The sequence below is a fragment of the Aeromonas genomosp. paramedia genome (genome assembly GCF_023093515.1).
Lineage (GTDB): Bacteria > Pseudomonadota > Gammaproteobacteria > Enterobacterales > Aeromonadaceae > Aeromonas.
Map to the genome: position 1 here is coordinate 1 of NZ_JAAROG010000028.1, position 56,743 is coordinate 56,743.

Below are 56,743 nucleotides of genomic sequence, written 5' to 3' on the forward strand. Positions count from 1 at the left end.
TCCCATGCCGAACTCAGAAGTGAAACGCGGTAGCGCCGATGGTAGTGTGGCATTCGCCATGCGAGAGTAGGACACTGTCAGGCACCTATTTAGAAGAGGCCTCCCATTCGGGAGGCCTTTTTGCTTTGGGATTTTTTCGATGCAGACCGGCTTCTTTTAGTAAAAATGCTGGGCTGTCAGCGGCTTGCCCGTTACTCTTGGTCAGGTATTGTCGGGAGTCATCGCCAGAGGAGTATGCATGGCCACGTTGAAGGAAATTGCACAGGAGGCGGGGGTGTCCCAGGCCACTGTGTCGCGGGTGCTCAATGAAGATCCGACGCTGAGCGTCAAGGAAGAGACCAGGCAGAAGATCTTCGAGATTGCCGAGCGGCTGGAGTACAAGACCAGCAGCGCCCGCAAGGGGGTGCACAAGAGCAAGCTGCACTTTCTGGCGGTCTATGCCTACCCGCAGAGCACAGAGGTCAACGACCCCTACTATCTCGCCATTCGCTATGGCATCGAGACCCAGTGCGCCCGCTTCAACATAGAGCTGACCCATTTCTACAACGGCGCCGAGGGGCGTGAGCTCTCCGTCGTCGACGGCATCCTGGTCATCGGCCACCTGCCCGAGGAGCGCCTCGCCGCGCTCCACTCTCTCTCTGCCCAGCTGGTGTTCGTGGATTGCCGCTCCCAGGGGGAATTTGACTCCGTGGACGTGGATCTGGCGCTCATCAGCCAGCAGGTGGTGGACTTCTTTATCGCCCAGGGGCATGGCCGCATCGGCTATATAGGGGGTCAGGATGAGGCGCCGGATCTCCGTGAACTGGCCTTCCTCGACTACGGCCAGCGGCTGGGGGTGGTGCAGGAGGGCGATCTCTATCGCGGGGACTTCTCCAGCGCCTCCGGCTACCGGCTGGCCAAAGAGATGCTGGCGGGGGACTGGCCCAAGGCGCTGTTCGTCGCCTCCGACTCCATCGCCATCGGCGTGCTGCGTGCCATCCACGAGAAAGGACTGGCCATTCCCCAGCAGATCGAGCTGATCAGCGTCAACGATATTCCGACCGCCAAGTTCACCTTCCCGCCACTCTCCACGGTGCGGATCCACTCCGAATTGATGGGCTCCCAGGGGGTCAATCTGCTGGTCGAACGGCTGCGTGACGAGCGCGATATTCCCCTTCGGGTACTGGTGCCGAGCCGCCTGACTCTGCGCGGCACAACTCGCTGATTTTAGTAAAATAAAGCCTGTTTTAGTCGCGCCATCTCGTGGTGGTGCGACTCCTTCCCTTCATCATCCTCTCCACTATCTCTCCTGATAAAATCATATACATTGTTTTACAGTGATTTTAGCCATTGTTTGCCTGCATTTATCAACATCCATGCCATCCCTGCCTGCTTTACCCCTTTTATCCTCCGCTTCTGATCTCGCTCACAAAACCATCCAGCCATTGTGATCAGGTTAAAACTTTACCGATCCAAAACTGATTTTTAGTAAATATTTATCTAAGGTTTACCCAGTCAAAGTTGCCTTGTTCCGGGAGGACATGTGAATAACTGGGAAAACGTCCAATTCGTTGGTGAAAACAGGCTGGCTCCGCGCGCCTACTTCTTCTCTTATGCCGACCACGGGCTGGCGGCCACCATGCAGCGCGAGCTGAGCCGCCGTTTTCTGAGCCTTGGCGGCCAGTGGCAGTTCCACTACTTCGACCATCCCCTGCAGGTGCCGGAGGCCTTCTATCACAGCCCCATGAGCGAGTGGGGCCAGATCACCGTGCCCAACATGTGGCAGATGGAAGGGCATGGCCGGCTGCAGTATACCGACGAAGGTTTTCCCTTCCCCATCGATGTGCCCTTCGTACCGACCAACAACCCCACCGGCGCCTATCAGCGCAGCTTCACGCTGAGCCCGGCCTGGGACGGCGAGCAAGTGATCATCAAGTTTGACGGGGTAGAGACCTACTTCGAGGTCTATGTGAACGGCCACTATGTCGGCTTCAGCAAGGGCAGCCGCCTCACCGCCGAGTTCGATATCAGTGCCTACGCCAAGGTTGGCGAGAACCTGCTGTCGGTGCGGGTGATGCAGTGGGCCGACTCCACCTATATCGAAGATCAGGACATGTGGTGGATGGCGGGGATCTTCCGCGACGTCTATCTGGTGGGCAAACCGGCCGCCCATGTGCAGGACTTCTTCGTCCGCACGGAGCTGGCGGACGATAACCAGAGCGCCACCCTGAGCTGCGATATCCAGCTGGAAAATCTGGGAGCGCCCGCCCGTGATCACCGCCTGGTCTGGTCGCTGCTGGATCAGGGCAGCGAGATCGCCAGTGGCTCGCTCGACAATCTTGTCATCGACGGCAAGTGTGATTGCCGCTTCACGCTGGATCTGGCCAACCCCCATCTGTGGAGCGCCGAAGATCCTTACCTCTATCAGCTGCAACTCTCCCTCTACAACAATCAGGGCGAGCTGCTGGAAGTGATCCCGCAGCGGGTGGGGGTTCGTGAAATCACCGTCAAGGATGGCCTCTTCCATGTCAACGGCCACTACCTCAAGCTGCACGGGGTGAACCGCCACGACAACGACCACCTGAAGGGCCGCGCCGTCGGCATGGATCGGGTGGAGCGCGACATCGTGCTGATGAAGCAGCACAACCTCAACTCGGTGCGCACCGCCCACTACCCGAACGACCCGCGCTTCTATGAGCTGTGCGACCAGTACGGTCTGTTCGTGATGGCGGAGACCGACGTGGAGACCCACGGCTTTGCCAACGTCGGCGATCTCAGCCGTATCACCGATGACCCCATCTGGGAGCCGGTGTTTGTGGACAGGATCGAGCGCCACGTGCACGCCCAGAAGAACCACCCCTCCATCATCATCTGGTCGCTCGGCAACGAGTCCGGCTACGGCTGCAACATCAGAGCCATGTACCAGCGCTGCAAGGCGATCGACCCGACCCGGCTGGTGCACTACGAAGAGGATCGCGACGCCGAGGTGGTGGATGTGGTGAGCACCATGTATTCGCGCGTCTCCCAGATGAACTGCTTCGGCGAGTTCCCTATGAGTAAGCCGCGCATTCTCTGCGAATACGCCCACGCCATGGGCAACGGCCCGGGGGGCCTCAGCGAATACCAGCAGGTGTTCGACCGTCATCCCCACATTCAGGGCCACTACATCTGGGAGTGGTGCGATCACGGCATTCTGGATCAGGACGAACAGGGCCGCGCCGTTTACAAGTACGGTGGCGACTACGGCGACTACCCCAACAACTACAACTTCTGCATGGATGGCCTCATCTATCCGGATCAGACCCCGGGGCCTGGCCTGCGCGAATACAAGCAGGTGATCTGTCCGGTCAAGGTGCGCGCGCTGGATCTGACCAGAGGCAAGCTGGCGGTGGAAAACCGCTACTGGTTCTCCACTCTCGACGATATCCGTCTGCTGGTCGAAGTGAAGGCCGAGGGCGAACTGCTGGCCAGCCAGCAAATCCGGCTGGAAGGGGTTGCCCCCGGTGCCACCACAGAGCTGCAGCTCGAACTGCCGTCCCTCGATGGGCGGGAAACCTTCGTCCAGCTGCGGGTCATCAAGGCCACCGCCACCCGCTACAGCGCGGCGGAGCACGAGCTGGGTCAGTACCAGTTCCAGCTGAAAGAGTCGACTCGCCAGTTGCAGTCCTTTGCCAACCCCAACGCTACTGCGCTGCAGATTGCCGACGAGCGCCTCGCGCTGACCTTGAGCGGTAGCGGCTTCGCCCTGCGCTTCTCGCGCCTCGACGGCAAGCTGGTGAGCTGGCAGCAGGACGGTATCGAGCTCATCGAGCGGGCGCCGCGCCTCACCTTCTTCAAGCCGATGATCGACAACCACAAGCAGGAGTACGAGAGCCTGTGGCACCCGAACCACCTGCAGATCATGCAGGAGCACTTCCGCACCTTAAGCTGGCGCCAGCTGGGTGATGCGGTCGAGGTAACGGTCGAGAGTCTGATCGCGCCGCCGGTGTTCGACTTCGGCATGCGCTGCCGCTACGTCTACACCCTGAGCCCGAATGGCCAACTGCATGTGGCACTATCCGGCCAGCCCTACGGCGGTTATGACGACATCATCCCCAAGATCGGCTTCGAGCTGGGTATTCGCCAGGATCTCGATCGGGTGCACTACCTTGGCATGGGCCCGGGGGAGAACTATCAGGACAGCCGCCAGAGCAACTGGATCGACAGCTTCCAGAGCACAGTCAGCGAGATGTGGGAGCACTACCCCTTCCCGCAGGACAACGGCAACCGCCAGCAGGTGCGCTGGGCGACCCTGACCAACCGCCACGGCGCCGGTCTCTACGTGCGGCCCGATGCCCCCATCAACCTGAGCGTCTGGCCCTACAGCTGGGAGCATATCCACGCGGCGCAGCACATCAACGAGCTGGAGCCCTGCGGTTATCTCACCCTCAATCTGGATCACAAGGTGCTGGGGCTCGGCTCCAACTCCTGGGGCTCCGAGGTACTGGACTCCTGGCGGGTGCGCTTCGAGCCGTTCAGCTTCGGCCTGACCCTGCTGCCCATCGCCCGTGGCAACCTCAATCCGGCTGCGCTGGCCGGGCTCGATCTCACCATCAACGGCGGGAGGAACCTCGCATGATCACCCTGGACAACCTGACCCTGTTCAAAAACATCTACCGGGAGGGCAAGAAGTGGGGCCGCTGCGTGGAGGCCATCGACAACCTGGCAAACCTCAAGCCCGGCATTTGCCACTCCATCGGTGACTCCCTCACCTACCGCTTGCAGGAGGGGGCCAGCCCGGCCACCTCACTGTTCGAGGGGCTGCGCCGCTACTTCGACGTCCACTACTACCTGGAAGGGGAAGAGACTGTGGAGTGGGCAGCCAAGTCGGATCTGCGGGTCGAGCAGGCCTATGACGACACCACAGACCGCGAGTGGCTGGCTGGTGAGGTGCGTGAGCGCCAGAAAGTCGGCAATGGTCAGGTGGTGATCTTCGAGAACGATGAGGCTTACCGGTTTGTCGGCGACAGCCCGGTGCGCAAGGTGATCATCAAGGTCACGGTCGAAGGCGGCTACTTCAAAAACAAATAACAAGCCGCTGTTTTTGCACTGATAAAAGCCGGAAGGGCGGGGCTCACCCTACAACTCATGCCCCGCCCTTTCGCGGCAATAACTACAGGTCTGGAGATGCACCATGTCTGATTCCAAACGGAATACGATAGGCAAGTTTGGTCTGCTGTCGCTCACCTTCGCGGCGGTATTCAGCTTCAACAACGTCATCAACAACAACATCGAGATCGGTCTGGCCTCGGCCCCGATGTTCTTTCTGGCCACCCTTTTTTACTTCATTCCGTTCTGCCTGATCATTGCGGAGTTCGTATCACTGAACAAAAACTCCGAAGCGGGCGTCTATGCCTGGGTGAAGAGCTCCCTCGGCGGGCGCTGGGCCTTTATCTCCGCCTACACCTACTGGTTCGTAAACCTGTTCTTCTTCACCTCGCTGCTGCCGCGGGTCATCGCCTACGCCTCCTATGCTTTCCTCGGCTACGAATACATTCTCACCCCGGTGGCGACCACGGCCTTGAGCATGGTGCTGTTTGCCTTTGCCACCTATGTCTCCACCAACGGCGCCAAGATGCTCGGCCCCATCACCTCGGTGACCTCGTCCCTGATGTTGCTGCTGACCCTCTCCTACATACTGCTGGCGGGGACGGCTCTGGTGGGGGGCGTTCAACCGGCCGATCCCATCACGGTCGAGGCCATGATCCCCGATTTCAGCTGGGCTTTCCTCGGCATCACCACCTGGATCTTTATGGCGGCCGGTGGCGCCGAGTCGGTGGCGGTCTACGTCAATGACGTGAAAGGGGGCTCCAAGTCCTTCGTGAAGGTGATCATCGTCGCCGGGATCTTTATCGGCGTGCTCTACTCCATCGCCTCGCTGCTGATCAACGTGTTCGTGCCGAGCGGCACCCTGAAATATACCGGCGGCTCGGTGCAGGTGTTCGAGGGGCTGGCGGCCTACTTCGGCCTGCCGGAGATCCTGATGAACCGCTTCGTCGGGCTGGTCTCCTTCACCGCCATGTTCGGCTCCCTGCTGATGTGGACGGCGACCCCGGTGAAGATCTTCTTCTCCGAGATCCCGGCCGGCATCTTCGGCAAGAAGACGGTCGAGCTGAACGAGAACGGCGTGCCCGCCCGCGCAGCCTGGATCCAGTACCTCATCGTGCTGCCGCTGATGGTGATCCCGACGCTCGGCTCCAACACCGCGCAGGATCTGATGAACACCGTCATCAACATGACCGCCGCCGCCTCCATGCTGCCGCCGCTGTTCATCATGCTGGCCTACCTCAATCTGCGCCTGAAGCTCGACCACCTGCCGCGGGATTTCAAGATGGGCTCGCGCACCACAGGCATCGCCGTGGTGTCGGTGCTGATCGCCATCTTCTCGGTGGGCTTCCTCGCCTCCACCTTCCCGACCGGTGCCGACATCATGACCATCGTCTTCTACAACGTCGGCGGGATCGTGATCTTCCTCGGCTTCGCCTGGTGGAAATACAACAGATACGAGGCCTCCCTCAGCGCCGAGGCGCGGGTGAAAGAGGCCCAGCCGGCGGCGCAGGCGGTCATCCAGCCGTCATGACCCCATCAAGCCGGGTGGCCGCTGGCCACCCGTAAACCCTTGAACCAGAAAAGGAGAAGAGCATGAGCGAGACGATCGAGTTTGCCGAATTCAAACGGATCGAGATGAAGGTGGGCAAGGTGCTGGAGGTGGTGCGCCATCCCGGTGCCGACAAGCTCTATATCGTCCAGATCGACGTGGGTGGCGAGCGGCCGCTGCAGACCGTCACCAGTCTGGTGCCTTACTACAGCGAAGAGGAGCTGATGGGCAGCGAGGTGGTGGTACTGACCAACCTCAAGCCCACCAGGATGCGGGGCGAACGCTCCGAGTGCATGTTGCTCTGCGCCGAGACCCCGGACGAGAGCCAGAGCGTGTTGTTGCAGCCTCGCGTGCCGATGGCGCCGGGCACCCCCATCGTCTGAACCAACGATTGAGCGCCGGTGCCGCAGGGCGGCGCCGGTTTGCCAACGAGGCCGCCCTGGCGGCCCGATCATAACAAGAGAGTAAATGGCGGGGCCGACAGACCCTTGCCGAACACATTCAGAGTCACAGCGTTACCCGCAGGGAGCGCGAGTCCATTGGAGGACATATGTCTGATTCAGTACGCGGCACCATAGGCAAGTTTGCCCTGTTGTCGATGACCTTTGCCGCCGTGTTCAACGTGCGCAACATCGTCAACAACAACATAGAGCTGGGGCTCAGCTCGGCCCCCATTTTCCTGCTGGCCACGCTCGTCTACTTCGTGCCATTCGTCTTCATCATTGCCGAGTTCGTCTCGGCCAATAAAGACTCCGAGTCGGGGATGTACGACTGGCTCAAGAAACCCCTCGGCACCCGTATGGCCTACCTCGGCTCCTTCCTCTACTGGTTTGTGAACCTGTTCTGGTTCGTCTCCCTGCTGCCGAACGTCATCGCCTACGCCTCCTACGCCATGCTGGGGTATGAGTACAGCTTCTCGCCGACCGTCACCTCGATCATCTCCATAGCGCTGTTTGCGGCGGCGACCCATATCTCCACCAAGGGGGCGAGCTGGCTCGGCAAGATTGCCGAACTGGTGGCCTACGGCGTCTTCGCCCTGTTCGCCATCTATGTGCTGGGCGCCCTGATGGCCCTCGGCGGCGACCATGTGGCGGCCCAGCCCATCACCCTGGAAGCCATGACCCCGACCGTCAACTGGGCGACGCTGGGCATCATGTGCTGGATCTTCCAGGCGGCGGGCGGAGCCGAGACGGCGGCGGCCTATCTCAATGACGTCAAGGGCGGCCAGAAGTCCTTTATCAAGGTGATCATCATCGCCGGTGTGGTCATAGGCGCCATGTATGCGCTGGGTTCCCTGCTGGTGAACGTCTTCGTGCCGCGGGAAAGCCTCACCTACGCCGGCGGCATGGTGGAGATCTTCACCGGCATGGCGCAGTACTTCGGGCTCTCCGAGACCCTGGTCGGCCGCGCGGTCGGGGTGGTGCTCTTCATCGCCATGTTCGGCTCCATGATGATGTGGACCTCGGCGCCGGTGAAGATCCACTTCTCCGAGATCCCCCAGGGGGTCTATGGCGACAAGACCACCCAGCTCAACGAGCACGGGGTGCCGGTGCGCGCCGCCTGGTGGCAGTTTGTGTTCGTGTTCGTGATGCTGGTGGTCAACGGCTTCGGCTCCGAGTCGGTGCAGCAGATGATGAACACCGCCATCAACCTTACCGCCGGCACCGCCATGCTGCCGCCCATCTTCATCATGGTGGCCTACTTCGTCTTCCGCTGGAAACACGACGACACCCCCCGCGAGTTCCGCATGGGATCGCGCACCTTCGGCATGAGCGTGGTCTCTGTGCTGATCGCCATCTTCGTGGTGAGCATGAGTGCCTCCGCCTTCCCGGCCGGGGTGGATCTGGTGCGCGCCTTCTTCATCAACGTCTTCATGACCGCCGTCTTCTCGGCGCTGGCCTACTGGTGGATCTCCCGCTTCGAGAAGCGTCAGGCCCGCAAGCTGGCCGCCGGGGGCAAGGTGGGGGACGACACCCTGGCCCGGCAGATCTGAATGCCGGCTGTGGTGCAGCGCGGGTGGCCTCTGGCCACCCGTTTTTTTGTCTCCTCGCCTGCCTTGGTCGCCCTTGGTGTTTAGTTTTAAAGCGCTAAAAACCAACTCGTTTAATTTCACTGAATGCTTGGAGCCGTCGCTCAACTTTGCGCCTCCCTGTGTTCGGGGTAAGCTGGGGTTTCGTATCGAGGGTCGCCGTCAGAGGATGGCCCTCCTGTGCCCTGTCGTCCCCCATCCGGTGCGGGACGCGCTTTCCCTGGAGACTCCCCGTGCGTCTGGATCCCTTTACCTCTGTATTGATTGCCGTGGTGGCCCTGGCCTCCTTCTTCCCCTGCGAGGGCCAGGTGGCCGTCTGGTTCGCGCTGCTGACCAAGCTGGCGGTGGCGCTCTTGTTCTTCATGCATGGCGCCAAGCTGTCGCGCCAGAACCTGCTGGCGGGCCTCGGCCACTGGCGGCTCCATCTGGTGGTGATGGCCAGCACCTTCCTGCTGTTCCCGCTGCTGGGGCTCTTGCTCACGCCGCTGGTGCCGAGTTGGCTGAGCCCGGCCATCTACCTCGGCTTCCTCTATCTGTGCGCCCTGCCCGCCACGGTGCAATCGGCCATCGCCTTCACCTCGATGGCCGGGGGCAATGTGTCGGCGGCGGTGTGCAGCGCCTCGGCCTCCAGCATCCTCGGCATCTTCCTCTCCCCTGTGCTGGTGGGGCTGATGATCCAGGTGCAGGGGGAGGGGGTCGACACCTGGCACTCCATCCAGGCCATCATGGTGCAGCTGATGCTGCCCTTCGTGGTGGGCCATCTGTCGCGGCCCCTCATCGGCTGCTGGGTCGACAGCCATCGGCCGCTGATCGGCAAGCTGGATCAGAGCTCCATCCTGCTGGTGGTCTATGTGGCCTTCAGCGAGGCCGTGGTGCAGGGGATCTGGCATCAGGTCGGCTGGTATGACTTGGCCAGCATAGTGTTGCTGAGCTGCGTGCTGCTGGCCCTGGTGCTCTGCTGGAACGTCTGGATCAGCCGCCGCCTCGGCTTCAACAGGGCGGACGAGATCACCATCGTCTTCTGTGGCTCCAAGAAGAGCCTGGCCAATGGTGTGCCCATGGCCAACGTCATGTTCCCCGCTGCCAGCGTCGGGGTCATGGTGTTGCCGCTGATGATCTTCCACCAGATCCAGCTGATGGTGTGCGCCGTGCTGGCCCGCCGCTACCGCGAGCAGGAGGCCCTGCCCCAGGCTCAGGAGGGGTAAGATGCCCGGATACAAGAGAGGGAGGCCATGGGCCTCCCTCTTTCGTTTGCCGCTCCCTCAGCGTTTGCGCCAGACGGTGAGCTGGGCCACCGTGTGCTGGTGCTTGCGGGCGGTCTCGCGGATGACGAAGGGCACGTCTCTCGGCGGGCACAACTCCTCGAACTCCGCCGCCAGCAGCCGTTGCAGCGCCTGATGGGTGGAGAGGGCCTCGCCATTTTCACGGATGCCGCCGAGCCAGTTCGCCTTGGGGGTGTAGTCGGTCAGCCAGGTGTAGGGGCTGGTGAGCACCAGCAGGCCGCCGCTGCGAAGGCGCGGAGCAATGTCCCGCAGGAAGCGGGCGGGCTCCCGCAGCCGGTCGATCAGGTTGGAGGCGAGCACCAGATCGTAGTGCTCGTACCTGGGCTTGAGGTTGCAGGCATCCCCCTGGCTGAAGTGGACCCGATCGGCCTGCTCGCGGCCCAGATCATGGCGGGAGAGGCGCGCCTCGCAATACTCCACCAGATCCCCCTCCAGGGGCAGGGCATAGCGGAAGCTGTCCTGGCTGGCCAGCGCCAGCGCCACGTCGATGAAGCGGGCCGAGTAGTCCACCCCGTCCACGTGCTGGAAGTGGCGGGCCAGCTCGAAGCTGGCGCGGCCGGTGGCGCAGCCGATGTCCAGCGCCCGCTCATGGCGGCTGCACAGCTCGCTGGCAAGATCAGCAAGCGTCTGGGCGTAGTTGGCCACCCCGAAGTGGGTCGGGCCGTACTGGAAGTCGAGGTATTGCGCCACCAGGGCGTCGGTTTCATAAGGATTCACTGTGATGGCTTCCTGATAGCGTGAGACCAGATAGCGGAAGCCCGCATGCTGGAAGAAGTGGCGGCGGAAGGCGTAGCGGGAGGACCTGAGCGCCTCGTTGCCTGTGCTGATCCAGCTGCCGCCCTTGATGAGGCTGTGCTTGCCATCGAAGGTGGGGGTGGAGAAGTCGTCGTAGAGGGGGTGCACCTTGAACCCCTCGAAGCCGTCGATGGCGGTGCTGGTCCACTGCCAGACGTTGCCCACCAGATCGAAGAAGTCGCCCTGGGGGCAGGCATCCACCGGGCAGGAGGAGGCGAAGCGGGCCAGGTTGATGTTGCCGGGTGCCTCCAGCCAGTCCGGTTGATCCCCGGGCACCTGCTCGCGCAGCAGCGCCCACTCCCCCTCGCTCGGCAGCTGGATGGACAGGCCGGTCTGATCCGCCTTCCAGCGACAGAAGGCGGCGGCCTCCAGCTGGTTCACTTCCACCGGCCAGTCCCAGGGCAGGGGGATCTGTTCGGTCATCAGCCGCAGTTGCAGTTGCTCGGGCTCGCTGGGGTCGCCGACCCAGAAGCTGGGCATGCGCGCCCTGGCATACTGGCACCAGCCCCAGCCCTCGTCGTCCCACCAGGCCCGGGTCTGGTAGCCGCCCGCCTGCACGAAATCGAAAAACTCGGCGTTGCTCACCAGCATGCGGCTGGCCTGGAAGGGGGCCAGCGCTATGTGGCGCTCGCCGTATTCGTTGTCCCAGCCGTAGGTGGCGTCCTGCTTGCCGAGGCGTACCCGACCGCCGGCCACCGGCAGCAGGCTGTTGGCGGGCACCTGGTCGCGCCTGTGGCGGGCCTGGGTGCAGGAGGGCCAATAGGGCTGCGGCTGCACCCAGGCCAGGGGCAGCTGGCGGATCAGCACGCTGGAGGTCTCCAGGTGGATGCGCTCGTGCTCTATGCCCATCAGGATGACCCAGGCCGGGCTCTGCCAATGGATGGGCAACTCGATCGGCATACGCTCGATGAAATCACACACCAGGGCGCGCACGCGGCCGCGGTAGTCGCGCAGTTCACTGACGGCGGGCCAGTCGTAGTGGGTCTCGTCCAGATCGTCCCAGCTCATCTCGTCCACCCCTATGGCCACCATGGCCTCGATGCGGGGATCGAGGCGCTGGTCAATGAGGCGCGCCGCCAGCAGCTTGTTGACGAAGAAGGCGGCGGTGTGGCCGTAGTAGAAGATGAGGGGGTGGCGCAGGGGGATCGCCTTGTTGAACCAGGCCCGCTCGTCGGCCAGGCAGTCAAACAGGCTGTCGTAGAGATCGAAGGTCTGACAGAAGTAGTCGAGCAGCTCGCGGCGCTTGTGCTCGGGATCGTCGCCGCCGAGCAGCGGGGTGCGGGTCGGGGCCGGCAGGCCCTCTGGGCTGGCGAATGGGTGGCTGACTTGGGTCACGCTCTGACTCCTTGTTGGCAGTGACAAATGCACGGTGGAGAGCTCTATACGCACAAGGTATCACTATTGGCTCAACAGACCGGGGCGGCAACCAAAAACTTGCTCCTCCGGCGGCGACTGGCCCTGCCGGCGGGCTGTCTCCCCCCGTTCGGGCATGGTGAGTTTGACCAACATATGGTCTGAATGGCTCTCAAAGATGAGGGATGTGGTGAAGATGAAATCTGATTTTCAGTTTAAAATCATAGTCTTGGTTCTATGGCATGTGGCTTGCAATCGCCCCTGCACCAGGCTGTGCGGACCTAGGGGTCGCGTTTGCCAACACACAACGAGGAGAGTGGCGATGAAATGGATGATGGGAGCCGTGCTGGCCCTGGGGCTGGGTGGTTGCAGCTGGCAGGATGACGTCAAGGTGAGCGGGACCGGGGCTCTGGTTGAGCAGCAGCACCCCCTGGGCCGGGAGGTGACCCGGGTTCTGGCCGGGGTGCCCGCCAATATCCATCTGGTGGCGGGGGAAGAGAGGAGCATCTTGATCCGCGGGCAGGGGAACCTGCTGCCCTACCTGGAGCTGACCGAGCAGGAGGACAAGCTGGAGATAGAGGTGAAGGAGGGCTACCGGCTCGATCCCCCCGAGCCCATCGATATCACCATCACCCTGCCCGAGCTCCATGAGCTGGCGCTGGCGGGCCTGGCTCGCGGCGATCTGAGCGGTTTTTCGGGAGACGAGCTGGTACTGTCGGTGGCCGGCCTGGGGGATATAGTCGCCAGCCAGCTGGCACTGGATCGACTGGAGGGCAATATTGCCGGTGCGGGCAGCCTGGATCTGGGGCAGGGCTCGGCCAGGGAAGTGGAGCTCAACATCGCCGGTGCCGGTGGCGTGTCGGGCGCCCAGTTCAAAGGAGAGGAGGTCGAGGTCAATATCGCCGGCAGTGGCGACGTGGCAGTGAATGCCAGCGCGTTGTTGAAGGTCGGCATCGCCGGCTCCGGCTCGGTCAGCTATCTGGGCAACCCCAGGTTGGAGAGCGAGATCGCAGGGTCCGGCGCCATCTCCCGGGCAGGAAGCTGAGTATCCGGCGCGATGACAGCTAAATAACAGGCCCATGCAGGGCCTGTTTTGTTATCCATGGTCGCGCTGCTTTCTCTCACTCGAGGGGCAGCGCGAGCTCCAGATCCGCATTGAGCCGCATCAGCAGCCACTGCATGCCGGCGAGGTGCTGGTGGTCATGGCTGGCGAGCAGGCGCACCAGACCGTCCAGGGTCACCTCCCCATAGCCGCCATAGCGGGCACGCCGCTGCCAGGCGCTGGAGGGCAGTGCCCTGAGCCACTCCACCGTCTGCATACGGGCGGTGCGAAAGCGGTCGAGCTGCACCGCAGGATCCTGCCGGGGGTAATCATGGTCCAGCGCCAGCTGATAGCCATCGAGGGAGGCGAGCGCCGGCAGGCTCTCTTCCAGGGTACGGCGAAAGCGCACCTGGTAGCCTTGCGTCTCGATGTCCAGCAGGTGGCAGAGGTGCCCCCGGGCGCTGAAGCGCTCTGAGGGGATCCCGGCCCAGTTGGCGGGCTCCCAGTCCAGCTGGTCGGCGGGCACCTGTGCCAGCAGTCGTGCGAACTGGTCCGGCATGGCCAGCAGCGTGGTGAAGATCGTCATCCTTGTCTCCCTGTTCCCTTGTTTATGGCCGCCCGCTGATGGGGGGCGGGTGACCATGGGGGGCCTGTCCGCCCCCTGGTCAGCCCTGGGCTGGTTCGCCGAGGTGGCTGGCGTGAAAGCGCAGGTGCTCCTCGATGAAGCTCGCCACGAAGTAGTAGCTGTGGTCATAGCCGGCATGGCGATGAAGCGCCAGGGGCCACTCCTTGGCGGTCGCGATCTCGGCCAGAGCGTCTATGCCGAGCTGCTCCGTCAGGAAGGGGTCGTCCAGCCCCACGTCCACCCGGGTCGGCAGGGGCTGGCTGTCGTGGTGGCGCAGCAGCTGGCAGGCGTCCCACTCCTGCCACAGCAAGGGGTTGTTGCCGAGATAGGCGCCGAGGGCCTTCTGGCCCCAGGGGGCGCGGCTCGGGTGGCTGATGGGGCTGAAGGCCGACACCGAGCGGTAGCGGCCGGGTTCCCGCAGGGCGGCGATCAGGGCGCCGTGGCCCCCCATGGAGTGGCCGCTGATGGCGCGCCTGGTCGAGACCGGGAAGTGGGTCTCGATGAGCTCGGGCAGCTCCCGGGTGACGTAGTCATACATCTGGTAGTGCGCCCGCCAGGGGTGCTGGGTGGCGTTGACATAGAAGCCGGCCCCCATGCCGAGATCGTAACCGGGGTCGTCCGGGATCCCCTCGCCGCGGGGGCTGGTGTCCGGCGCCACCAGGGCGATGCCGAGCTCGGCGGCGATGCGCTGGGCCCCCGCCTTCTGCATGAAGTTCTCGTCGGTGCAGGTGAGGCCGGAGAGCCAGTAGAGCACGGGCACCTTCTGGCCGGTGAGGGCCTGGGGCGGCAGATAGATGGCGAAGCGCATCTCGCAATCGAGCACGGTGGAGGGGTGGCGATACTGCTTGTGCCAGCCGCCGAAGCTCTTGTTGCTGCTGATGATGTCCAGATTCATGGAAGGACTCCTTGCCCCGCCCATGTATCTATGGGCGGGGCTCTCATGGGATCAGTAGTGGATGACGGTGCGGATGCTCTTGCCTTCGTGCATCAGATCGAAGGCCTCGTTGATCTGCTCGAGGGGCATGGTGTGGGTGATGAAGTCGTCGAGGCGGAACTCACCCTGCATGTAGCGCTGCACATAGCTCGGCAGTTCGCTGCGACCGCGCACCCCGCCGAAGGCGCTGCCGCGCCAGACCCGGCCTGTGACCAGCTGGAACGGACGGGTGCTGATCTCCTGGCCCGCGCCGGCCACGCCTATGATGACCGACTCGCCCCAGCCCTTGTGGCAGCACTCCAGCGCCGCACGCATCACCTTGACGTTGCCGATGCACTCGAAGGAGAAGTCGACGCCGCCGTCGGTCATCTCGACGATCACCTCCTGGATGGGCTTGTCGAACTTGTTCGGGTTGATGCAGTCGGTGGCGCCCAGCTTGCGGGCAAGCTCGAACTTGCTCTCGTTGATGTCGATGGCGATGATGCGGCCGGCCTTGGCGAGACGCGCGCCTATGATGGCGGAGAGGCCTATGCCCCCCAGCCCGAAGATGGCGACGCTCTCACCCTCCTTCACCTTGGCGGTGTTCATCACGGCACCTATGCCGGTGGTGACGCCGCAGCCGAGCAGGCAGACCTCTTCCAGGGGGGCGGCCGGGTCCACCTTGGCGATGGAGATCTCCGGCAGTACCGTGTATTCGCTGAAGGTGGAGGTGCCCATGTAGTGATAGATGGGCTGGCCATCTTTCGAGAAGCGGGTGGTGCCGTCCGGCATCAGCCCCTTGCCCTGGGTGGCGCGGATCTTCTGGCACAGGTTGGTCTTGCCGGACTTGCAGAACTTGCACTCGCCGCACTCGGGGGTGTAGAGCGGGATCACGTGATCCCCCACCTTGACGCTGGTGACGCCCTCGCCGACGGATTCGACGATGCCGCCCCCCTCATGGCCCAGGATGCAGGGGAAGACCCCTTCCGGATCTTCACCAGACAGCGTGAAGGCGTCGGTGTGGCAGACGCCGGTGGCGACGATCCGCACCCGCACCTCGCCAGCCTGGGGCGGCATGACCTCGACCTCTTCGATGGAGAGGGGCTGACCCGGTCCCCAGGCGATGGCGGCTTTACACTTGATGCTCTGAACCTGTGCCATGAATGATGTCCTCGTGGTTGTGTGGGTGAACGGAAATGAGTTCGGACATTCAGTGTAGTTTCCCGCCGATTTGGTGATAATAAGGCTAAATATCAAATCACTTTTACACACAGGTAATAATGTTCGGCTGGGAAGGGGTCTGTGAATTTGTCAGCGTGGCGGAGCAGGGGGGCTTTACCCCGGCCGCCCGCAAGCTGGGGGTGTCGGTGGCGCAAGTCAGCCGGCAGGTGGCGCAGCTGGAAGACAGGCTGCAGGCCAAGCTGCTGCTGCGCACTACCCGTCAGGTGCGGCTCACCGAGCTCGGCGAGATCTACTTTCGCCACTGTCGCCAGTTGCTGGACAACCTCTACGAGGCGGAGCTGGCACTGGGACGCCATCAGGCGGTGCCGCAAGGGTCCCTGCGCATCACGGCCCCCGTCTCCTACGGCGAGAGTCGCATAGCCCCCCTGGTGAACGACTTCATGGTGCGCTTCCCCCAGCTGGAGGTGACCCTCAACCTCACCAACCAGTTGCTGGATCTGGTGCACGAGGGGTTCGATCTGGCGATCCGCCTCGGCCACCTGAAGGACTCGACCCTGGTGGCCCGCAAGCTGGCCCAGCGGGTGCCCTATGTGTGCGCCTCGCCGGCCTATACCGCCCGCCACGGCATGCCCAACAGCCTCTCCGAGCTGGCCCGCCACCACTGCCTGGTGGGCAACGGCGACGAGTGGCACTTCACTCTGGACGGTAAACCCCACAGCGTGCGGGTGCGCGGCCTGCTCCACTGCAACAGCGGCCACGCCCTGCTGGACGCGGCGCTCAAGGGGATAGGCATCATCCAGCTGCCGGACTACTACGTGAGCGAGCACCTGGCCCGGGGAGATCTCATCGAGCTGTTGCCGGAGCTGCGGGCGCCCGAGGAGGGGATCTGGGCCCTCTATCCCCACAACCGCCACCTCTCCCCCAAGGTGCGGCTGCTGGTGGACTACCTCGCCGAGCGGCTCAGCGATCCCGCCCAGCCGGCGCTGGTGCGCCCCATAGGTTGACGCCCGGATGACAACAGGCGCCTCATAAAAAACCGCTGCCCCCCCGGCTATCCGCGCCGATATGGCACAGTTTGACTCCCTTTGTCAGCCCCCCAGCCTGGGTTGTCATCGTCCTGTCCGGCGGGCACGCCCTGTGGAACCCCCCCGCCAGCACAAAGCTCCGTCCGCTCCCCTGATACCGGCGCAGTAGACAGCAGATCCTGCAGCGGCCCCCACCGGACGGGGGGACGGCCGCACCAGACGGGCAAATTCGCCGGTCAGCCTCCTTGGCTAGACTGGACCGGTCGTCTTATGACACCCATTTGGCACTTTTGCCCGCCACTCTATCTGGAAGGATCCGATATGAAACCCTTGTTGACCGCCCTCTTGCTCCCCCTGCTGCCCCTCGCCGCACAGGCCGCCGAACCCGTCTGGATCACGGTCGGTGCCGACAGCGGCGTCGAACTCAAGCAGGTCAAGGCCAGGCTGGCCCCCCTGTTCAGCGCCAGCGGTGCCCCCATCCAGCTGGCCCAGGTCGAGGCGAGCGAGCTTGGCACCCTCTCCCACCTGATGCACGAAGGGCACCAGCGCTGCGGCGGCTACGTGGTGCACAGCACCCTGGCCGACGCCCTGCAGAGCATGGCCCAGCCCATCAGCCAGAACCTGTTCAGCGCGCCGCCGCTGACCCAGGGGGCCAGCGTCAACCGGCTGCTGCCCCATCTGGATCAGGGCAAGATAGTCGGCACCATCAGCCAGCTCTCGAGCTGGCGCAACCGCTACTACACCACCACCACAGGGGTGCAGTCGGCGGACTGGGTGGCCGGCCAGTGGCAGAGTCTGAGCGCGACCCTGCCCTGGGCCAGCGTCAGCCGGGTCAAGCACAGCGGCTATCCGCAGCAATCCGTGGTGCTGACCCTCAAGGGCAGCCGCTACCCGGACGAAGTGGTGGTACTCGGCGGCCACCTCGACTCCACCGCGGGCGCCGCCCCGAGCAGCCGCACCCTGGCCCCCGGCGCCGACGACGATGCCTCCGGCATCGCTACCCTGACCGAGGTGCTGCGGGTCATCGCCGAGCAGGGCCGCCAGCCGGAGCGCACCCTGCAGTTCATCGGCTATGCGGCGGAGGAGGTGGGGCTGCGCGGCTCCAAGGACATCGCCACCCGCTACAAGGCGGCCAATACCAAGGTGCTGGCGGCGCTGCAACTGGACATGACCAACTACCAGGGATCGGCGGAAGATATCGTCTTCATGACCGACTACACCGACCAGGGGCTGACCGGCTATCTGGCCCAACTGCTCGACGCCTACCTGCCCCAGATCCGCTACGGCTACGACAGCTGCGGTTACGGCTGCTCGGATCACGCCTCCTGGCACAATCAGGGCTACCCGGCCGCCATGCCGTTCGAGTCGCGCTTCAACGACTACAACCCCAAGATCCACACCGCCCAGGACACCTTGCAGAACTCGGATCCCTCAGCCTCACACGCCCTCAAGTTCGCCCAGCTGGCCACCAGCTTCGCCATCGAGATGGGCAAGATAAACTGAGGTGCCAGGGGGAATGAACCGCGTAAAAAAAGGCCCACATTCGTGGGCCTTCTTGCATTTTTGGTATGGGCGAAGCGCTATTCCCGCTCCTTGACATAGGGGGTGCCGAGGGCCTTGGGGGCCACCGCCTTGCCGATGAAGCCGGCCAGCAGGAAGACCGTCAAGATGTAGGGCAGCGCCTCTATGGCCTGCACCGGGATCGGGAAGTCGCCTATGCTGACCCCCTGCAACCGGATGGCGACAGCGTCGAGGAAGCCGAACAGCAGGCAGGCCGCCATGGCGTTCCAGGGGCGCCACTTGCCGAACACCAGGGCCGCCAGCGCCATGAAGCCCTTGCCCGCGCTCATGTTGGGGATGAACTGGGCGGTCTGGGCTACCGCCAGATAGGTGCCCCCGATCCCCGCCAGCAGGCCGCCGATGATGAGCGCCGTGTAGCGCATCCGCACCACGGAGATACCTGCGGTATCCACCGCCGCCGGGGCCTCGCCCACCGCCCGCAGCCGCAGGCCGAAGCGGGTACGGAACAGCACCCACCAGGCCAGGGGCACGGCGGCGAACGCCACGTACTCCAGCAGGGAGTGACCGCTCAGCAGCTCGCTGTAGAGCTGGCCGATGACGGGCACGTCATAGAGCTCCTTGGCGAAGGGCAGATCGATGGGGGCGAAACGGGCATCGCCGGAGAGCGCCGGGGTCTGACCCCCCTGATCGAACCAGTAACGGCCCAGGGTGACGGTCAGACCGGCCGCCAGTATGTTGATGGCCATGCCGCTCACCACCTGATCCCCGCGGTGGGTGATGGTGGCGAAGCCGTGCAGCAGGGCGAACAGGATGGAGACACCCACCCCGGCACCCAGCCCAATCCAGGCGGAGCCGGAGACGGCGGCCGCGGCCGCACTGGCGAAGGCCGCCGCCAGCAGCTTGCCCTCCAGGGCGATGTTGACCACCCCGGAGCGCTCGCAGAACATGCCCGCCATGGCCGCCAGAATAAGCGGCGGCGCGGTACGTATGGTGGCGTCCAACATCAGGATCAGCATTTCGAACATGATCAGACTCCCTTCACTTGTGCGGTTGAGCGGTTGGCAAACGCCAGGTAGGCCTGCTCGATGCGCGGACGCAGCATGTGCTCAAGGGCGCCACAGAACAGGATCACCAGACCCTGCAGCACCACCACTATGTTGCGATCCACCCCGAACTCGAAGCTGAGCTCGGCGCCACCCTGATAGAGGAAGCCGAACAGCAGGCTGGCGATGATGACGCCGACCGGGTGGTTGCGACCCATCAGGGCCACCGCGATGCCGGTGAAGCCGAAGCCTTCCACGAAGTTGAGCTTGATCTGGTGCAGCTCGCCCTGCAGCACGTTGAGGGCGAAGAAGCCCGCTAGCATGCCGGAGATCACCATGGCCAGGATCACCACCTTGGGGTAGGAGATGCCCGCATAGGCGGAGGCGCTCTGGCTGGCGCCCACCGAGCGGATCTCGTAGCCCCAGCGGGTATGCCAGATGAAGACCCACACCAGGGCCGCGCAGATCAGCGCCCAGAAGAAGCTGATGTTGAGGGGGCTGTTCGGCATCTCCACACCGAAACCGGCTGCCAGTTCGCTCATCTTCGGCAGCCAGCTCGCCACGGCGAACACCTTGCTCTCCGTGGCCATGGATCCTGGCGGCTTGAAGACGTCGACCAGCAGGTAGGCCATCAGGGAGGCGGCGATGAAGTTGAACATGATGGTGGTGATGACGATGTGGCTGCCCCGCTTGGCTTGCAGCCAGGCCGGGATGAAGGCCCAGGCCGCACCGAACAGGCCACCGGCTATGATGGCGAGCGGCAGCAGCAGGGCGAACGGCAGCACGTCCCCGAGCAGCAGACAGACCAGCCCCACACCCAGGCCGCCGATATAGGCCTGCCCCTCACCGCCGATGTTGAACAGGCCGGCGTGGAAGGCCACCGCCACCGCCAGACCGGTGAAGATGAAGCCGGTGGCGTAGTAGAGGGTGAAGCCTATCCCCTCGCCGGTGCCGAAGGCGCCATACCACATGATCTCGGCGGCATCGATCGGGTTGATGTCGAGGTAGTAGAACAGGATGGCCGACACCAGGAAGGCCAGCAGGATGTTGACCGCGGGCAGCACGCCCACGGAGATCCAGGCAGGAATACGTACTTGGCTCATCAGTGGGCCTCCTTGGCAATCTCGTCAGGCACGGGTGTGTTGACCATCATCAGACCCCATGTTTCACGGCAGGATACCTGGTTCATGATGCGGCTCCTTCGGGTTGGCTTGCCGCCACCTCGTCGGGAACGATATTTGCCATCATCAGACCTATGGTGCGCTCATCCGCCTTGGCGCCATCCAGCTCGCCGACGATGCGGCCGTCGGCGATGACCAGGATGCGGTCAGAGAGGCTCATGATCTCGTCGAGCTCCACCGACACCAGCAGCACCGCCTTGCCCTTGTCGCGCATGGCGATGATCTGCTGGTGGATGTACTCGATGGCGCCGATGTCGACGCCCCGGGTCGGCTGGCCGACCAGCAGCACATCCGGGTCCTGCTCCACTTCCCGGGCGATCACCAGCTTCTGCTGGTTGCCGCCGGAGAAGTTGGCAGTCTTGTGCTCGGGATGGGGCGGGCGCACGTCCCACTTGTCCATTTTGGCCTGGCAATCCTGCAGGATCGCCTCTTTGTTCTGCAGCCAGCCCTTGTTGTACTGGGTGCGGCGGTGATAACCGAGGATGAAGGCCTCTTTCGCCTCGAAGCGGTTGATGAGCCCCATCTTGTGGCGGTCTTCCGGGATGTGGCCGAGACCGAAGTTACGCACCCGCTCCGGATCGGCCGGATGGCTCAGGCTCACCTCGTGGTTCTGGGCTCCGGCGATGGTGAAGCTGCCCTTGCTGGGCTTGAGGATGCCGCCGAGCAGGCTGAGCAGCTCGGACTGGCCGTTGCCGGAGACCCCGGCGATGCCGACCACTTCCCCGGCGCGCACCGCGAAGCTGACGGACTTGACCCGCTCCACCCCGGCGTCATCGACGTAAGAGAGGCCATCGACCTTGAGCTTGGCTTCGCCCGGCTGGGCGGTGCCCTTGTCGACCTTGAGGCGCACCTTGCGGCCCACCATCAGCTCGGCGAGCTGCTCCTTGTCGGTGTCCTTGGTGGCGACGTGGGCCACCATCTCCCCCCGGCGCATGATGGAAACCTGATCCGTGATGGCCAGGATCTCCCGCAGCTTGTGGGTGATGAGGATGATGGTCGCCCCCTGATCCCGCAGCTTTTTCAGCACCTCGAACAGGTGATCCGCCTCCTGCGGGGTCAGCACCCCGGTGGGCTCGTCGAGGATCAGGATGCGGGCGCCGCGATAGAGCGCCTTGAGGATCTCGACCCGCTGTTGCAGGCCCACCGGCAGATCCTCGACTTTCTCGTGCAGCGGCACCTCGAGACCATAGTCCCGGGCCAGCTCGCCGAGCAGTTTCTCGGCCGCCGCCAGGCTCTTGCCCAGGTGCCAGCCGTTTTCCGCGCCGAGGATCACGTTTTCTAAAACAGTAAAATTGTTCACCAGCATAAAGTGCTGGTGCACCATGCCCACCCCTGCGGCAATCGCATCTTGGGAGCCATGGGGTTTGAAGGGGTTGCCGTCGATCAGCATCTCGCCTTTGTCGGCGTGGTAGAAACCGTAGATGATGCTCATCAGGGTCGACTTGCCGGCGCCATTTTCGCCGACGATGCCGTGAATGCTGCCTTTACGAACCTGAAGGTCGATCTGCTTGTTGGCGTAAACCTCGCCAAAGCGCTTATCGATACCTCTTAATTCGATGGCATAGCGATCTGTCTGGTCCATGATGCAGTCCTTGCGGGTCATGAAGTAGAGACTAAAAACCGGCCCGTGCGGGCCGGTCTGGGTTGAGAGTCGTAGCAGAGACTCGGTACTCGCAGTATCAGTACTTACAGGAGTTGTCGCTCATGTAGTCGTGCACCTTGATCTTGCCGGCGATGATGTCGGCCTTGATGCTTTCGACCTTGGCCTTCATTTCCGGGGTGATCAGCTTGGCGTTGTTCTCGTCCAGCGCCCAGTCAACACCGCCTTCCGCCAGACCCAGGGTCTGGATGCCCGGCTTCCAGCTGCCTTTGGCGGCGTCATCCCAGGACTTGTAAGCGGCCAGGCCAACATCCTTGACCATGGAGGTCAGCATGGTGCCAGGTTGCAGGTGGTTCTGGTTGGAATCCACGCCGATGGCCAGCTTGCCTTCGTCCTTGGCAGCCTGATAGACACCGATACCGGTACCGCCGGCGGCGGCATAGACCACGTCGGCGCCCTTGGCGAACTGGGACTTGGCGAGCTCCGCACCCTTGGCCGGGTCGGCGAAGGCCGCCGGGGTGGAGCCGGTCATGTTCTGGTACACGTCGATCTTCGGATTGATGTACTTGGCGCCCTGCTCATAGCCGCACTGGAATTTGCGGATCAGCGGGATGTCCATGCCGCCCACGAAGCCGACCTTGCCGCTCTTGGAGGCGATGGCCGCCAGGGCACCCACCAGGAAGGAGCCTTCATGCTCCTTGAAGATGAGGGACTGTACGTTCGGCTTGTCGACCACCATGTCGATGATGGTGAACTGGGTTTTCGGGAATTCGGTGGCAACCTTCTCTACCGCGGAACCCATGTTGAAGCCGACGGCGACGATGGGGCCGTTGCCACGGCTGGCCAGACGGCGCAGGCCCTGCTCGCGCTGGGCTTCGTTCTGAGGTTCGAACTCCTTGACCTTGACGCCTTTGTCCTTGTTGTAGACTTCGACGCCGTTGCGGAACACGGCTTCGTTGAAGGACTTGTCGAATTTGCCAGCGGTGTCATAGATGACGGCGGGCTCGGAGGCTGCCTGGGCAGAAAGGGCAGCGAGGGTGAGGGCGGCCACGGTGGCCAGCTTGAGCACTTTAGTCACGATCGTATCCTTGATTGTTATGTGAGGGTCCACAACCTGTCTTGGCAGGTCATAAAGCACGCTGGCTAACTGTAAGTGAGCCAGCCTGTGGGTCAAGGGGATCATAGAGGAAAAACGTTTGCGTTAACGGTTTGAAATATAAGCAAATTGCTTTATAAGTGTTTGTTTTTAGGTTTGTTTGCAGAGTTAAATGCTGCGATTAATAGGCGCCAAATGACATTTGTGTTTCTATTCATGAGGTTATACGCAAGCGTTTTCCTCCGGCGATGAAAAAAGAGGTGTCCATCGGCACCAAATCATGAGAGAGGATACCGCTCCTGTCACCGAGTGGTCTGCAGCGGTGAGCCGAGCGTTATTAATCCGGCACCATGGCGTGGCTGCTGATTTATTGATGCAAATACCCCCAGAGTTGCCCGCCAGGTTTGTGCCGCTCCTCCGATCGCGGTTGTCGTTGGTGACAATGACCACACTCATATGGAAATGCATTGGTATTTTTCATATGAGTACGCTAGGGTGTGCCCGAATTGATTGCGCCCCCAGGATGGGGGCGTATTTTTTACATTTGTTCGGGTGATAAAAATGAAAAAAAACGTGCTGAGTATGGCTGTGGCTTGTGTGCTTTCCGGTGTCATGTTGACCGCTTGCGGGGGCGGTGGTGACGATAATGGGGGCGGCAACAGTGGTGGTAGCAATAACGGCGGTGGCACCGACACGGGCAGCAAGCCCCAGCATACAGCCGTCTTTCTGGATTCGGTCGTGGGTGGCCTCGACTATCGGTGTGACGACTACGTTGGTGTGACCAACGCCAAGGGTGAATTCCTGTTTGATGATGGTGACAACTGCTCCTTCGCACTGGGTAACCAGCCTCTGGGTTCCGTGACGCTCAAGGCGGGCAACTCGCTGGTGACACCATATACCCTGGCCGGTGACGACAAGGAGAGAGCGATCCGCATTGCCGCATTGCTGCAGACGCTCGACAGCGACAGCAAGCCAGAAAATGGCATCACCCTCGACAAGGCGCAGGTCGCGCAACTGGGGATCATCGAACTGGGTAGCGACGACGCCTTCAACACCTCACTGGTCGAGGCGCTGAAGACTGCGGGTCTGACCAAGGACGTCGTCTCCCTGGCCGCCGCGAAAGACCACCTCTCCGCCACCCTGGCAGGGGTCAATGGCCGCTCTGTCGCGGTCGACAAGGTACTCTCCGATCTGCAGGGGCTGACCGACCTGAAGAATCTGGATGTCGAGAGCAAGCTCAAGGATTACAAAGGCACGCTGCAGGCTGAAACCACAGACACTGGCAAGGTAGATCGCCAGATTGTGCTGGCCATGCTGACCATGCTCGAAGTGACCAACAACCCCGTGGTTGCCGAGCGCCTGGGCTTCACATCTTCCGCCATTGGCAATGGTTACAGTACCAATCTGGCCAAGGTGATCGATGTGATCATCCACACCCCCGGCACCGCTGCCGTGGCGCTCAAAGGTGGCAAGGGTTACACCCGTGACGTGGCCCAGCTGATGGGCGCCTATGCCGACAGCATGGAAAAAGTCGCCGCTACCCTGGCCGACATCCAGGATCCGGATTACAGCGCTACCTATGGTGACGACGAGTCTGTCACCCTCAACTTCGACGGCGCCAAGGCCCTGCGGGCTTCGGCGATGGCGATGGCATCGGCACTCAATATTGCCGCCTCCTACCAGTACGGTCCGGACAATGCCTATGCCACCCAGGAAGAAGAGGTGACCTTGCCACGCATGCACATCAAACAGTCCTGGGGCATGCAGCCCAGCACCACTTATGAAGAGAGCGCCAGCACCTTCGAAGCCCAGTTCAGCCAGCTGGAGATCGAGCCGGACAACCTGGTGAATCATGCCGACTTCTTCCGTTTGACCGATGATGCCAAGGTGCGTTTGGGCAAGGCCAAGGCGCAGCTGAACGGTGCAGTGGCCATCGCTCTGACCATCGATCAAAGCAAGCTGGACGAGTCGCTGACCCAGGACGAGATCGATGCCAATGCCGCGACCTTGAAGCAGCTGGCCGACCATTTCTCGGGCAAGGTGGCCACTATCCAGTGGGAAGATACCGAGACCAAGTATGTCAACACCGGCATGAGTTGGGAGCCTCAGGACGTAGGGGTGAAGTACAACATCAACGTGCTGCCGTTCTTTGATGAGATGCTGGATCGCAATGATGTGACCATCAAGGTGGCGGGCGCCTGCGCTGGCTCTGTGGGCGAGCGGGATGCCGAACTGTCCAAGGCAATGGGTATGCCCATGTGCCTCATCTCGAGCGACGAGTTCAAGGCACTTGCCCAGAGCGATCGCGGTGCATTGGAGTACATCGGTTGGATGCAGGAAGCTCAAGACAGCCACACCACCATCTATGCCAAGGGTGTGAGCTATGACTGGTCAACCCGGATGACGCCGCTGGCCGGTTCGACCTTTGACAAGGTCTTTGTGTCTTGTACCGATCTGGATGACAGCAAGGTCAGCTGTGCCGATCAGCTGTAAACAAGGCAAAGCGCTCCTGTTGGGAGCGCTCTTTTTGCTGATGCCGGCGGCGCAAGCTGCCGGTATGTTGGCACGCTACAAGGATTATCGGGAGCGTGTCTTCGATCGTCAGGGTCAGTTGCAATATCAATTGATCACCCGCGAATACTTGCAGCGGATGCCCAGCGGGCGTCCGTCATTGTCCAGTCTCTTTGCGTTGCGAGAACTGCAACGTGAGTCACTGCAGTTGAAACAAGGCACCTTGATGGTGGACACCGCCATAGTGCGCTTCCAGCATGGGTATTATCAGGATGGCCAGCTCATGATGGGCGGCACGGAAGTGACCCTGCCTGAAGGCCGTTTGCACGCAGCCTCCCTTCGTTTTGACCCTGTCCATCAGGTGTTGGATGCACCACGCGCCATGCTGCTCAGCTTTTCCGGTGATGTGTTGGGCCAATATCGGGACTATCACCGCCCCCTTCGTTGATCCTGCAGGTTGGTCTCTGGCCGCTCAGGCCGTATAATCCCCGCCTGTATAAATAAACAGGAGTGGTGATGGACGTTTCAACCCTGCTCGACGGGCTCAACGACAAGCAAAGAGACGCGGTGGCGGCCCCTCGCAGCAATCTGCTGGTGCTGGCGGGCGCCGGCTCGGGCAAGACCCGGGTGCTGGTGCACCGTATCGCCTGGCTGATGCAGGTGGAGCGTTGCTCACCCTTCTCCATCATCGCCGTGACCTTTACCAACAAGGCGGCGGCCGAGATGCGCGGCCGGGTCGAGAAGGTGATAGGCGACGGCGTGCGCGGCATGTGGATAGGCACCTTCCACGGCATCGCCCACCGCCTGCTGCGGGCCCACCATCTGGATGCGGGGCTGCCCCAGGACTTCCAGATCCTCGACTCCGACGATCAGTACCGCCTCATTCGCCGGGTGCTCAAGGCGCTCAACCTCGACGAGAAGCACTGGGCCCCCCGCGCCGTGATGGGCTACATCAACGGCAAGAAGGATGAGGGCTTGCGCCCCGGCGACATCGACCTCTACGGCGACCCCGTCACCCGCACCTATCAGCAGATCTACAAGACCTATCAGGAGACCTGCGATCGCTCCGGTCTGGTGGATTTTGCCGAGCTCCTGCTGCGCGCCCACGAGCTGTGGCTGAACAAGCCCCACATCCTCGAGCACTACCGCGACCGCTTCCAGAACATACTGGTGGACGAGTTCCAGGACACCAACGGCATCCAGTACGCCTGGCTGCGGATGCTGGCAGGGGAGTCCGGCAAGGTGATGATCGTCGGCGACGATGACCAGTCCATCTACGGCTGGCGCGGCGCCAAGATAGAGAACATCCAGCGCTTCCTGACCGACTATCAGGGGGCCGAGACCATTCGCCTCGAGCAGAACTACCGCTCCACCGCCAATATCCTGAAAGCCGCCAACAGCGTCATCGCCAACAACGCCGAGCGGCTCGGCAAGGAGCTGTGGACCGAAGGGGCCGAGGGGGATCCGATTTCGCTGTATGCCGCCTTCAACGAGGTGGACGAGGCGCGCTTCGTGGTCGGCCGCCTCAAGGACTGGAAAGAGAAAGGCGGCCTGCTCGCCGACTGCGCCATCCTCTATCGCTCCAACGCCCAGTCACGGGTGCTGGAAGAGGCGCTGATGCAGGACGCCATGCCCTATCGCATCTACGGTGGCCTGCGCTTCTTCGAGCGCCAGGAAATCAAGGACGCCATGGCCTACCTGCGCCTTATCAACAACAGAGGCGACGACGCCAGCTTCGAGCGTGTCGTCAACACCCCGACCCGTGGCATAGGCGATCGCACCCTGGAGATACTGCGCAACAACGCCCGGGATCAGGGCCAGAACCTGTGGCAGTCGGCCAAGACCCTGCTGAACGACAAGGTGCTGACCGGTCGCGCCGGTAACGCGGTGCGCGGCTTCGTGGATCTCATCGATGCCCTGGAAGAACAGGTCGGCATGCTGCCCCTGCACCAGCAGGCGGATATCGCCATCCAGAATTCCGGCCTCAAGGCGATGTATCTGGCGGAAAAAGGCGAGAAATCCCAGGCGCGGGTAGAGAACCTGGACGAACTGGTCACCGCCTGCCGCCAGTACCAGCGTCCGGACGAGCTGGAAGAGATGAGCGATCTCTCCGCCTTCCTCGCCCACGCGGCGCTGGAATCCGGCGAGAATCAGGCGGACGAATACGCCGATGCGGTGCAGCTGATGACGCTGCACAGCGCCAAGGGGCTGGAATATCCCCTAGTGCTGCTGGTCGGCGTGGAAGAGGGCATGTTCCCCAGCCAGCAATCCACCGAGGAGTCGGGCCGGCTGGAAGAGGAGCGGCGTCTCTGTTACGTGGGCATGACCCGCGCCATGGAGAAGCTCTACATCTGTTATGCCGAGAGCCGCCGCATCTACGGCCGCGAGATGTTCCACAAGCCGAGCCGCTTTATCCGCGAGATGCCCGCCGAGTGTCTGGAAGAGATCCGGCTGCGCACCCAGGTCAGCAGACCCACCCAGTACGGGCGCTTTAGCCAGAACGAGGTGCAGCAGAGCTTCGACGCCAGCGGCATCAAGCTTGGCCAGCGGGTGCTCCATCCGAAATTTGGGGAAGGAATCGTGCTCAACTTCGAGGGGGTCGGCCAGCAGAGTCGGGTGCAGATCCAGTTCGACGACGTCGGCGCCAAGTGGCTGGTGACGGCGTATGCCCGCCTTGAGGCGTTGTAACTTCTCTGCCTTTTGATGCAATCAACCCGGCTTTAGGCCGGGTTGGTTATTATTTACATGCCCCAGAAACTTGTATTCTGCGTATTCCTATATACGTGCTGCTATGAGGTTAACTTTACGTATCATATAGAATGAAATGCTAATTTATGATGCAATAACATTGATGTTTTACCTATTTGTGATGCGTAAGCCTTGCAAGCATGATTTCATTTTGATAGCGTCACGTTCGGCTTATGGGCAGATTTTGGATCGCGGATCGCGATCAGTGAAAATAATGTCCGGAAGGACTTGCCCTTGCGACTTGGCGAGTCGCGCTACACGAGATGAGTGCGTAGGAGTGCCCATAAGCCACTTCACATCTTCGAGTGATTATCAATTCTATGAAAAAATTAGATGCTCTCCGAGCAGCAAAAACAAAGCCAGAACTCGCGCATCTTTTAGGTGTTAAGCCTTCATCACTAACTTTTTTATTATATAAGCTAAAGCCATCAACTCAATACTCCAGCTTTGATATCCCTAAAAAAAATGGTGGTAGCAGAACAATCCACGCACCATCTAAAAAGCTAAAAAAACTACAGTCTTCTTTATCTAATTACCTTCAAGACTGCATTGACGAAATAAACAGTGCAAAACCGGCCTTTTCAGATAAAAAGAAATTTATAAAAATTGACAAAGATAGAGTTTTGGATGGCAAGACGAAAAATTTCACTGAATATAAATTCATATCTACCCTCTCGCATGGCTTTGTGCGTGAACGATCCATTATCACTAATGCGCTAATGCATCTAAATAAAAGAAATGTCCTTAATATAGATCTAAAGGACTTCTTTGAAAGTTTTAACTTTGGGCGAGTAAGAGGCTTTTTCATATCAAATAGAAATTTTTGCCTTGATCCCGACATTGCAACAGTGATTGCACAAATTGCTTGTTATGATAATAAACTTCCTCAAGGAAGTCCTTGCTCCCCAGTTATAACAAACCTAATCTCTCATATCTTGGACATTCAACTGGCTGCATTAGCCAAAGCCAACTCTTGTGTTTACTCGCGGTATGCTGATGATATTACTTTTTCTACTCGTGAGAGAGTTTTTCCTAGTGACATTATGAGCATTGAAGCAGGCGAGTACATTGTAGGAAGAAAGCTAAGAGGCATAATAAAAAGAGCTGGGTTTTCTTTAAATGAAAAAAAGACTCGAATCCAGTTTAAAGACTCTCGCCAAGATGTCACAGGCTTGGTTGTAAACAAGAAACCAAACGTAAAAAAAGAATATTGGCGCACAATAAAATCCCAGTGTCATTCTCTTTTTAAAAATGGAACTTTCACAACAAAAAGAGGTAATGATATCGTCGAGGGAAATATCTCTGAGCTAGAGGGGCATCTTAATTTTATTGATCATATTGACTTCTATAATCGGCACCGTCAAAAACCTCACATTAGTCCAGAGATCGCTTTATTTAATCCAGGCATAAATACCCGAGCACTTCTTAATGGCAGAGAGAAAACATTCAGCCATTTTCTTTACTACCGATATTTCTATGCGCATGATAAACCGACAATAATTTGCGAAGGAAAGACTGATAACATATATATAAAATTAGCTCTGAACAAACTTGTGGCAGACTATCCTACTCTTGCTAAACCTAAATCTTCGACGTCAGCATATAAGCCTTTAATTTCTATATTTAAGTATAGTAAGCGTACTCGTTTTTTACTCCAGCTGTATGGTGGGACATCGTACCTGAAAGATTTCATAGAAAATTTCAAGAAACAATTTGATTTTTTCAAAGCCCCTACACCAGACTTTCCTGTTATTATCATATTAGATAATGATGACGGATTTGATAAAATTGATGCTCTACTGAAGAATAAAAAACTCGCCACACCTTATCCTATTCGCGAGGATGGTGCGGTTCAAAATAGATTTAGAGTCGCGGAGTTTATACATGTATGCGAAAACTTATATCTAGTTCTAACGCCATTAGGGATGTCAGATAAAAAGTCAGCTATAGAAGATTTATTCGATAACGAAGTATTAAAAGAGGAGGTTTCTGGTAAAAAGTTTAATTCTTCCAACAGTAAAATTGATATTAAAAAAGAATACGGAAAAGAGATCTTTGCGAAAAAAGTTATCTTGGCTAAACGAAATAGCATCGATTTTTCTGGCTTCAAAGTCCTGTTAGACAGAATCGTAAAATGTCTTGATCATTATAATACATACAAAGGGGCATAGGCTTAATGGACGATACGTAATAGGATAAATATGAATTGAACCTGTTCAAAAATATGCCGTTGGGTATTTTTTCCTTATCGCCACCCAACGGCAAATAGACTGCCATTCTAAATTAAATGATAAAGTATCACAGCTAAATTCAAGAACATAATTTTATATTACTTTCTTTCATCTCAATAATAAAATCAAGCAACTGTATCTTTTCATCTGCCCTAATTATTGCATTGTGAAATAAAAACCCAAAAATATACAAAGCTATAGATGCATATGCAATGGGCTCAACCCAAGATGGTACATTGTTATTCCCTAGTTGCCCAAATGACATAAACATCGCAACCAACCCAGGAAACAGTCCTATCTTTTCGATGCCACCTATTAATAGTGAAATCTTATTGCTAAGTACATTTCTCTCTGCTTTTAATCTATTCAATATATATTTAATTTCTTGAGTAGAACGATACATTAGTGCTCGATAAAGCACCGGTTCATAACGAACTGTAACAACGGTGTTACTTATTATTAGACTAAATGGCCTAGAAAATAACTCTAGAAAATCTAGCCTATTTATAAAGATCATCATTATGTTTTGAGTGAGAATACCAGCATACGATATGGCAAGGAAAAATAGGCCGATGAAAATCACAATGTCGTTATTTAAAAACCATTTTATAATTAGGAGCAGCATAGATATTAAAAAAGGGCAAATCACAGCATACCTGAATACCCAATTAATATGGCGTTCTTTTTTCTTGGTTATTTCATTTCTTTTTCTTATTTCATAACGATAATGGCTATTTATAATTGATAAAACAGTAGTTCCATATCCTTTTTTAAAAGTCATAATTAAAAACATCCAAGTTCTACGGGTATAAATATATTTATCTCCGCCATATATCATGGCTGGGCTCAACTTACTTAACCAACTTGCTCTCCATCACCCCTTGCTTGCCCTCCTCTTCACTGACCTGGCTCAGCTTGGAGCGGGTCATTAGTAGGTCCATTTTGACCTCCTGCCATACGTAGTAGTTTTTACCCGCCTCGGTACTGAGGGTCAGGGTGGCATCGTTCTTCGACATGTAAGAGATGCGGCTGCCCGGCGCCCTCTGTTTTGGTTGTAAGAAAGATGAATAAAGGTTCGCATGGGGCCTTGCTGGCACGCAACCGCTCAGACTGGTATCGATGTGACGGGATTCAATATTTCGGCAATTAACGGACATGGTGCGGCACTTTGACGATGCGGTGAACCGCGGCATACTGCCCCGTCACCAGATGGGAGTCATTGATGTCTACAAGGATGCCGACACTGCAACGGTTGAGGTTGTGGTTGTTGCGAAAATCGGCGCTGGCGTTGCTGACCAGCCTGCTGTTTTTGCTTTCGTTCACCCTGTTCCAGTACGCTTCCTGGTGGCCAACGCTGACAGACAATGCATTCCTTGTGTGGGGCGGCTCCTATCAAGGAGATACCTTTGCCGAGCTGGCTCTGCCCATGCTGAAGCTGGGTACCTTTCTGGGCACACTCTTCTGGCCCCTGTTTCTGCTGACGCCCCGCCCGCTGTTGGTGCCGCTCTTTGCCGGGCTCTGGTTGTGGCAGACCTATGACATCGCCTTTATGACGGCGACCGCCTCGACCTGGCTGCCCCACGAGATCATCCGGACCTTTATCCTGCCCCACACCCACTGGCTGCTGCTCACCCTGCTGGCGCCGTTGCTGCTGATCCGCCAGCTCGGCAGGCGACTATTTGCTGATACATCGGCAACGCAGGCAGGGGGCGTCATCCTGGACGAAGGGCGGTAGCCAGAGGGATCGATGACGCGAACGTCCGATTCCGCGATCGTCCGATTACGCTTCGCTAATCGAACCTACATGCAGGCGGGTTCCAACAGGTGAAGACCCCAGGCTCACCTGTCTGGCTCACCTCAGCTGAAACGCCTTGACGATAAATTCGATAAAGAGCCGCACCTTGGGGGACTGCTCCTTGTGGAAGGGGTAGACGGCGAACAGGGCGTGGGGGTCGGGTTGCCAGTCGGGGAGCAGCTTCACCAGGGTGCCGTCCGCCAGTTCGCTCGACACGAACTCTTTGGGCACCAGGATCACCCCAAGCCCCTGCACGGCCGCCTGTTTCAGGGCGATGCCGTTGTTGGCGCAGAAGCTGGCGGGCTTCAACTCCACCGCCACGCTCTCCGCCTCCCGGGTGAAGAACCACTTGCGGGGTGAGGACGAGAGGCTGTAGAGCAGGCAGTTGTGGGTCTTGAGATCCTCAGGCCGGGCGGGCTTGCCCGCCTCCTCGAGGTAGTCGGGGGCGGCGCAGAGCACTCGCCGCACCTCGCACAGGGGTTTGGCGCGCAGGGTGGAGTCATCGAGCGCTGCAGCCCCCCGGATCACCACGTCCAGCCCCTGGTCCACCAGATCCATGTAGGCGTCGCTCAGGATCACCTCGATGCTGATCGCCGGATAGCGGCGCTGGAACTCGCAGATCAGCGGGTTGAGGCGGATCAGCCCGTAAGACATGGGCACGCCGACCCTCAGCCTGCCCCTGGGGGTGAAGGAGGCGGCCATGATGGACTGGTCGGCGGCCTCCAGGCTGTCCAGCACGCCGCATATCTGGCCGTAGTAGGCCATGCCGGATTCGGTGACGCTCAACCGCCGGGTGGTGCGGTTGATGAGCGCGATGCCGAGAAAGGCTTCCAGCTCGTTGATGTTCTTGCTGACCGCCGCCTGAGAGAGGTGCAGGTCGTCCGCCGCCGCCTTGAAGGTGCCCATCTCCACCACCCGGCGAAAGACGTTCAGCGCCGTGATCTTGTTCATCCTGCCCCCGTTAATTCACCACTGGTAAATGATGCTGCCATCATTGCGCACTTTAATCGCGATAGTGCGGATTGCAAGGAGGGCCATCGGCAGCCCGCCATCATGGAAACGCGGGGCAAGACGAGGCGGCCGGGCTGCTGCCCGACCGCCCGATCCATGGAGGAGGCTTATTGCGCCTTGCCCGGTGCGGGGGGCAGGGTGATGCCGACATCGGCCCAGGGGTTGGTGCCGAGCAGCTGGGCGTGGGGCACGTCGGCCTGGTAGCGCATGGTGAACGCCTTTGGGCCATGGGCGAAGGCCACCAGCAGCCCCTGTCTGGCATCCATCAGCCCGGCGTGCATGCCGAGTCCGTGATAGCTGACTCGCACGGCCTTGTCCTGAAGTCCCACCTTGTCGATCTGGAAGCGGGCAATGCTGCCGTCTTTCAGGGTAAAGCCCCAGCGGAAGGGGCCGCCGCTGACTACCGTCATCACCTCGTCGATGTCGGTGCCGTCCTCTGCGGAGTTGACGTGCATGCGGCCATATTTGCCGAGCACGGCGCTGCGGGTGCGCTCGTCCAGCGCCATCAGGTCATAGACCTTGGGGTAGGGGCCGACGCCTGTCTCTTCGGTGGCGACGCCGCCCCCTTGCACCGCGGGCTCGCGCCCTGCGAGCCTGGCCTGCTCCAGCAGCTCCCCCTGACTCAGGTTGAAGGCCGCAATCAGGGCGCCGTGCTCAGCCCGGGTCAGGGCGCGGCGGTGGGAGGCTTCGAGCAGCGGCCTGGCGGTCTCGGGAATGTCGACGGTGACCACGTTGACGCCTATGGGGTTGAGCACCCCGTTGACCGCCTCGACCCCGGTGACGGCGGGGCGGCCATCGCTGAACTGCACCGAGACAAGGTCACCGGCGAAGGTGTTGAAAGAGAGGGCCGAGGCGATGGCGCCGGCCAGCAAAGGGACGTGGGGGAATTTCATATCAGACTCCTCGTTAAGGTTCGAGAAGCAGTCTAGGGCGCTGGAGTGTTCACTGAAATGACACTTATCTGATATCAAAATTCACTGACAGTAATGAATGGCAGGGTGAGAGGTGGGCGGGAGCTGCCGCTATGTGAGCGAGGCGCTCTCTGCCGGCGTGGCGGGCGCAGGAAGGGGGGAGGGGGGGTCTGCCGTCCATGCCGTACTACCGCCAGGTCAAATAAAAAGCAAAGGGTGATGATCCAGTCATTAGCGAGCTGCATATGCCCGTGGGGACCAACCAATGGAGAATGACCAGATGAAATGGATTCAACGTTGTGCCGCACTGGCTATGGTATTGGGTCTGGCCGCATGCGGAGGCAGTGAAAATGACAGCAGTCCGCCCAATGCCGCCATCAGGATCAGCCACTTGGCTCCGGATGCCCCCAAGGTGAATGTCAATGTCGACGGTGCGCCTTTGCTGACGGCCGTCGACTATGGCTCAAGCAGCGGGCTCAAGCCGGTTGCCGCTGGCAGCCACGAGGTGGCGGTGGACGGGATCTTGCCGAGCGGCACCTCGACCGTCATAGGCCCGGTCTCCCTCGACCTCAAACCCGACACCCAGTACGACGTGCTGGCGGTCGGCAAACTGGCTGGCAGTGGTGATACCGCCTTCGGCCCGCTGGTGATTGAGCGACCGAACCAGGGGCCAACGGGGGGCGATATTCGCGTGCAGGTGCTGCATGCCGCACCGGGTGCTCCGGCCGTCGACATCCATGTCACCGCGCCGGGGGCCGCCCTGACCAGCCCGACGCTGGCCAACATTCCGTTCAAGACCCATAGCGACCCCCTCACCCTGCCGGCAGGCGAATACCAGATCAGGCTGACCCTGCCGGGGACAGTGGATGTGGTGTATGACTCGGGCCCACTGCCGCTCAATGCCGGGGCTGATCTGCTGATCGCGGCGATCGACAACCTGGGAGCGGGGCCAAGCCCGGTGCAGTTGCTCGCCATAGACGGTGCTGGCGCCACCCCCCTGCTGTCTGCCGATGAGCAGGCTCAGTTGAGGGTGGTCCATGGGGTTGCCGACGCCCCGGCCGTGGACATCCGGGTCAATGGCGTGGCGCCGACCGCAGCCCCGCTGCAGGGGTTGGCGTTCAAGGGGAATACCGGGTATCTGGAGCTGGCCGCCGCCGATTATGACTTTGTGGTCACGCCAACCGGGGCCGCTACGCCGGAAGTCATCAATGCCGGCGACGTGCCGCTCAAGGCGGGGGTGCGCTACTCCCTGTTTGCCGTGGGCCAGTTGCTGGATCCTGCCGGTGAAACCATAGAGCCCTTGCTGCTGACCGACAGCGGTCGCGCGGTGGCGACGGAGGCACAACTTCGCGTGCTTCATGCGGCGCCCACGGCTCCGGCGGTGGATGTCTATCTGACGACGGGGTCGGACATCAGCAGCGCCACCCCAGTACTCAAGGCGGTGCCCTTCAAGGCAGACAGCGGCTATCTTGCGGTTGCCGCCGGGGATTACCAGGTCACCGTCACCGCCTCGGGTGACAAGAGCCCTGTCATCGGCCCCCTGCCGGTCACCCTGGCCAATGGTCAGGTGCTGACAGCCGCTGCCCTGTCTGACAGCGTCGGTGGCGTGGATCCCGAGCTGCTGATCCTGGATGACGTCAGCAGCAAGTGATGATCCTCTGCGAGTCAGCCGACTCGCAACCTGACCCAGACTGAGCCCCTCAGTCTGGGTCTTTTTATGGCCTGTCGACATCCTGGCGGAGCTGGAACCCTGGCTATCCGGGGTCGCGATCCAAAAGATGCTGCCAGCATCGAGCCGCAAGGCCCGGGTTGTGGTATGACTCGGGGCGTCACCAAACAGAACCTGTCGGGGGAAGAGACAATGCTGGCGTTGATCACCCTGGCTCACCAAACCTGTTATCCCAATCCCATCGCCTTTCGGGCCGGGGAGCGGGTGCGCACCGGCCACGAGGACGACGAGTTTCCAGGCTGGGTGCGCACCTTTACCGCAGATGGCAACGAGGGGTGGGCGCCCCTGTCGCTGCTGACCCCGACCGGCGCGGGGGAGGCGCTGGCGCGCCAGGACTATACCGCCCGGGAGCTGGACGTGGCGGTGGGGGAGCGGGTGAGGGTGGAGCGGGAACTGGCAGGCTGGCTCTGGGTTCACAACGAAACGGGGGGCTCAGGCTGGATACCGGCAAGCTGCATCGCCTCGCCCTCATAAGGTGGGGTCTGCTCAGGATATGGCTCGAGCCGAGAGAGGGGGGGAGAAACCCGGCCACCGGGAGGGGCGCGGCGGCCGGGTGAATTGTAAAGAGTAGGGTGACGAAAAGCGGGATCAGCCTAGTCTAATCAACTCGATGGGGGCGTAACGCTCCTGGCTGTTTGTCAGCAGCACGCACTTCTCGTGCTCCGCCTCATAGGGGGTCAGGTTGTCGGTGTGCGCCTCCTTCAGGGTGTCGACCGCGCCAGTGGCGGCAATCATCACCCGTTGGCCCAGGGTCAGCACATTGCGGTTTCTGTCGTAGATCTTCATGGCATTCTCCTTGTGGGATGGGCGCCCCGGCCCGTGCCGGGGCAACGGGCCCCAGACTACGCCCCTCGAAAAACGGGATGCCTGTCACAGATCAAAAAAAGGGGAAAGAGGGACTCGAAGCGGCGCTGGCGCGCTGGCAAGGGGGTCGCCGAGGTCGCCACTGCCTGTCGCAGGACGGGGAGGGCGCCCCCGCTTTTCATCCCCCCGGGCTCGAACTGCAAGGGGGATGCGCTATAGTGGAGCCGCTCGTTTTACTGCCTTCAACCAACCGAGAGTGCATTATGAATCGTGAAATTGCCGCCCAGTTCATCAAGATGCTGACCAACCTGGACCAGTGCCTGGCCAAGGCCGAGGCCCACGCCGAGGCGAAGAAATTCAATGTGGAGAACTTCTTCAATGAGCGACTCATCGTCGACATGCTGCCGCTGAGCAAGCAGGTGCTGATCTGCTGCGACAGCGCCCGCGCCCTGGTGGCCACCGCCAGCCTGAGCGAGCCGCCGGTACTGGGGGATGATCCCAAGACCATGGCGGATCTGCGCGCCCACGTGGCCAAGACCCTCGCCTATCTGCAGAGCAAGCTGGACGCCGACTTCAGCCAGTATGCGAGCGGCCACTACTACCCCTACTGGGCCGGTGGCAAGGGGATGGACGGCCACAGCTGCGTGCACGAGTACGGCATCCCGAACTTCTACTTCCACCTGACCATGACCTATGCCCTGCTGCGCCAGGCCGGGGTGGATCTGGGCAAGCGGGATTATCTGGGCGGCCTGAACCTGCAATAAGGACCCATCCCATCAGGCTAGTTAACTCGCCATGTTGAACCCAGGCTGTGCTCGACATCCTCAGGTACTCCAGTACGCTCCGGTTTCTGCGCGCTGGCTGTGTCCAGACTGCCTTCGACAATGACGCCTATCGGGATAGGTGGTAAGCCGCTGCCCTGCCGGAATAAAGAGAGCCTGCCATCCGGCAGGCTCTCTGCTTTTTGGGGCTCCCGCATCCCCGGGATGGCGCCGGCTTATTCGCTCGGGAACTCCGGCTCCACCAGGGCGGCGAGTTGGGTCAGGGACTCCTGCCAGCCGAGGTAGCACATCTCGACCGGGATGGCCGCCGGGATCCCTGCCTGTTCGATGGCGAGATCGGTGCCGCACAGCACCTGGGTGAGGGTGATGGTGACCTGCATCTCCCCGGGCAGATTGGGGTCGTCGAAGCGGTCTGTGTAGCGGATGCGCTTGCCCGGCTCCAGCTCGAGATACTCGCCGCCGAAGGCATGGCTGTGGCCGGTGGCGAAATTCGAGAACGCCATGCGAAAGCTGCCGCCGACGCTGGCCTCCAGCTGCGCCACCTTGCAGGTGAAGCCATGGGGCGGCAGCCACTTGGCCAGGGCGTCCGCCTCGATAAAGGCTCTGTATACCCGCATCGGCGGGGCCTTGAGTACGCGGTGCAGTGTCACGGTTCCAGTGGTCATGAGGGATACCTCCTCGGTGGGTCCGCAGCAAGAATAGTCGCCCACGGCGATGTTGGCCGCTGGCCGGGTGCTGGGCCGAGTGAGCGAGGATGCCTGGCCCCGTCGCTCTCCCGCGTCGTACTTCTTCGCTAACACAGTGATTTTTCAGCGGATTGGCGAGGAGTTGATCAAGATAGAGGTTATTGCCGCCGTTCGCTCATATAATCGCCGCCATGCAAGCGACTCGGAAGGATTCGATGACAAAGCTGATGGTGGCCCTGCTGGGGTTGTTTTACGGCTGCCTGGTGTGGGCCAACCCCGTTCCCTTCGTGGCCAGTCCGTCACCGGTGCAGGGGAAGATGGAGCCGCTGCTCTCCTGGTTCACCGGCGAGTTCTCCAGCCAGGAGCAGGCCGGTTACGACCCGCGTTTCACCAGCGCCGAGCTGCGACTGGTGGAGATCTGGCCCGGAGAAGGCCCCTTTCGCTGGGTCTATGCCGAGCAGTTCCTGACCGAGCGGGCGGTGCGCCCGTTCCGTCAGCGCATCTACCGTTTCTCCCCGTTGCCCGATGGCCGCATCTTGATGGCCGAGCTGACCATGCCGAGGGCCACGGATTTCGCCGGCGCCTGGCGTCAGCCCGAGCTGCTCGACTCCCTCACCCCGCAACAACTCTCCCTGCGCCAGGGCTGCGAGATCTGGCTGACCCGCCAGGCCAGCGGAGAGTACGCGGGCCACAGCAAGGTCGGCAGCTGCGCCACCGACTTTGGCGGCGCCACTACCCTGGTGCAGTACCTCTGGATAGGCCCCAACAGCGTCAGGCTGCTGGACAGGGCCTATGACAACGGCGCCCGCCAGCGCTGGGGCAGCCCGGGGGAGGGGTATCTCTACCTGCGCAAGGTGAAGCAACGGGGGGAGTGACCCTGGCGGCGCCGCATCACGTTGGCATCTCCCGCTGCTGGCGGTGCTCGCTGAGGTCGCCGCTTCGCAGCCGCTCGTCCGCCCAGCCCCGTTTATGTCGCGAGCCCGGGCCAGTGCGCCTGAAGGTCGATGAGGATGGAGAGGCTGACCGCCCCGAGCAGCAGCCCTGTGACCAGGTTCAGGGGCCGTTGCACCCGGCCGATCAGCCGCTGGGCCCGGGCGGTGGAGAGGCTCCAGGCCAGCAGCCCGAACCAGGCCAGGGAGAGCAGGAAGAGCTCCAGGATCAGCAGGCCCCGGGTCAGGCCATCCACCTGGGGTGTCACCATGGCCGCCAGCAATCCCATGAAGAACAGCAGCGCCTTGGGGTTGAGCAGGTTGGTGGCGATCCCGGCTCTCAGCCCCCGATTCCAGCCCTGCAACTCCCCGCCAGCCCGCAGTGCCTGGGTGGCGGCGCTGCGGCGCGCCGCCTTGATGGCCCCCCAACCGAGCCAGCCCAGATAGAGGGCACCCACCACCTTTACCGCCAGGAACAGCCAGGGCTGGCTCGCGATCAGCAGGTTGATGCCGGTGAGGCTGAGGGTGGCGTGCAGCAGGATGGCGATGGCGATGCCAAGCGCGGCCCCGAGCGCCGTGGGCCTGTGCAGGCTGGTGCGCAGGATCAGCGCAAAATCCGGGCCCGGGCTCGCCAGGGCGATCAGGTGGATGAGACCTATGGTCAGAAACAGGCTGGTGAACATGACATACCTCGCTACAAAGATGAGGCAGCAGCATGGGGGATGGAGGCAGGGGCTGGCTTGTAAAAGATTGCAGCGGGATCGGTCAGCCGGGGAGCATCTGCTGACGGTAGCCCGCCGGGGTCAGTCCGAAGGCCTGGCGGAAGCCGTGGTGGAAGTGGCTCTGATCGAAGAAACCGACCGCCAGCGCCACCTCGCTCACCGGCAGGCCGCGGGCGAGCAGGTGCTTGCCGCGCTCGAGACGCAGCCGCTTGAGCCAGGCGTAGGGGGTCATGCCGGTCTTTTTCTTGAACTGGCGCAGGAAGGCGAAGCGATCCAGCCCGAACAGGGCGGCCAGATCCTCCAGGCTGTGGTGCCCGTCCAGCTGGCCCAGCAGGTAGTCGCGCAGGAATCTTAGCTGGGGATCCGCCAGGGCATGGCGCTCCGGTGCCAGGTGCAGCAGCTCGCCGAGCAGGGCCAGGAGCTGGCTTTCCGCCAGCAGGGCGTCGGGCTCGGGCTGATCCAGATACATGTGCAGCCTTGCGAAGCCCTGATAGAGGTCGGGGCGGCTCTGCAGCCCCTTGTCGAAGAAGGGGTCGGGCTTGTCTGGCAGCCAGCGGGCCAGCTGCTCGGGGGCGATGGCGAACACCCGCACCTCGTACCCTTCCGGCAGCAGGCTGAGGCCGTCGTGCATCTCGTCCGGGTTGACGGTGGAGAGCTGGCCGCGCACCAGGTTGTGGCTGCTGCCCTTGTGGATGAACTTCTGGCCGCCCTGCTGCACCAGACCAATGTGGTAGTCCAGGTGCACGTGGCGGCCATAGCTGAACTCCCTGTGATGGGAGTGGGAGAGTTCAACCCCCGGCAGCAGCCGGGATTGCCAGTAGTGGATGCGGGATTGGGGGGCGTTCATGCCCTATTGATAACCCGAAAGCCGCCCCTTGGCTTGTAGATTATTGCGCCGGCGTCTCAGCCAGCCTCCTGGCGCCGCTTGCCGCTGCGTAACCCGTCCAGGCTGAACAGCACCAGGGCGCTCCAGATACAGCCGAAGGTGATCATCTTGTCCAGCGCCAGCGCCTCCCCATAGAGGGTGACCGCCAGGATGAACATCAGGCTGGGGCCTATGTACTGGAAGAAGCCCAGGGTGGAGAGCTTGAGCCGGGTGGCGGCGGCGGTGAAGCAGAGCAGGGGTGCCGTGGTCACGACCCCGGCAGCGATCAGCAGCAGGTTCAGGTGCCAGTCGTTTTGCGTGAGGTGGCTGGTGGGGCTGTCGGCGAATCCCCACAGATAGAGGGCGGCCGGCGGCAGCATGATCATGGTCTCGATCAGCAGGCCGGTGAGGGCATCCAGGGCCAGCTTCTTGCGGATCAGGCCATAGATGGCGAAGCTCGAGGCCAGCACCAGGGCTATCCAGGGCAGGGAGCCGAAGGCGATGAGCTGGACGGCAACCCCTATCACCGCCAGTCCCACCGCCCACCACTGCAGGCGGCGCAGCTTCTCGCTCAGAAACACCATGCCGAGCAGCACGTTGAACAGCGGGTTGATGTAGTAGCCGAGGCTGGCATCCAGCATGTGACCGTTGTTGATGGCCCAGATAAACAGCAGCCAGTTGCCACCGACGGTGACCGAGGTGAAGGCCAGGGTGAGCAGCACTTTTGGCTGGCGCAACACCGCCTGCACCTTGTGCCACTGGCGGCCGATCAGGGTCAGCACCATCAGCAGGGCGCAGGACCAGATCATGCGGTGGGTCAGGATCTCGGCGGCCGGGACGGCGGAAATGGTCTTGAAGTAGATGGGCGCCAGGCCCCAAAGGGTATAGGCGCACAGGGCATAGATGATGCCCTGGCGCTGGATCTGTTGCTGCATGCGTGAATGTTGCCTTATGGCTTGTTGTGGGTGTTGGAGATCATGGGGTAATGAGTGTAACGAGTACCGTAGCGGGAACAAAGAACCATGTTTTGATGTGAATTATTTTGCTCAAAATTTACTGAAGGATCTATTTTTGAGTAATATAATTCTCAAAATATGAAGGACGTCATAATTTTGAGCAAAATAACTCACATGGTGAGGTGTGATGGAACTGACTATCCAGATTTATGGTGAAAAGGGGTGGTGTGATGCAGCCCGTTTGCGGCTGAATGAGGGAGGGAAGCGCTCGGCCCGGCTCGCCTATGAGTTTGATTATGCCCTTGAACATCTGCATCAAACACAGGGATGGCACGCCTGTGCCTTGAGGTACCCCATTGAGCTGATGATCCCTCATGATGGTGGCTGGTTTCGTTTTCTCGATGACATTATGCCAGCGGGCAGTGCGCGCCGTTACTGGGTCAGGCAGCTCGACATCGGACATTTGGGTGAAGAGGGACAAGACCGTACCCTTCTGGCTCTCGGTACTATTGCTCCGATCGGAAACTTGCGCATCAAGGAGGCTGTAGAGAGAGTCGCGACTCAGATACCCGAGCAGAGCCGGGTCACACAACTGCGCTTCCCTGTGGCGATGGTATTGGAACGTGATACCGACTTTCTGGAATATGCCCAGCAGATGGGGGCCGCCAGCGGTGGTGCGACCGGGGCCGGTGGAGAGGCCCCCAAGCTGTTGTTGCGGCAAAATCGCAATCAGGAGGTGTGGATAGACACTTTTCAGGATGACCCCTACTGCCTGGATGAGTTCTATCTGGTCAAGTTCCCGCGTAACAATCGCAGCGCCATTGACCAGGATATCCTCAGAGCTGAGTATCACTATTATCAAGAACTTAATGCCTTGGGGATCGATACGATACCGATTCATGGCATGCGTCTTGACGAAGGGAGCAAATACCCTTCGTTGTGGCTTCCCCGCTTTGATGTAGCGGTGCAGGAGCAAAAATTGGTTCGCTTCGGAGTGGAATCTGTCTATAGCGTGATGGGCGCAGCCCCAGGCTCGGACCTTAACCATCTGGATATTCTCGATACCTTGCTGCCCATGCTGGAGGGGGAGGCCCGACAGCGTAACACTCGTTTCAACAGCGCTGCATTTGTGATCGAGTGGGTCAGACGCGACTTGCTCAACGTGGTCTTTGGAAATTCGGACAACCATGGCCGCAATACGGCATTGCTCAAGAGCGACGAGGGGATCTGGCTCGCGCCAGTCTACGACTTTGCCCCCATGAAAGCCGATCCAGAGGGGATCCGTCGCACGACACAGTGGGGGTTGGGGCTCGAAGAGGGAGGGCAGTTTGATTGGGTGGCCATTGCGCAACGCCTGTCACACAGGGTTGAGCCTGACATCTTGTTGGCATCGTTGACCGAGCTGGCACTAAGGCTCAAGGGGTTACCGGAACGCTTGGCTCGACGTGGAGTGCCCGTTTCCATCCTGAATATGCCGACATTCAATTTCAATACGCTCGATGAAAGACTGACGGTCTGGATTGAGCAGTGGGGGGCATGAGGATGAAGAAACTATCTATAGAGGAGCGTGAGGAGCTGCTGCGTGAACTGTTGGTCAAGTTGCATCGTGGCGTCATCCACGAAGGCGACCTGCTACGCAAGTTGCGCAAAGAGATGCTAGGGATGGATCAGGAGGGCTATGCCAGTCTAATTGGTATCAGTCGACGCACCTTGTCAGCAATCGAACGCAATACTGCCACTCCTTCAATGAAGACGGTCGATCAGGTATTCCGGCCATTTGGATTGAAGATGAGGCTGACACCATTGAACTTGGGTTTGCAAAAACAGATTGCCGAACAACTGGTTGATGATGAGTAGGAATGATCAACGTCCACGGCGGATCTTCTCTACATCCATGAGCAGCCACAGCATGAGCGCGATGGCGGAGATCCAGGGACCCCAGGTCACATAGGCCTCACCCTGGCCCAGCATGAAGAAAAGCAGCGGCAGACCCACTACCAGAAACAGTACACTTCCCAGAAAAAACAGCATTTTTATCTTTATATTTAAGGGCTTGTCTATTTGATGATTATATCGATTGAGGCCGTTGAGGAAAGGGTAAAAATGAAAAAGGGGGATTTCTCCCCCTTTGTTGTCTGATCTCGTCATATTCGACGCTAATCGAGCTGGATCCAGGTGCTTTTCAGCTCGGTGTACTTCTCCAGGGCGTGCAGTGACTTGTCGCGGCCGTTGCCGGACTGCTTGAAGCCGCCGAACGGCATCGTCATGTCGCCCCCATCCCAGTTGTTGACGAAGACGGTGCCGGCGCGCAGGGCGCGGGAGCCCTTGACCGCCTTGTTGAGATCCGCCGTCCAGATCGCCGCCGCCAGACCGTAGTCGGTGTCGTTGCCAAGGGCGATGGCTTCTTCGAGGGTGTCGAAGCCGGTCACCGCCAGCACAGGGCCGAAGATCTCCTCGCGGAAGATGCGCATCTTTGGGGTCACGTCGTCAAAGATGGTGGGCTCGATATAGAAGCCGCCGCTCTCGGCATGAGTGCGCTTGCCCCCCAGCAGCAGCCTGGCGCCCTCCTGCTGGCCGATGGCGATGTAGTTCAGCACCTGCTCCATCTGGATGCCGTCCACCATGGCGCCGATGCGGGTGGCGGGATCCAGCGGGTTGGCGGCGATCCACTCGCGGGCATGGGCCAGCAGGCGCTCCATGAACTGTGGCTTGATGCTGTTCTGCACCAGCAGGCGGGAGGCGGCGGTGCACACCTCGCCCTGGTTGTAGAAGATGGCGCCCACGGCGCTCCTGGCGGCGGCGTCCAGATCCGGTGCATCCGCCAGCACTATGTTGGGGCTCTTGCCGCCACACTCCATAAAGGCGCGTTTCAGATTGGACTTGCCGGAGCACTGCACCAGATGCTTGCCGATCTTGGTGGAGCCGGTGAAGGTGATGCAGTCCACGTCCATGTGCATGGCCAGCGCCTCGCCCACTGTGTGGCCAAAGCCCGGCAGCACGTTGAAGACGCCGTCCGGGATGCCCGCCTCTTTCGCAAGGCCGGCGATGCGCAGGGCGGTGAGAGGGGATTTTTCGGACGGCTTGAGGATGACGGAGTTGCCGGTGGCCAGCGCCGGGCCCAGCTTCCAGCAGGCCATCACCAGGGGGAAGTTCCAGGGGACGATGGCGGCCACCACCCCGAGCGCCTCCCGGGTCACCAGGGCCAGGGCGGACTCTTCCACCGGGGCGACCTGATCGTAGATCTTGTCGATGGCCTCGGCGTTCCAGGCGATGCAGTTGGCGGCGGCGGGGGCGTCATAGCCCATGGCATCGCCGATAGGCTTGCCCATGTCCAGGGACTCCAGCAGGGCCAGCTCCACCTGGTTGAGGCGCATCAGTTCGGCGAAGCGCTGCATGACGAGCTTGCGCTGTTTCGGGGAGAGCCCGCTCCAGCGCTTGTCATCGAAGGCGGCGCGGGCGGCCTGCACCGCCAGCTCGGCGTCGGCAGCGTCGCAGGAGGCCACCTTGGTCAGCAACTGGCCGTTGGCCGGGTTGATGCAATCGAAGGTGGCGCCGTTGACGGCATCCCGGTAGCTGCCGTCGATAAAGGCTTGCGAGGGCAGGGTCAGATGGGCGGCCTTGTGTTGCCACTGGGCCAGGGTCAGGTCACTCATGTTCACTCCTTGAACCGGCAAAAAACGTCTTCGCGTATCAATATGCTAAACATCCTGCCGCTTGTAAATCCATCTTGTAACAATTCATTAAACACTTGCCGCTCGGTGCCTGAGGAAAGCCCCCGATCTGCGGCGGACCTCATCCAGGCAGCAGGGCCGTTTCGTGGAGGGGCGAGCGGCCCTGGCCACCCATGGGGATCAGAAGCTGGCCGGGGTGTTGGCCGAGATCAGCATGCACTCCTGCTCCCCCACATTGCGGAAGCGGTGCGGGGTGCGGCTGTCGAAGTAGTAGCCATCCCCGGGGGCCAGCAGGTGTACCTGCTCGCCGACGGTGACCTCCACCTGTCCCCTGATGACGATGCCGCACTCTTCCCCCTCGTGACTCAGCATGTCGTCGCCGGTGTCGGCCCCCGGGGGCAGTACCTCCTGCATCATGCCGATGGCGCGGTTGGCCCGGCTGTGGCCCACCAGTCGATAGCTGATGGGGTGGGTGCCGAGATCCGGCATGTCGTCCGCGCGGAAGATCACCTCGGAATCCATCTCCGTCTCATCGGTGAAGAAGCTGGCCAGCGACATGGGGATGCCTTCCAGCACCTTGCGCAGCGACGCGACCGAGGGGCTCACCTGATTTTTCTCGATCTGGGAGATAAAACCGTTGGTCACACCGGAGCGCTTGGCCAGCTCGCGCTGGGAGAGGGCCGCCTTGGTGCGAACCGCCTTGAGGCGGTGACCGATATCCATCGATAGACACTCCTTGACTGTTTACTATTATTAAAATTGTGTTAAATATCTTATACCACCCCTGGGGGGTGACACCAAGCAGGGCGATGAAAGGCCCTTTTTTATGGATTCAGGTGTTTAATTTAATAGGCATCAGCCAAGTGTTACTAAACGCCTTAAGGATGAGGTGACCATGAAACCGATTAGCGACATCAATACCCCTTCCGACATGTCCGCCTTCTGGATGCCCTTCACCGCCAACCAGCAGTTCAAGGCGGCGCCGCGCATCCTGAAGTCGGCAGAGGGGATGTATTATCACTCAGAGGATGGCCGCAAGATACTGGATGGCACCGCCGGGCTCTGGTGTTGCAACGCGGGCCATGGTCGGCGCGAGATTGCCGAGGCGGTCTCCCAGCAGATCTCCCACCTCGATTTTGCCCCCACGTTCCAGATGGGCCACCCTCTGCCGTTCGAGCTGGCCAACCGGCTGGTGGAGATAGCCCCCAAGGGCTTCGGCCACGTCTTCTATACCAACTCCGGTTCGGAATCCGTCGACACTGCGCTCAAGATAGCGCTGGCCTGGCAGCGGGCCCGCGGCCAGGGCACCCGCACCCGACTCATTGGCCGTGAGCGCGGCTACCACGGGGTCGGCTTCGGCGGCATCTCGGTGGGGGGCATTCCCGGCAACCGCAAGTGGTTCGGCTCCCTGCTTGGGGGGGTGGATCACCTGCCCCACACCCTCAACATTGGGAAAAATGCCTTCACCAGGGGTTTGCCGGAGGAAGATCTCACTCTGGCCGACGAGCTGGAGAAGATCGTCTTCCTCCATGATGCCAGCAACATAGCGGCCGTCATCGTCGAGCCCATCGCCGGCAGCACCGGCGTCATCATGCCCCCCAAGGGCTACCTCAAGCGGCTGAGGGAGATCTGCACCAAACACGGCATCCTGCTGATCTTCGACGAGGTGATCACCGGCTTCGGTCGCCTGGGCTCCCCCTTTGCCGCCCAGGAGTTCGACGTCATCCCCGACCTTATCACCTGCGCCAAGGGGCTCACCAACGGCGCCATCCCCATGGGGGCGGTGCTGGTCCAGAACCACATCTATGACGACATGATGGCCGCCGGCAAGGGCGCCATCGAGCTGTTCCACGGCTACACCTACTCGGGCCACCCTGTGGCCGCCGCTGCGGGTCTGGCGACCCTCGAGATCTACCGCAGCGAGAACCTGCTCCATCGCGCCGCCGATCTGGCGGGCTACTGGGAGGAGGCGGCCCATTCGTTGAAGGGCTGCAAGCATGTGAAGGATGTGCGCAACTACGGCCTGGTGGCGGGCATAGAGCTGGAATCCATGCCGGATGCGCCGGGCAAGCGGGCCTACGAGGTGTTCGTGCGCTGTTTCGAGAAGGGGGCGCTGATCCGGGTGACCGGCGACATCATAGCCCTGTCGCCACCCCTCATCATCGAGCGCAGCGAGATCGATGACCTCTTCACTCTGCTGCAGGACGTGTTGCAGAGCCAGGAATAACGTTTCACCCGATTGCATGGCGCCCGCCGGGCGCCCTCTTCCTGTGCCTGATGCCCACGGCCGCGCGCAGGGATGACGCGAATGACCCATCACGGAGGATTTATGAGTTACAGGATCGACAACTTCATCGACGGCGAAACCACAGAGAGTCGCAGCGAGCGTTTCGGCGCCATCTTCGATCCGGCCACCGGCCAGCAGCAGGGCACTGTGGCCCTCTCCACCGCCGCCGAGTGCCTCGATGCCATCGCCAGCGCCGAGCGCGCCTTCGCCGACTGGTCCCAGACCCCGCCGCTGGTGCGGGCGCGGGTGATGTTCCGCTTCAAGGAGCTGATGGAGCAGCACAGGGACGAGCTGGCCCGCCTCATCAGTCGCGAGCACGGCAAGGTGTTCTCCGACGCCCAGGGGGAGCTGACCCGGGGGCTGGAGGTGGTGGAGTTTGCCTGCGGCATTCCCCATCTGCTCAAGGGGGAGCACTCCCTCAACGTGGGCCGCGGGGTGGACAGTCACTCCATGATGCAGCCGGTGGGGGTCTGCGCCGGCATCACGCCGTTCAACTTCCCGGCCATGGTGCCGCTCTGGATGTTCCCGGTGGCGCTGGCCTGTGGCAACAGCTTCATCCTCAAGCCGTCCGAGAAGGATCCCTCGCTGGCCCTGCGCATGGCCGAGCTGCTCAAGCAGGCGGGTCTGCCGGACGGGGTGCTGAACGTGGTCAACGGCGACAAGGAGGTGGTGGACGTGCTGCTGAGCGATCCGCGGGTACAGGCGGTCTCCTTCGTCGGCTCCACCCCCATCGCCCAGTACATCTATGCCACCGCCTCGGCCCACGGCAAGCGGGTGCAGGCCCTGGGCGGCGCCAAGAACCACATGCTGGTGATGCCGGATGCGGATCTCGATCAAGCGGTCTCCGCCCTGATGGGGGCGGCCTACGGCGCGGCCGGTGAGCGCTGCATGGCGATCTCGGTGGCCCTGGTGGTCGGCGATGCCACCGCCGATGCCCTGGTCGCGAAACTCTCGCCCCTGGTGGCGGCGCTGAGGGTCGGACCCGGCCTCGGCCAGAGCCCGGAGAACGAGATGGGCCCCCTCATCAGTCGCGAGCACCTGGCCAAGGTGCGCGGCTACGTGGATCAGGGGGTGACAGAGGGGGCCGAACTGGTGGTCGATGGTCGCGGTGTCAGCCACGGTGAGGGTTACTTTATCGGCGGCAGCCTGTTCGACCGGGTCGGCCCCGAGATGCGCATCTACCGGGAGGAGATCTTCGGCCCCGTGCTCGCCATAGTGCGGGCGCCGGACTACGAGACGGCCCTGCGCCTCATCAACGAACACGAGTACGGCAACGGCACCGCCATCTTTACCTGCGACGGGGATACCGCAAGGGACTTCACCACGAGGGTTCAGGTCGGTATGGTAGGGGTGAACGTACCCATCCCTGTGCCCATGGCGTTTCACAGCTTCGGTGGCTGGAAGCGATCCATCTTCGGGCCGCTCAACATGCACGGGCCGGACGGGGTGCGCTTCTATACCCGGATGAAGACGGTGACTGCGCGCTGGCCCCAGAGCCTGCGGGCCGGCGCCGAGTTCTCCATGCCGACCATGAAATGATCAACATGCAGCAGCTAGCCCTGGCATGGCCCGGCGGAAGGAGTCCGCCGGCGTGTCCCGCTATCCCTGTGAAGGAGTGACAGATGCGACTGGGAATTCTCGATTGTGACCGGCTGGACCCCGACTTGGTTGGGAGTTTCGGCCCCGTTTACTCCGAGATGTTTATCAAGGGATTCCGGGCGCTGGCCCCGGCGTTGGAATACAGGGTCTGGTCGGCGCTCGACGGCGAGCTGCCGAGCGACTTGAACGAGTGCGATGCCTGGCTCATCACAGGCTCGCGCCACGATGCCTACAGCGACATCCCCTGGATCCTGGCGCTGCGCGACTGGATCCGGCGGGCCCACGATGCCAACGTCAAGCTGGCCGGCATCTGCTTTGGTCATCAGGTGATCGCCCAGGCGCTGGGGGGAGAGGTGGTGAAGTCCACCAAGGGCTGGGGGCTGGGGGTCTCGGTTCACCCCATGCAGGAGGCGAAACCCTGGATGCAGCCGGGGCTCGAGACCATACGGATCCTGGCCAGTCACCAGGATCAGGTGGAGCAGCTGCCACCGGGGGCGACCCTGCTGGCGGGCAACGACTTCTGCCCGAACTTCATGTTCCTGCAGGGGGATCACATAGTCGCCATCCAGGGTCATCCGGAGTTTTCGGTGGAGTACAACCGGGCACTGATCGAACGGCGGCGGGATCGGTTGCCCGACGAACACTACCAGAGCAGCCTCTCCTCCCTGGAGGGAGAAGTGGACTCGGCCACCATGATGCAGTGGCTGCTGCAGTTCCTCGGCATGCTGCCGGTCGGGCCTGCCGTGCGCTGAGCGTCCGTTTGTCATATCCACCCTGCAGATGCTAGATTTTGTAGCAAAATGAAGGATCAAGCGGTGATATGCCGAGCTCGGATGGTACACTGGCCGCCATTTGTGGCGGCCTTGTCCATCTGACGACAGCCGCGCCAGCCTGTGAGGGTGCAACCTTGAAACTACAGCAGTTGAAGTATCTGATCGCGGTGCGGGACCACAATCTCAACGTCTCCGTCGCTTCCGATGCGCTCTATACCAGCCAGCCTGGGGTGAGCAAGCAGATCGGCTTGCTGGAGAGCGAGCTGGGGGTGCGCATCTTCGAGCGTCGCGGCAAGCACCTGCACAGGATCACCCCTGTGGGGGAGGAGATCATCAAGTGCGCCGAGGCCATGCTCAACATAGAGAGCAAGATCAAGGCCATCTCCCGGGAGTACCTGGACCCGACGGTGGGCACCCTCAACATCCACACCACCCACACCATAGCCCGCTACCTGCTGCCGAAAAGCGTCACCTATTTCACCAAGAAGTACCCCAAGATCTCGTTCCACCTGCACCCCGTGATGTCGGCTACCAAGGAGCAGATCAGCAAGGGTTACTCGGATTTTTCCATCGTGGCCCACGAGATAGGCTTCGACAAGGAGCTGATCGCGCTGCCCGCCTATCTCTGGACCCTGTCGCTGGTGGTGCCCCAGGATCACCCCCTGGCCAAGGTGAAGAAACCGACCCTGGAGCAGCTCTGCCAGTACCCCATCCTCAGCTACGAGAGTGGCGCCACCGGGCGTCAGGTGCAGGACAGGGTGTTCCAGGCGGCCGGCCTCAGCCCCAACTACTACATGACGGTGATGGATGCGGGGGTCATCAAGCGCTACGTGGAGCTGGGCTTTGGTATCGGCATCATCTCGTCGCTGGTGGCCAACGACACCGATGCCCCCGGCCTGGTGGCCATCAATCTGGAGCACCTGTTCGAGCCCTGCCCGGCCCAGCTCTGCTTCAGCAAGAGCATCCTCTTGCAGAACTACATGTATGACTTCATCAGCTCCTTCTCCCCCCATCTCACCAAGGAGATGATCCAGAACGTGATGCAGCAGCCGACCCAGGCGCGCATCGACGAACTGCTGGTCGGGGTGGAGCTGCCCGTCTACTGAGTCGTCTTCCGTGACAGATCCGGTGCCGCTGGGTGCCGGATCCTGCCCGCCCTGCCGAGGTCCCCATGTCCCGCATCCTGCTGCTTGCCAATCTCAACTGTGATCATGTGCTCTCCCTCGCCGAACCCCTGGTGGCGGGGGCGCGCCTGCAATACGTGGATCAGGGGCGCAGGCTCGGCGGCGGCGCCGCCAACACCGGCATAGGGCTGGTGTGGGCGGGGCACGAGGTCATCATCGCCTCCCGCATCGGGCTGGACGAGACCGGCGACTGGCTGCTGGAGCAGGCGGCGGGCCATGGGCTGGACTGCTCCCACGTGGAGCGCTTCGGCGGCGAGACGGGGGAGCTGCTGGTGCTGGTGGACTCCACCGGGGAGCGCACCATTCTGAGGCGGCCACGTCGTCCGGATCTGCCCGGTGACCTGCCGCTGGAGGGGGTGGACTGCCTCTATGTGAACTACCCCGGCACCGCCATCATCGGCTACATGTGCCAGATGCTGGGCAAGAGTTTCGTGGTGGCCCAGTATCCCAAGGGCGGGCAGGCTCGCCGCCCCTGCCACGTGCTGGTGGCCTCCCGCGCCGATCTAACCGAGGTGGGCGACCCCTGGCAGCATGCCCGCCAACTCGCAGGAGATCAGCTCGAATGGCTGGTGCTGACCGAGGGCAAGGCGGGGGCCGTGGCCATCCACGGCGAGGAGCAGGTACGGGTGGCGGCGCGGCCTGTGTCCGTGGTCGACACCACGGGGGCGGGGGATGCCTTCGCCGGCGGCCTTATCCACGGTCTTGCCCGCGGCATGGCGATGAGGGATGCCCTGCAGTGTGCGGTGGACTGGGGCGCCTTCGCGGTCGCCTCCGAGAGCTCCATCCCCTCCCAGGCCCTGAAAACCTGGCTGAAGCATCCCCACTGACAGCCGCGAACCGGCCCGTTCGCCGGCCCGCTCGCCGGCCTGAGGCCCCGTACCTGGCGATGGAATTTAGCCGCCGGAAATGGCCAAAACCCCGCCCCGAGCCGGCAAGTTTGCGATCAATCAAAGAAAGTGTCGATTTATGTACATCTTCGTCGACACCCGCCAGAGCTGCTCTTAACCTTGTCACTCCACGACCCGGCTGAAGACGCGACACCTGTGCGGGCGCACGTGCAGTCTCACCTCTCTGGCCACTGGCTGTCGTCCTGATTTCTGGCTTGTAGTAAGAGGCAAGTGCGACCATGCAACTCACACGATTTACCGACTATGCCCTGCGTACCCTGACCTTTCTGGCCATCCAGCCCGGTGATCGCCTGTCGACCATCACGGAAGTGGCCGACACCTTCGCCATCTCCCGCAACCACGTGGTCAAGATAGTGCATCAGCTCGGCATCAAGGGGTACATCGAAACGGTACGTGGTAAGCATGGCGGCATCCGTCTCGGCCGCTCCGCCGTCTCCATCAACCTGCGCGACGTGGTGATGGACATGGAGCACGTGCTCTGCCCGGTGGACTGCAAGCGCGAGAACTGCCGCCTCTCCGGCGGCTGCCGCATCCAGGGCATCTTGCGCCGCGCCATGAACGCCTTCCTCGAGGTGCTGGGGGAATACACGCTGGCGGATGCGGTGCGGGATCCGACCCGGCTGTGCCATCTGCTGGGGATAGAGCAGGACAATATCCTGACCATGGCCTGAGGGTCATGACAGTGAAAGGGCCCCGAGGGCCCTTTTTGCTGTCTGGCATGCATGCTGGGGACGGATCTGGGGGCGTCGGAATGCCGGAGCCGTCAGAGCTGGGGGATCAGGGTGATGGCGCCGTGCAGGCAGGCGAGGCCGCAGGCACCGCAACCGTCGCAGGCCGCCATGTTGACGCTCACCCCCTCGCTGCTGGCCTTGATCGCCTGCTGGGGGCAGGCATCCTCGCACAGCAGGCAGTAGAAGCCCTGACGGGCCTGACAGCTCGCCTCTATCCTGACCCGGGTCTGTACCTGACGGCCGAGCCTCAGATCCAGCGCCCCGGTGGGACAGGCTCTGGCGCAGCTGCCACAGTAACTGCACTGGCCGCAGGCGAGATCCAGCACTGGGGTGCCGGCGATGGGGGTGCCGACATATTCGGGCTGGTCGGCGGGTTTGAGCAGACCATTGGGGCAGGCCTTGAAGCAGTCGCCGCAGCGGCGGCACAGGGCGAGGAATTGCGACTCTTCGATGGCCCAGGGCGGGCGCGCCTCGTGGCAAACCATGTCCGGTTTGCGGGTGCCCCCCAGTGCGTGCGTCAGCCAGCGACAGAAAAAATGAGTCATGCCCACCCCTATACCTATTAGGGGTTAATTTTATCCAGTTTTCCGCCGGCAAGCCAGAGAATAGCGCCGGCCAGGATCGCAAGCCGGGTTGCCCTTGTGTAAGCTAGGCGGGTCTTTTTGCGGGATCTGATGAACTCATGTGGTTATTTCTGTGGCGTGCTTCTCTGCTGTATATCTTCCCCCTGCTGATGTGGGCCTACTGCCACATCAAGGAGATCGAGTTCACCGAGCTCGACACCGGGGTCAACAGTCACAAGTGGGTGGTGCTGGCCGCCTACCTCATCTATGTCCTCTTCTGGTTGCTGCTCAACCGTTACCTCGAACTCTTCCTGCGCCAGCGGAGCCGCCGATGACAGGGTTGTCTGCACGAGTTGATCTCCAGCGCTTCCTGCGTCGGCGGAGTCGGCGATGATCCCGATGACGACCTGGCTGCCTGCCTTGCTGGCCGGTCTGCTCGCCCTGCTCCTCGGCTGGCTGGCGGGGCGTTGCACGGCCCGTGAGGAGACACTGCTCATTGAGGAGCGCCATCAGGCGCTGCAGGACAGATTCGACGAGCTGCAGGACGAGAAAATGCTGGGCCAGCAGAAGCTGGAGCAGCAGCAGGCCCTGTTGCTCAAGCTCACCGCCCGCCTCAAGGATGCCGAAGCCACCCTGCGCAGCGAGCGCATCGCCAGCGCCGAGAAGCTGCAGCTGCAACAGCAGGCGGAGGCTCGCCTCAGCCAGCAGTTCGAGAACCTCGCCAACCGTATCTTCGAGCAAAACTCAGGTAACTTCCGCGAATTGAACCAGAACAGCCTGGATCTGCTGCTGACACCCCTGAAGGAACAGCTCGAGGGCTTTCGTCGCCAGGTGGGGGAGACCCACGCCCAGGAGACGGCCCAGCGCCACAGCCTCAAATTCGAGCTGGAGCGCCTCGCCGAGCTCAATGCCCGCATGACCGAAGAGGCCGCGGCCCTGACCCGGGCCCTCAAGGGGGACAGCAAGCAGCAGGGCAACTGGGGGGAGGTGGTGCTGGCGCGGATCCTCTCCGAGTGCGGCCTGCGGGAGGGCCACGAGTACCACACCCAGGTCAATATCGAGGTGGACAAGGGCAAGCGCTATCAGCCCGACGTCATCGTCCACCTGCCCCAGGACAAGGACATCATCATAGACGCCAAGGTGTCGCTGACCGCCTACGAGCGCTGGTACAACGCGGGGGACGAGCTGGAGAGGGCGGTGGCGCTCAAGGAGCACGTCGCCTCGGTGCGCAACCACATCCGCGAGCTGGGCCGCAAGGATTACCAGCAGCTGCCCGGGGTGCGCACCCTGGATTATGTGCTGATGTTCGTGGCGGTGGAGCCTGCCTTCCTCACCGCCCTGGAGGCCGACCCCTCCCTGGTGCGTTACGGGCTGGATCACAACATTCTGCTGGTGAGCCCCACCAACCTGATGGTGGCGCTGCGCACCATAGAGAACCTGTGGCGCTACGAGCGGCAGAACCAGAACTCGCGCCAGATAGCGGAGCGGGCCGGTCGCCTCTACGAGAAGCTGCGGCTGTTCGTGGAGGAGATGCAGCAGATGGGGGGCAGCCTGCACAAGGCGCAGGAGAGCTACGACAAGGCGATGGGGCGACTGGTCAACGGCCGTGGCAACCTGATCGCCCAGGCCGAGCGGTTTCGCGAGCTGGGGGTCGAGGTCACCAAGCCCCTGCCGGAGCCCCTGGTCAACCGCGCGCTGGAGCGGGAAGACTCCGCCGACTGACGCAACGGCGACGGACGAACTCAGATAAAAAGGGCAGCCCGCGGGCTGCCCTTTTTGTCATGGTGATCCGCCACGCCAGCCTCATTGCCGCCAGAACGAGGGGAAGCAGATCACCGCCACCGTCAGGATCTCGAGCCGCCCCAGCAGCATGCCGAACGACAGTATCCACTTGGCCGAGTCCGGCAGGCTGGCGAAGTTGGTGCTGGGCCCGATGACGGGGCCCATGCCCGGGCCCACGTTGGCCACCGCGGTGATGGAGCCCGAGATGGCTGTCAGGGGATCCAGGCCGATGGCGGCGAGCAGGGCGGCGATCAGCAGTATGACGGCGAAGTAGACCAGCACGAAGGAGATCAGGGAGCGGATGATGGCGTCGTTCACCGGGCGGCCGTTGTACTTCTGGGGGAAGACGCCGGAGGGGTGCATCAGCTGGCGCATCTGCTTCTTGAACAGGGCGAAGGCCACCTGCACCCGGAAGATCTTGAGGCCGCCCGAGGTGGAGCCGGAGCAGGCGCCGAGCGCCAGCAGGATCATGAAGATGATGCTGGTGAGCGGGCCCCAGGTACCGAAGTCGCCGAGGCCATAGCCTGTGGTGGTAACCACCGAGACAATATTGAAACTGCTGATGCGCAGGGCATCCATAAAGCCGTAGATGTCCCTGAACCACAGATAGAAGGTGACGATGAGGGTCACCCAGACCACCAGCCAGAAGAAGCCCTGTACCTGGGCATCCTTGAGCAGGCTGTTGTCACGGCGGGAGAGGGCCTGCACATAGAGCAGGAAGGGCAGGCCGCCGAGGAACATGAAGAGGGTGCCGATCCAGTGCGCCTCGTTGGAGAAGTGGGACATGGATTGGTCCGAAGTGGAGTAGCCCCCGGTGCTGAGGGTCGTCATGGCGTGGTTGACCGCCTCGAACAGCGTCATGCCGCTCACCCAGTAGGCGAGGAAGCAGAGCATGGAGAGCACCAGATAGACCACCACTATGTTGTTGGCCACCGTCTTGGCGCGGGGCGCGCTCTTGTCCGACCAATCCGAGCTCTCGGTCTGGAACAGCTTCATGCCGCCGACGTTGAGGTAGGGCAGCACGGCCACCGCCATCACGATGAAGCCCACGCCCCCGAGCCACTGCAGGATGGAGCGCCACAGCAAGATGCTGTGGGCCATGCCGTCGAGCCCCGACAGCACTGTGGATCCCGTGGTGGTGACCCCTGACATTGTCTCGAAGTAGGCGTCGGCAAAGCCGATATGGGTGATAAAGACGAAGGGCAGGGCGCCGAAGATGCAGGCCACCACCCAGACCGAGGTTGTGAGCAGGAACATCTCC

At 61.3% G+C, this 56,743-nt stretch carries 51 protein-coding genes, 1 rRNA gene and 1 pseudogene (1 of these 53 cut by a window edge); 30 read left to right on the forward strand and 23 right to left on the reverse strand.

The window, feature by feature from the left end:
• The 8 genes from rrf to HB860_RS19450 form a co-directional block, all read left to right on the forward strand.
• Window positions 1–83 (forward strand): 5S ribosomal RNA (gene rrf / locus HB860_RS22395); the annotation flags it as partial.
• 155 nt (window positions 84–238) lie between these two features.
• Window positions 239–1,204 carry a transcriptional regulator EbgR gene (ebgR, locus tag HB860_RS19420; RefSeq protein WP_247627660.1) on the forward strand — a complete coding sequence of 322 codons (966 nt, stop codon included), beginning with the start codon at window positions 239–241 and terminating at the stop codon, window positions 1,202–1,204.
• Window positions 1,205–1,522: 318 nt separating this feature from the next.
• Window positions 1,523–4,597, forward strand: coding sequence for a beta-galactosidase subunit alpha (gene ebgA / locus HB860_RS19425; protein WP_247627661.1), 3,075 nt, complete (start codon window positions 1,523–1,525; stop codon window positions 4,595–4,597).
• On the forward strand, window positions 4,594–5,049 hold the full coding sequence (locus HB860_RS19430; RefSeq protein ID WP_247627662.1) for a beta-galactosidase subunit beta: 456 nt from the start codon (window positions 4,594–4,596) through the stop codon (window positions 5,047–5,049). The genes ebgA and HB860_RS19430 overlap by 4 nt, the downstream gene beginning before the upstream one ends.
• A gap of 103 nt (window positions 5,050–5,152) precedes the next feature.
• Window positions 5,153–6,598, forward strand: coding sequence for an amino acid permease (locus HB860_RS19435; protein WP_247627663.1), 1,446 nt, complete (start codon window positions 5,153–5,155; stop codon window positions 6,596–6,598).
• A gap of 62 nt (window positions 6,599–6,660) precedes the next feature.
• Window positions 6,661–6,999, forward strand: coding sequence for a tRNA-binding protein (locus HB860_RS19440; protein ID WP_247627664.1), 339 nt, complete (start codon window positions 6,661–6,663; stop codon window positions 6,997–6,999).
• Window positions 7,000–7,166: 167 nt separating this feature from the next.
• Entirely contained in the window at window positions 7,167–8,609 is a 1,443-nt protein-coding gene (locus HB860_RS19445; protein ID WP_247627665.1) for an amino acid permease, read from the forward strand.
• A 269-nt stretch (window positions 8,610–8,878) separates the two neighbouring features.
• Window positions 8,879–9,850, forward strand: coding sequence for a bile acid:sodium symporter family protein (locus HB860_RS19450; RefSeq protein WP_247627666.1), 972 nt, complete (start codon window positions 8,879–8,881; stop codon window positions 9,848–9,850).
• A gap of 57 nt (window positions 9,851–9,907) precedes the next feature.
• Here the strand turns inward: HB860_RS19450 and ovoA are convergent, their stop codons facing one another.
• Window positions 9,908–12,058, reverse strand: coding sequence for a 5-histidylcysteine sulfoxide synthase (gene ovoA, locus HB860_RS19455; RefSeq protein WP_247627667.1), 2,151 nt, complete (start codon window positions 12,056–12,058; stop codon window positions 9,908–9,910).
• Window positions 12,059–12,398: 340 nt separating this feature from the next.
• Between ovoA and HB860_RS19460 the strand changes: the two genes are divergently transcribed.
• A complete protein-coding gene (locus tag HB860_RS19460) occupies window positions 12,399–13,121 on the forward strand; it encodes a head GIN domain-containing protein (protein WP_247627668.1) in 723 nt (240 codons plus the stop codon).
• 76 nt (window positions 13,122–13,197) lie between these two features.
• Here HB860_RS19460 and HB860_RS19465 read toward each other — a convergent pair whose 3' ends face one another.
• The 3 genes from HB860_RS19465 to HB860_RS19475 all read right to left on the reverse strand — a co-directional run bounded on the left by HB860_RS19465 (window position 13,198) and on the right by HB860_RS19475 (window position 15,817).
• Entirely contained in the window at window positions 13,198–13,704 is a 507-nt protein-coding gene (locus HB860_RS19465; protein WP_247627669.1) for a DinB family protein, read from the reverse strand.
• A 79-nt stretch (window positions 13,705–13,783) separates the two neighbouring features.
• Window positions 13,784–14,638 carry an S-formylglutathione hydrolase gene (fghA, locus tag HB860_RS19470; protein ID WP_247627670.1) on the reverse strand — a complete coding sequence of 285 codons (855 nt, stop codon included), beginning with the start codon at window positions 14,636–14,638 and terminating at the stop codon, window positions 13,784–13,786.
• A gap of 51 nt (window positions 14,639–14,689) precedes the next feature.
• A complete protein-coding gene (locus tag HB860_RS19475; protein WP_247627671.1) occupies window positions 14,690–15,817 on the reverse strand; it encodes an S-(hydroxymethyl)glutathione dehydrogenase/class III alcohol dehydrogenase in 1,128 nt (375 codons plus the stop codon).
• Window positions 15,818–15,936: 119 nt separating this feature from the next.
• Between HB860_RS19475 and HB860_RS19480 the strand changes: the two genes are divergently transcribed.
• Complete coding sequence (locus HB860_RS19480) at window positions 15,937–16,842, forward strand: LysR substrate-binding domain-containing protein (RefSeq protein WP_247627672.1); 906 nt, start codon at window positions 15,937–15,939, stop codon at window positions 16,840–16,842.
• Between the two features lie 342 nt (window positions 16,843–17,184).
• Entirely contained in the window at window positions 17,185–18,366 is a 1,182-nt protein-coding gene (locus HB860_RS19485; protein WP_247627673.1) for a M28 family metallopeptidase, read from the forward strand.
• 77 nt (window positions 18,367–18,443) lie between these two features.
• On the opposite strand, the gene HB860_RS19490 is transcribed toward HB860_RS19485, so the two are convergent.
• The 4 genes from HB860_RS19490 to HB860_RS19505 all read right to left on the reverse strand — a co-directional run bounded on the left by HB860_RS19490 (window position 18,444) and on the right by HB860_RS19505 (window position 23,286).
• A complete protein-coding gene (locus HB860_RS19490) occupies window positions 18,444–19,409 on the reverse strand; it encodes an ABC transporter permease (protein WP_025325295.1) in 966 nt (321 codons plus the stop codon).
• Between the two features lie 2 nt (window positions 19,410–19,411).
• Window positions 19,412–20,530, reverse strand: coding sequence for an ABC transporter permease (locus HB860_RS19495; protein WP_202047911.1), 1,119 nt, complete (start codon window positions 20,528–20,530; stop codon window positions 19,412–19,414).
• Window positions 20,531–20,612: 82 nt separating this feature from the next.
• Window positions 20,613–22,190 carry an ABC transporter ATP-binding protein gene (locus tag HB860_RS19500; protein WP_247627674.1) on the reverse strand — a complete coding sequence of 526 codons (1,578 nt, stop codon included), beginning with the start codon at window positions 22,188–22,190 and terminating at the stop codon, window positions 20,613–20,615.
• A 97-nt stretch (window positions 22,191–22,287) separates the two neighbouring features.
• Complete coding sequence (locus HB860_RS19505) at window positions 22,288–23,286, reverse strand: BMP family lipoprotein (RefSeq protein ID WP_005326140.1); 999 nt, start codon at window positions 23,284–23,286, stop codon at window positions 22,288–22,290.
• Between the two features lie 630 nt (window positions 23,287–23,916).
• On the opposite strand from HB860_RS19505, the gene HB860_RS19510 reads away from it, so the two are divergent.
• From HB860_RS19510 to HB860_RS19525, 4 genes are all read left to right on the forward strand, one after another.
• Window positions 23,917–25,797, forward strand: a complete 1,881-nt coding sequence (locus HB860_RS19510) for a hypothetical protein (RefSeq protein ID WP_247627675.1) — start codon at window positions 23,917–23,919, stop codon at window positions 25,795–25,797.
• Window positions 25,781–26,263, forward strand: coding sequence for a hypothetical protein (locus HB860_RS19515; protein ID WP_139437730.1), 483 nt, complete (start codon window positions 25,781–25,783; stop codon window positions 26,261–26,263). Before HB860_RS19510 ends, HB860_RS19515 begins: the two co-directional genes overlap by 17 nt.
• 68 nt (window positions 26,264–26,331) lie before the next feature.
• Entirely contained in the window at window positions 26,332–28,503 is a 2,172-nt protein-coding gene (gene uvrD / locus HB860_RS19520) for a DNA helicase II (protein ID WP_247627676.1), read from the forward strand.
• A gap of 380 nt (window positions 28,504–28,883) precedes the next feature.
• Window positions 28,884–30,734, forward strand: coding sequence for a retron Ec67 family RNA-directed DNA polymerase/endonuclease (locus tag HB860_RS19525; RefSeq protein WP_247627677.1), 1,851 nt, complete (start codon window positions 28,884–28,886; stop codon window positions 30,732–30,734).
• 139 nt (window positions 30,735–30,873) lie between these two features.
• Here HB860_RS19525 and HB860_RS19530 read toward each other — a convergent pair whose 3' ends face one another.
• The 3 genes and pseudogenes from HB860_RS19530 to HB860_RS19540 form a co-directional block, all read right to left on the reverse strand.
• Window positions 30,874–31,644, reverse strand: a complete 771-nt coding sequence (locus HB860_RS19530; protein ID WP_247627678.1) for a hypothetical protein — start codon at window positions 31,642–31,644, stop codon at window positions 30,874–30,876.
• A gap of 1 nt (window position 31,645) precedes the next feature.
• Window positions 31,646–31,843, reverse strand: a pseudogene (locus tag HB860_RS19535) (DUF2846 domain-containing protein); the annotation flags it as partial.
• 97 nt (window positions 31,844–31,940) lie between these two features.
• Window positions 31,941–32,117 (reverse strand): hypothetical protein, encoded by a 177-nt coding sequence (locus HB860_RS19540; protein WP_247627680.1) that lies wholly within the window; start codon window positions 32,115–32,117, stop codon window positions 31,941–31,943.
• Here HB860_RS19540 and HB860_RS22325 point away from each other — a divergent pair.
• On the forward strand, window positions 32,047–32,529 hold the full coding sequence (locus HB860_RS22325; RefSeq protein WP_348773050.1) for a hypothetical protein: 483 nt from the start codon (window positions 32,047–32,049) through the stop codon (window positions 32,527–32,529). The genes HB860_RS19540 and HB860_RS22325 overlap by 71 nt on opposite strands.
• 117 nt (window positions 32,530–32,646) lie before the next feature.
• On the opposite strand, the gene HB860_RS19550 is transcribed toward HB860_RS22325, so the two are convergent.
• Window positions 32,647–33,540 (reverse strand): LysR family transcriptional regulator, encoded by an 894-nt coding sequence (locus HB860_RS19550; RefSeq protein WP_247627682.1) that lies wholly within the window; start codon window positions 33,538–33,540, stop codon window positions 32,647–32,649.
• Window positions 33,541–33,707: 167 nt separating this feature from the next.
• On the reverse strand, window positions 33,708–34,493 hold the full coding sequence (locus tag HB860_RS19555) for a hypothetical protein (protein ID WP_247627683.1): 786 nt from the start codon (window positions 34,491–34,493) through the stop codon (window positions 33,708–33,710).
• Window positions 34,494–34,791: 298 nt separating this feature from the next.
• On the opposite strand from HB860_RS19555, the gene HB860_RS19560 reads away from it, so the two are divergent.
• The gene (locus HB860_RS19560) at window positions 34,792–36,162 is read left to right on the forward strand and encodes a DUF4397 domain-containing protein (protein ID WP_247627684.1); all 1,371 of its coding nucleotides are present in this window, start codon (window positions 34,792–34,794) and stop codon (window positions 36,160–36,162) included.
• 210 nt (window positions 36,163–36,372) lie between these two features.
• Entirely contained in the window at window positions 36,373–36,714 is a 342-nt protein-coding gene (locus tag HB860_RS19565; RefSeq protein ID WP_139437592.1) for an SH3 domain-containing protein, read from the forward strand.
• A 114-nt stretch (window positions 36,715–36,828) separates the two neighbouring features.
• Here HB860_RS19565 and ydfZ read toward each other — a convergent pair whose 3' ends face one another.
• Window positions 36,829–37,026, reverse strand: a complete 198-nt coding sequence (gene ydfZ, locus HB860_RS19570; protein ID WP_010672483.1) for a putative selenium delivery protein YdfZ — start codon at window positions 37,024–37,026, stop codon at window positions 36,829–36,831.
• A gap of 281 nt (window positions 37,027–37,307) precedes the next feature.
• Between ydfZ and HB860_RS19575 the strand changes: the two genes are divergently transcribed.
• Window positions 37,308–37,808 (forward strand): DUF1993 domain-containing protein, encoded by a 501-nt coding sequence (locus HB860_RS19575; RefSeq protein WP_202047919.1) that lies wholly within the window; start codon window positions 37,308–37,310, stop codon window positions 37,806–37,808.
• Between the two features lie 233 nt (window positions 37,809–38,041).
• On the opposite strand, the gene HB860_RS19580 is transcribed toward HB860_RS19575, so the two are convergent.
• Window positions 38,042–38,491, reverse strand: a complete 450-nt coding sequence (locus tag HB860_RS19580; RefSeq protein WP_247627685.1) for an SRPBCC family protein — start codon at window positions 38,489–38,491, stop codon at window positions 38,042–38,044.
• A 236-nt stretch (window positions 38,492–38,727) separates the two neighbouring features.
• Between HB860_RS19580 and HB860_RS19585 the strand changes: the two genes are divergently transcribed.
• Complete coding sequence (locus HB860_RS19585; RefSeq protein ID WP_193558742.1) at window positions 38,728–39,387, forward strand: chromophore lyase CpcT/CpeT; 660 nt, start codon at window positions 38,728–38,730, stop codon at window positions 39,385–39,387.
• A gap of 92 nt (window positions 39,388–39,479) precedes the next feature.
• Here HB860_RS19585 and HB860_RS19590 read toward each other — a convergent pair whose 3' ends face one another.
• The 3 genes from HB860_RS19590 to rarD all read right to left on the reverse strand — a co-directional run bounded on the left by HB860_RS19590 (window position 39,480) and on the right by rarD (window position 41,963).
• A complete protein-coding gene (locus tag HB860_RS19590; protein ID WP_247627686.1) occupies window positions 39,480–40,124 on the reverse strand; it encodes a LysE family translocator in 645 nt (214 codons plus the stop codon).
• An 82-nt stretch (window positions 40,125–40,206) separates the two neighbouring features.
• Window positions 40,207–41,010 (reverse strand): AraC family transcriptional regulator, encoded by an 804-nt coding sequence (locus HB860_RS19595; protein WP_247627687.1) that lies wholly within the window; start codon window positions 41,008–41,010, stop codon window positions 40,207–40,209.
• 56 nt (window positions 41,011–41,066) lie between these two features.
• Window positions 41,067–41,963 (reverse strand): EamA family transporter RarD, encoded by an 897-nt coding sequence (gene rarD, locus HB860_RS19600; protein WP_247627688.1) that lies wholly within the window; start codon window positions 41,961–41,963, stop codon window positions 41,067–41,069.
• A gap of 208 nt (window positions 41,964–42,171) precedes the next feature.
• Between rarD and HB860_RS19605 the strand changes: the two genes are divergently transcribed.
• Both HB860_RS19605 and HB860_RS19610 read left to right on the forward strand, forming a co-directional pair.
• Window positions 42,172–43,524, forward strand: a complete 1,353-nt coding sequence (locus HB860_RS19605; protein ID WP_247627689.1) for a type II toxin-antitoxin system HipA family toxin — start codon at window positions 42,172–42,174, stop codon at window positions 43,522–43,524.
• Window positions 43,525–43,526: 2 nt separating this feature from the next.
• The gene (locus tag HB860_RS19610) at window positions 43,527–43,841 is read left to right on the forward strand and encodes a helix-turn-helix transcriptional regulator (RefSeq protein WP_236661792.1); all 315 of its coding nucleotides are present in this window, start codon (window positions 43,527–43,529) and stop codon (window positions 43,839–43,841) included.
• Window positions 43,842–43,847: 6 nt separating this feature from the next.
• Here the strand turns inward: HB860_RS19610 and HB860_RS19615 are convergent, their stop codons facing one another.
• The 3 genes from HB860_RS19615 to HB860_RS19625 form a co-directional block, all read right to left on the reverse strand.
• Entirely contained in the window at window positions 43,848–44,015 is a 168-nt protein-coding gene (locus HB860_RS19615; protein ID WP_162852236.1) for a hypothetical protein, read from the reverse strand.
• Window positions 44,016–44,140: 125 nt separating this feature from the next.
• The gene (locus HB860_RS19620) at window positions 44,141–45,637 is read right to left on the reverse strand and encodes an aldehyde dehydrogenase (protein WP_247627690.1); all 1,497 of its coding nucleotides are present in this window, start codon (window positions 45,635–45,637) and stop codon (window positions 44,141–44,143) included.
• A 198-nt stretch (window positions 45,638–45,835) separates the two neighbouring features.
• Window positions 45,836–46,378: a cupin domain-containing protein gene (locus tag HB860_RS19625; protein WP_139437613.1), complete on the reverse strand. Its 543-nt coding sequence runs from the start codon at window positions 46,376–46,378 to the stop codon at window positions 45,836–45,838.
• Between the two features lie 172 nt (window positions 46,379–46,550).
• Between HB860_RS19625 and HB860_RS19630 the strand changes: the two genes are divergently transcribed.
• The 6 genes from HB860_RS19630 (at window position 46,551) to HB860_RS19655 (ending at window position 53,077) form a co-directional block, all read left to right on the forward strand.
• Complete coding sequence (locus tag HB860_RS19630; RefSeq protein ID WP_139437615.1) at window positions 46,551–47,882, forward strand: aspartate aminotransferase family protein; 1,332 nt, start codon at window positions 46,551–46,553, stop codon at window positions 47,880–47,882.
• A gap of 102 nt (window positions 47,883–47,984) precedes the next feature.
• Window positions 47,985–49,481, forward strand: a complete 1,497-nt coding sequence (locus tag HB860_RS19635) for a CoA-acylating methylmalonate-semialdehyde dehydrogenase (protein WP_247627691.1) — start codon at window positions 47,985–47,987, stop codon at window positions 49,479–49,481.
• Window positions 49,482–49,564: 83 nt separating this feature from the next.
• Window positions 49,565–50,293, forward strand: coding sequence for a glutamine amidotransferase-related protein (locus HB860_RS19640; protein WP_042650122.1), 729 nt, complete (start codon window positions 49,565–49,567; stop codon window positions 50,291–50,293).
• Window positions 50,294–50,448: 155 nt separating this feature from the next.
• Window positions 50,449–51,420 carry a LysR substrate-binding domain-containing protein gene (locus tag HB860_RS19645; protein WP_005326177.1) on the forward strand — a complete coding sequence of 324 codons (972 nt, stop codon included), beginning with the start codon at window positions 50,449–50,451 and terminating at the stop codon, window positions 51,418–51,420.
• A gap of 65 nt (window positions 51,421–51,485) precedes the next feature.
• Window positions 51,486–52,325: a PfkB family carbohydrate kinase gene (locus tag HB860_RS19650; RefSeq protein ID WP_247627692.1), complete on the forward strand. Its 840-nt coding sequence runs from the start codon at window positions 51,486–51,488 to the stop codon at window positions 52,323–52,325.
• A gap of 299 nt (window positions 52,326–52,624) precedes the next feature.
• Complete coding sequence (locus tag HB860_RS19655; RefSeq protein WP_005326180.1) at window positions 52,625–53,077, forward strand: Rrf2 family transcriptional regulator; 453 nt, start codon at window positions 52,625–52,627, stop codon at window positions 53,075–53,077.
• 92 nt (window positions 53,078–53,169) lie between these two features.
• On the opposite strand, the gene HB860_RS19660 is transcribed toward HB860_RS19655, so the two are convergent.
• Window positions 53,170–53,682, reverse strand: a complete 513-nt coding sequence (locus HB860_RS19660) for a ferredoxin-type protein NapF (protein ID WP_247627693.1) — start codon at window positions 53,680–53,682, stop codon at window positions 53,170–53,172.
• Window positions 53,683–53,819: 137 nt separating this feature from the next.
• On the opposite strand from HB860_RS19660, the gene HB860_RS19665 reads away from it, so the two are divergent.
• Both HB860_RS19665 and rmuC read left to right on the forward strand, forming a co-directional pair.
• Complete coding sequence (locus tag HB860_RS19665; protein WP_139437624.1) at window positions 53,820–54,035, forward strand: hypothetical protein; 216 nt, start codon at window positions 53,820–53,822, stop codon at window positions 54,033–54,035.
• Between the two features lie 55 nt (window positions 54,036–54,090).
• On the forward strand, window positions 54,091–55,422 hold the full coding sequence (gene rmuC / locus HB860_RS19670) for a DNA recombination protein RmuC (protein WP_247627694.1): 1,332 nt from the start codon (window positions 54,091–54,093) through the stop codon (window positions 55,420–55,422).
• 81 nt (window positions 55,423–55,503) lie between these two features.
• On the opposite strand, the gene HB860_RS19675 is transcribed toward rmuC, so the two are convergent.
• Window positions 55,504–56,743, reverse strand: partial view of a TrkH family potassium uptake protein gene (locus HB860_RS19675; protein WP_139437627.1) — the 3' portion only. Its footprint extends 203 nt past the window's final position; the window shows 1,240 of its 1,443 coding nt (coding positions 204–1,443); its start codon lies off the right edge, out of view; the stop codon is at window positions 55,504–55,506.

What these genes read in the sequence shown, in the direction of transcription:
- ebgR (WP_247627660.1), top strand. Translation starts at nt 239, where the DNA reads ATGGCCACGTTGAAGGAAATTGCACAGGAGGCGGGGGTGTCCCAGGCC.
- HB860_RS19430 (WP_247627662.1), top strand. Translation starts at nt 4,594, where the DNA reads ATGATCACCCTGGACAACCTGACCCTGTTCAAAAACATCTACCGGGAG.
- HB860_RS19435 (WP_247627663.1), top strand. Translation starts at nt 5,153, where the DNA reads ATGTCTGATTCCAAACGGAATACGATAGGCAAGTTTGGTCTGCTGTCG.
- HB860_RS19440 (WP_247627664.1), top strand. Translation starts at nt 6,661, where the DNA reads ATGAGCGAGACGATCGAGTTTGCCGAATTCAAACGGATCGAGATGAAG.
- HB860_RS19445 (WP_247627665.1), top strand. Translation starts at nt 7,167, where the DNA reads ATGTCTGATTCAGTACGCGGCACCATAGGCAAGTTTGCCCTGTTGTCG.
- HB860_RS19460 (WP_247627668.1), top strand. Translation starts at nt 12,399, where the DNA reads ATGAAATGGATGATGGGAGCCGTGCTGGCCCTGGGGCTGGGTGGTTGC.
- HB860_RS19465 (WP_247627669.1), bottom strand. Translation starts at nt 13,704, where the DNA reads ATGACGATCTTCACCACGCTGCTGGCCATGCCGGACCAGTTCGCACGA.
- fghA (WP_247627670.1), bottom strand. Translation starts at nt 14,638, where the DNA reads ATGAATCTGGACATCATCAGCAGCAACAAGAGCTTCGGCGGCTGGCAC.
- HB860_RS19475 (WP_247627671.1), bottom strand. Translation starts at nt 15,817, where the DNA reads ATGGCACAGGTTCAGAGCATCAAGTGTAAAGCCGCCATCGCCTGGGGA.
- HB860_RS19480 (WP_247627672.1), top strand. Translation starts at nt 15,937, where the DNA reads ATGTTCGGCTGGGAAGGGGTCTGTGAATTTGTCAGCGTGGCGGAGCAG.
- HB860_RS19485 (WP_247627673.1), top strand. Translation starts at nt 17,185, where the DNA reads ATGAAACCCTTGTTGACCGCCCTCTTGCTCCCCCTGCTGCCCCTCGCC.
- HB860_RS19490 (WP_025325295.1), bottom strand. Translation starts at nt 19,409, where the DNA reads ATGTTCGAAATGCTGATCCTGATGTTGGACGCCACCATACGTACCGCG.
- HB860_RS19495 (WP_202047911.1), bottom strand. Translation starts at nt 20,530, where the DNA reads ATGAGCCAAGTACGTATTCCTGCCTGGATCTCCGTGGGCGTGCTGCCC.
- HB860_RS19500 (WP_247627674.1), bottom strand. Translation starts at nt 22,190, where the DNA reads ATGGACCAGACAGATCGCTATGCCATCGAATTAAGAGGTATCGATAAG.
- HB860_RS19510 (WP_247627675.1), top strand. Translation starts at nt 23,917, where the DNA reads ATGTTGACCGCTTGCGGGGGCGGTGGTGACGATAATGGGGGCGGCAAC.
- uvrD (WP_247627676.1), top strand. Translation starts at nt 26,332, where the DNA reads ATGGACGTTTCAACCCTGCTCGACGGGCTCAACGACAAGCAAAGAGAC.
- HB860_RS19525 (WP_247627677.1), top strand. Translation starts at nt 28,884, where the DNA reads ATGAAAAAATTAGATGCTCTCCGAGCAGCAAAAACAAAGCCAGAACTC.
- HB860_RS19550 (WP_247627682.1), bottom strand. Translation starts at nt 33,540, where the DNA reads ATGAACAAGATCACGGCGCTGAACGTCTTTCGCCGGGTGGTGGAGATG.
- HB860_RS19555 (WP_247627683.1), bottom strand. Translation starts at nt 34,493, where the DNA reads ATGAAATTCCCCCACGTCCCTTTGCTGGCCGGCGCCATCGCCTCGGCC.
- HB860_RS19560 (WP_247627684.1), top strand. Translation starts at nt 34,792, where the DNA reads ATGAAATGGATTCAACGTTGTGCCGCACTGGCTATGGTATTGGGTCTG.
- HB860_RS19565 (WP_139437592.1), top strand. Translation starts at nt 36,373, where the DNA reads ATGCTGGCGTTGATCACCCTGGCTCACCAAACCTGTTATCCCAATCCC.
- ydfZ (WP_010672483.1), bottom strand. Translation starts at nt 37,026, where the DNA reads ATGAAGATCTACGACAGAAACCGCAATGTGCTGACCCTGGGCCAACGG.
- HB860_RS19575 (WP_202047919.1), top strand. Translation starts at nt 37,308, where the DNA reads ATGAATCGTGAAATTGCCGCCCAGTTCATCAAGATGCTGACCAACCTG.
- HB860_RS19580 (WP_247627685.1), bottom strand. Translation starts at nt 38,491, where the DNA reads ATGACCACTGGAACCGTGACACTGCACCGCGTACTCAAGGCCCCGCCG.
- HB860_RS19585 (WP_193558742.1), top strand. Translation starts at nt 38,728, where the DNA reads ATGACAAAGCTGATGGTGGCCCTGCTGGGGTTGTTTTACGGCTGCCTG.
- HB860_RS19590 (WP_247627686.1), bottom strand. Translation starts at nt 40,124, where the DNA reads ATGTTCACCAGCCTGTTTCTGACCATAGGTCTCATCCACCTGATCGCC.
- HB860_RS19595 (WP_247627687.1), bottom strand. Translation starts at nt 41,010, where the DNA reads ATGAACGCCCCCCAATCCCGCATCCACTACTGGCAATCCCGGCTGCTG.
- rarD (WP_247627688.1), bottom strand. Translation starts at nt 41,963, where the DNA reads ATGCAGCAACAGATCCAGCGCCAGGGCATCATCTATGCCCTGTGCGCC.
- HB860_RS19605 (WP_247627689.1), top strand. Translation starts at nt 42,172, where the DNA reads ATGGAACTGACTATCCAGATTTATGGTGAAAAGGGGTGGTGTGATGCA.
- HB860_RS19610 (WP_236661792.1), top strand. Translation starts at nt 43,527, where the DNA reads ATGAAGAAACTATCTATAGAGGAGCGTGAGGAGCTGCTGCGTGAACTG.
- HB860_RS19615 (WP_162852236.1), bottom strand. Translation starts at nt 44,015, where the DNA reads ATGCTGTTTTTTCTGGGAAGTGTACTGTTTCTGGTAGTGGGTCTGCCG.
- HB860_RS19620 (WP_247627690.1), bottom strand. Translation starts at nt 45,637, where the DNA reads ATGAGTGACCTGACCCTGGCCCAGTGGCAACACAAGGCCGCCCATCTG.
- HB860_RS19625 (WP_139437613.1), bottom strand. Translation starts at nt 46,378, where the DNA reads ATGGATATCGGTCACCGCCTCAAGGCGGTTCGCACCAAGGCGGCCCTC.
- HB860_RS19630 (WP_139437615.1), top strand. Translation starts at nt 46,551, where the DNA reads ATGAAACCGATTAGCGACATCAATACCCCTTCCGACATGTCCGCCTTC.
- HB860_RS19635 (WP_247627691.1), top strand. Translation starts at nt 47,985, where the DNA reads ATGAGTTACAGGATCGACAACTTCATCGACGGCGAAACCACAGAGAGT.
- HB860_RS19640 (WP_042650122.1), top strand. Translation starts at nt 49,565, where the DNA reads ATGCGACTGGGAATTCTCGATTGTGACCGGCTGGACCCCGACTTGGTT.
- HB860_RS19650 (WP_247627692.1), top strand. Translation starts at nt 51,486, where the DNA reads ATGTCCCGCATCCTGCTGCTTGCCAATCTCAACTGTGATCATGTGCTC.
- HB860_RS19655 (WP_005326180.1), top strand. Translation starts at nt 52,625, where the DNA reads ATGCAACTCACACGATTTACCGACTATGCCCTGCGTACCCTGACCTTT.
- HB860_RS19660 (WP_247627693.1), bottom strand. Translation starts at nt 53,682, where the DNA reads ATGACTCATTTTTTCTGTCGCTGGCTGACGCACGCACTGGGGGGCACC.
- HB860_RS19665 (WP_139437624.1), top strand. Translation starts at nt 53,820, where the DNA reads ATGTGGTTATTTCTGTGGCGTGCTTCTCTGCTGTATATCTTCCCCCTG.
- rmuC (WP_247627694.1), top strand. Translation starts at nt 54,091, where the DNA reads ATGATCCCGATGACGACCTGGCTGCCTGCCTTGCTGGCCGGTCTGCTC.